This is a genomic window from Streptomyces sp. NPDC056628, assembly GCF_042792555.1.
Lineage (GTDB): Bacteria > Actinomycetota > Actinomycetes > Streptomycetales > Streptomycetaceae > Streptomyces.
The window spans coordinates 1-56882 of sequence record NZ_JBHTWG010000037.1 but is presented as its reverse complement, the minus strand read 5'-3'; the positions used below and the strand labels follow the sequence as shown (position 1 = coordinate 56882).

Genomic DNA, 56882 nt, shown 5'->3' with positions numbered 1-56882 from the left:
TGCGCCGCCTCCTGTCCGACGTGATCGAGCCGGTGGGGTGAAGAAGCCGATGGACCACTTCGAGCGGGAGCTGGCGCGGATGATGCGCGACTCCCGGGAGTACATCCCCTTCGAGCCGGAGCACCGGACACGGCTGCACGCCGGGGTGCGGACCCACCGGCGCGTCCGGGCGGTGAAGCGGGCCGCCGGCTCGGTGCTGGCCGTCGTCGGCATCGGTATCGGCTTCGCCTCCTTCGCCCTGCCCCACGACCGGGGTGACGGACGCCCGCAGGGCCCGTTCCCGCGTCCGGCGACGGCCCCTGCCTCCCCGGGCCCCACGCCCTCGCCGGAGCTCCCGGACCCCAGCGAGTCGCCGTCGGAGTCGCCGACCGGGCCCGCCGGCACCTCCTCGCCGTCGGCCACCGCTCCGACGGCCGGCCGGGAGTCCCCGACCGCCGACCCGACCAGGACCGAGAACCGGAGCGGGGACGGGACGGAGACCGAGGCCGGGTCGGACGCGGACACGACGACCGAGCGCCCGCCGGACCGGGACACCAGCCCGCCCACGAACACCCCGGACGGCCTCCCCTCGTACACGGAGGTCTCCGCACCGGCCTCGGAGGAGTCCTCCTAGCCGCCCCCGCCGACCGGGCTCCTCCCGACCCTGACCACCTCACCCGCGGCAGGTCACCACCGTGACGCCCCACGCGTCTTCGGCATGCCCTGCGCCAGAGAACGAACCTGGATGGAACGTGACAAACCTGATGGATCATCTGCCGCTCCGTACGCCGCTCGCGGCGGACCAGCGCGAGCCGGTCCTGGACGTGGTCGTCCCGGTCCACAACGAGCAGGCGGACCTGGAGCGCAGTGTGCGGCGGCTGCACGCCCATCTGCGCGAGACCTTCCCGTACCCGTTCCGGATCACCGTCGCGGACAACGCCAGCACGGACGCGACCCCGGCGATAGCCGCCCGGCTGGCCGCGGAACTCCCGGAGACGGAGTGGCTGCGGCTCGCCGGGAAGGGGCGCGGCCGGGCGCTGCACACGGCGTGGTCCCGTTCCCGGGCGCCGGTCCTGGCGTATCTGGACGTGGACCTGTCGACGGATCTCGCCGCGCTGCTGCCGCTGGTCGCCCCGCTGATCTCCGGGCACTCCGACATCGCGATCGGGACCCGGCTCGCGCGCGGCTCGCGCGTGGTGCGCGGCCCCCGCCGGGAGGTGATCTCCCGGTGCTACAACGTCCTGTTGCGCTCGACCCTGGCGGTGGGCTTCAGCGACGCGCAGTGCGGGTTCAAGGCGGTGCGGCGGGACGTGGCCGAACGGCTGCTGCCGTTGGTGCAGGACTCGGGGTGGTTCTTCGACACCGAGATGCTGGTGATCGCCGAGCGGGCGGGGCTGCGCATCCACGAGGTGCCGGTGGACTGGGTCGACGACCCCGACAGCCGCGTCGACCTCTGGGCCACGGCACTGGCCGACCTGCGCGGCATCGCCCGGATCGGCGCGGCGCTGGCCCGGGGCACCCTGCCCACGGCCCGGCTGCGCCGGCGGGACGACGGGCAGCCCGACGGCCTGGCGGGGCAGTTGCTGCGCTTCGGCGCCGTGGGGGCCGTCAGCACCCTGGGCTATGTCCTGCTGTACGCGCTGCTGCGCCCGGCGGCGGGGCCGCAGGCGGCCAACGCGCTCGCCCTGCTGGTGTGCGCGCTCGCCAACACGGCCGCGAACCGGCGGCTGACGTTCGGCGTGCGCGGCCGGGGCAGCGCGCTGCGCCACCAGGCCAAGGGACTGCTGGTGTTCCTGGTCGGCCTGGCCCTGACCAGCGGTTCACTGGCCGTCCTGCACCGCCTCGCACCGGACGCCGCCCATCTCACGGAGCTCGTCGTGCTCGTCGCCGCCAATCTGGCCGCGACCCTGCTGCGCTTCCTGCTGCTGCGCGCCTGGGTGTTCCGCGCGGGCCGGCGCGGCACGGGGGCGCGGGCATGAACGGCACCCTGAGCCCTGTCGTCCGCCCCGCCACCGCCCCGTCCGCCCGCACCGGCCGGGACCGCCTCGACGACGTACGGCGCCGGGCCGGGGAGCTCGCCCGCGCGCACCTGCCGGTCATCCTCCTGTACGGCGCCCTGAAGCTCACCGGCTTCCTGGTCTTCCTGCACCTGCTGGACTCGTCGGGCGACTTCCGGCGCAAGCACCCCCGCTTCGGCGGCGGCGCCCACGCCTGGGACGTCCTGGCCAGCTGGGACGGCTGGTGGTACCAGCAGATCGCCGCACACGGGTACGACCCGGCGCTGGTGCGCATCCCCGACGCCACCGGGCTGATCACCCTGGAGGGCAACTCCGCGGCGTTCTTCCCGCTCTACCCGGCCACGATGCGGCTGGTCTCCGACATCACCGGCCTCGGCCTGTACGGCGCGGGCCTGCTGGTCTCGATCGTCTGCTCGTTCGTCGCGGCCCTGGGCGTCCACGCCGTCGCCGCCCGCTTCGGCGGCCACCGCGCCGGGCTCGCCGCCGCCGGCCTGTGGGCCGTGTGGCCCGGCTCGGGCACGGAGTGGTCGGGGTACTCGGAGTCCCTGTACGTCGCTCTCGCCGTGTGGGTGTGCCACGCGGTGATGAACGACCGCTGGCTCATCGCGGGCGTCCTCACCTTCACCGCAGGACTGAGCCGCCCCACCTCGGTGGCCCTGATCGCCGCGCTCACCGTGGCCGCGCTGCGGGCGCTGCACCGCCGCCACGACGGGGACGTGGCCCGCCCGCTCACCGCGATCCTGGTGGCCCCGCTCGGGCTGGCCGGCTATCTGCTGTACGTAGGCGACCGGACGGGCCGGCTCGACGGCTACTTCGCGCTGCAGAAGGGCGCCTGGGCCCACTCCTTCGACTTCGGCGAGCAGACCCTCGACGTCTTCGCCTCCGTGGCGGTGGGCCGGCGCGACTACCTCTTCCCGTTCCCCGTGGAGGACCTGATCGGGGTGCTGGTGGTCCTTCTGGGCCTGGCGCTGATCCCGCTGCTGATCCGGCTGCGCCCGCCGTCCGTGCTGGTCGTCTACACGGTGCTGACCTTCGTCCTGGTCCTCGGCAGCCAGCAGATCTTCGGGAACGTCTCCCGATATCTGCTCCCGGCGTTCCCGCTGTTCGTGCCGCTCGCCGTGAGACTGCGCACCCTGAGCATGCCGTTGCTGTGCGGGCTGCTCGGTCTGGCCGCGGTGGCCTCGGGCTCGTACGCGGGCTATGTGCTCTTCGAGCTGGGTGTGCCCTGACCGGGCCCGCCGCCTACCGGCCCGCCGCGCCCGCCCCGAGGGCTCCGCGCTGGGGCCGGATGCCCTCCGGTACGGCGCGGGCGCGGGCCGGGGTGCCCGTCCAGCAGGTGCCGCGGCGGGACAGCAGGCGGCCCAGCCACAGTTCGAGGGAGACCAGGTCGGCCAGGCCGTCCAGGGGGAGGGGTTCGCCCTCGGCGGCGGACCGCAGGGCCTTGCGGACCACCCGCGCCTCCACCAGCCCCGCCTGGGCGAGCAGGGGGCTGCCGAAGAGGTCCATCAGGGGTTCGGACGCCACCCGGAGGCCGGTCCGCGCCGCCACCGCCGCCGGCGCGTGCGAGGGTGCGCCCCAGCCGGGCGGGAGGTCGGCCACGCCGGCGCCCTCCAGGACCGTGCGGAGGATCGCGGCGCGGGCGCCGGGCCGGACGCGTAGGGCCTCCGGCAGGGCCCGGCAGGCGCGGACGACCTGATTGTCGAGGAACGGGGTGTGCAGGCGCTGGGAGCGGATCTCGGCGGCCTGCTCGAGGACGCGGATGTCGGCGGCGTGCCGGGCGAGGGCCGCCCGCGCGCGGTAGTCGCCGGGGCGCTGGCCGGGGCCGACGCCGTTGCGGCCCGTCGCCGTCTGCAGGCGAACCGATACTTCAGCCAGTGCCTCCCCGGTCAGCCAGCGGGCCGCCGGCCCGGGTCTGGCCCAGGTGAGCGCGGCGAGCGAGGCCCCCACCGCGCCGCCCGGCTCCTCGAAGCGGTGGTCCATCAGCCGGGCGGCCAGGGTCTCCAGGCCCGCGCGGTACGGGGTGCGGGCGAGCTTGCGGGCCGCGCCGTACACGCGCGCGGGGACCAGCACCGAGCCGTCCGCCTTGGTCAGCGCGGCGACCGGGCGGACCAGGTGGCGGCGCTTGCGGTCCATCAGCAGGTCGGCCAGGCGGGCCGGGTGGGCGTCCAGGACCTGCCGGGCGCCGTAGCCGGTGAAGTGGTCCGCGCTGCCGGACGCCAGGCGGGCGCGGTGCCGTGCCGCCGTCACCAGGCTGGGCCCCGGCTCGTCCGTGAGCGGGCCGTCCAGGTCGGCGTAGGGCAGGGTCTCGTCGCCGCCCGCCACCACCACGTGGTGCAGGCGGGGGTTGGCCGCCAGGGCCCCGGCCCGCTCCAGCTCGGCCTCGCGGCCGCCGACGGCGAGGTCGTTGAAGGTGACCGCAAGCAGGCGCTCGCCCGCGCCGGTGCCGTGCCCCAGGACGGTTCCCGGCATACCGGGCAGGCCGGCGGCGAGCAGGGCCAGGGTGCCCGAGGCGGGCCCGCCGGACAGGTCGGCGCCGATGCCGGGGACGGGCATCCCGCGCGCGGCGCGCCGCTCGGCCGGGCCCATTCCGGGTACCGGCCCCGGGTCCATGTCCGGCACATGACGGGGCGCGGACAGACGCGCGCGTACGGCGTCCACCAGCGCGTCGCGTACGGCGTCCACCGCGCTGTCGGGGTCGGCCGACGGTGCCGCCACCGCCAGCGAGGCGACGGGTTCGTACCCGGCGATCTCACGCGCCCCGGCGCGCAGGATCAGCGCGTGCCCGGGCGGGATGCGCCGTACGCCGTCGTACGGCGTGGAGTCGTGCACCGCGGCCGGTACGTCGGGGGCGGCGAGCAGCGCCGCCAGGTGCCCGAAGTCGAGGTTGGCCTCGATGAGGTCGGCGAGCGGCAGGGCGGCAGTCGCGTAGGCGGTGCCACCGGCCCAGGGGGTGTAGAAGACGGGCCGGGCGCCCGCGAGGTCGCCGCACACCGTGACCCGGCGGCCGACCTGCACGACGGCGGTGTAGCTGCCGGGCCAGGCCGTCAGATGGCGCAGTGCGCCCCCGCGCGCGGCGAACAGCCCGAGGCGCAGCTGCTCGTCGCTGGCCCCGCAGGTGCCGAGGACGGCGATGCGGTTCTGTGCGTCGGCCTTGACCACGCGCACCTCGTCGGGGCGCCAGTCCCCGACCGCCCACAGCGGGTCCGGGTCGCCCCACAGGAGCTGGGAGCCGACCGGGTGCACGGTCTCGCCGTCCGGCCCGGTGGCGCCGGCGGAGCCGATTCCGGCGGCCACCGCGGCGGTGCTGCTCCATCCCACCAACCACCGCATCGACGCCTCCACAGGCTGTGGACAACCAGGTGCACGGTATGAACCGGGTCACCATGCTGCCATGAAGGAGGCGCGCCGGAGCGGCGACGGAGCCGCTCGACGTCGTTGAATGCGCCCGCGTCCGCGCCCCCGCCTGAGTCTTGTGCGACCCCAACTGCCGTACGAGGCTGGGCGATCGGGCGGACGACCGGGGCGGATCGGCCATCATCCGCGACCTGAATGCGCCCCCGGTACGCTCCCCGAAAACGCCTTTCGCGCCCTCAACTACCGTGGTGGGAGCGGAAATCACCCGTGCCAGGTGGGGTCGGTTTTCGGCCAAATCGGCGCTGTAGGGGCAGGCTTACGCACACTCCGTGCAAGCCCTGCGGACTACTCGCCGTGCTCGTCGCGCGCGCAGTCCGGGGAACGGAGTGCGCCCCCCGGACCGTTCCACCGCCCGCGGGGATGGAGGCGGCGGAATCCCCCAGCCCACTGGATCCAGTACAGCGGGCCGACCCACGCGAGATCCATGGAACCGCTCCCCCGGTGGCCGGAGAAGAGCGCACATGCGGGCGCACGGCCACACAGCGGGAGCACGGCACAACTGTGCGTAGGGGGTGCGCACTTGAGTGCGGACCACAATCCCGCCATCCGGAAGAATGCCCCTTAACGCTTGGGATGCGGCGAACTACGCTGGGTTTACGAATGCCGCACGGTTATGCCAGGGCGGCAGCCGTCTGTGTCGAGGGGTGGCGCATGTCCAGGGAGCAACGCGGGCCGAACGAAAAACTCGGCGCCGTTCTCGCCCTCGCGGGAATCAGCAACGCCGGCCTCGCGCGGCGCGTCAACGACCTTGGCGCCCAGCGGGGACTGACACTTCGCTACGACAAGACGTCGGTGGCGCGCTGGGTGTCGAAGGGCATGGTGCCGCAGGGCGCCGCGCCGCACCTGATCGCCGCCGCGATCGGCCAGAAGCTCGGCCGCCCGGTGCCGCTTCACGAGATCGGCCTGGCGGACGCCGACCCGGCGCCGGAGGTGGGCCTCGCCTTCCCCCGGGACGTAGGACAGGCGGTGAAGTCGGCGACGGAGCTCTACCGTCTCGACCTGGCCGGGCGCCGCGCCGGCTCCGGCGGCATCTGGCAGTCCCTGGCCGGCTCCTTCGCGGTGAGCGCGTACGCGACGCCCGCGTCGCGGTGGCTGATAACACCGGCCGACTCGTCGGTCGCCCGCGAGGTGGGCCCGTCCGAGGGCTCCGGCGCACCGCTCAAAGTCGGCCACAGCGATGTGCAGAAGCTCCGCGAGGCGGCCGAGGACGCCAGACGGTGGGACTCCAAGTACGGCGGCGGTGACTGGCGTTCGTCCATGGTGCCCGAGTGCTTACGGGTCGAGGCGGCCCCCCTGCTGCTCGCCTCGTACTCCGACGAGGTGGGCCGCGCCCTGTTCGGCGCCTCCGCCGAACTCACCCGCCTCGCGGGCTGGATGGCCTTCGACACCGGTCAGCAGGAGGCCGCGCAGCGGTACTACATCCAGGCGCTGCGGCTCGCCCGCGCGGCGGCCGACGTGCCCCTCGGCGGCTACGTGCTGGCGTCGATGTCCCTGCAGGCCACCTACCGGGGCTTCGGCGACGAGGGCGTCGACCTCGCGCAGGCCGCCCTGGAGCGCAACCGCGGCCTCGCCACGGCCCGCACCATGAGCTTCTTCCGCCTCGTCGAGGCCCGCGCCCACGCCCGCGCGGGCGACGCGCAGGCGGCCGGCGCCGCCCTGAAGTCGGCCGAGGGCTGGCTGGAGCGCTCCCGGGAGGGCGACCACGACCCGTCGTGGCTCGGCTTCTACTCCTACGACCGCTTCTGCGCGGACGCCGCCGAGTGCTACCGGGACCTGAAGGCGCCCCGCCAGGTGCGCAGGTTCACCGAGCAGGCCCTGTCGAAGCCGACGGAGGAGTTCGTGCGCTCGCACGGCCTGCGGCTCGTCGTGTCGGCGGTCGCCGAGCTGGAGTCGGGCAACCTCGACGCGGCGTGCGAGCAGGGGGTGCGGGCGGTGGAGGTCGCCGGGCGGATATCGTCCGCGCGCACCACCGAGTACGTGAAGGACCTGCTGCACCGCCTGGAGCCGTACGGCGACGAGCCGAGGGTGGTCGAGCTGCGGGAGCGGGCCCGCCCGCTGCTGATGACACCCGCCTGAGCGCGCCTCCCGGGTTTGACCGCGCTGTCGGTGGCGCAGGGCATTATCGGAACCGGGAGGTGGTGCGGGTGCGGGCGCTCGCTCTGGACTGTGACGTGCTCGTGGTCGGCGGCGGCATCGTCGGGCTGGCCACGGCCTACGCGGTCACGCGTGCCGCCCCGGGCACCCGGGTGATCGTCCTGGAGAAGGAGCCCGGCCCCGCCCGCCACCAGACGGGACGCAACAGCGGGGTGATCCACAGCGGCGTCTACTACCGCCCCGGCTCCCTCAAGGCCCGGTACGCGGTGGGTGGCGCCGCCGAGATGGTCAAGTTCTGCGCGGAGTACGGCGTCGCGCACGCCGTGACCGGCAAGCTGATCGTCGCCACCGGACGCGAGGAGCTGCCCCGGCTGCACGCCCTGGCCCAGCGCGGCCGGGAGAACGGCATCGCGGTGCGGGAGCTGGGCGCCGCGCAGATCGCGGAGCACGAACCCGAGGTGCGGGGCCTGGCCGCCCTCCATGTGCCGACGACCGGCGTCTGCGACTTCGCCGAGGTGGCCCGCCGGCTGGCGGAGGCGTCCGGCGCCGAGATCCGCTACGGCGCGCGGGTCGAGCGTGTCGACCGCAGGCCCTCCCTGGGGGTGGCCGTGCGCACCGCGCGCGGGGACGTCGTGCGCGGCCGCGTCCTGGTGAACTGCGCCGGGCTGCACTGCGACGAGGTGGCCCGGCTGACCGGGGACGACCCGGCGGCGCGGATCGTGCCGTTCCGGGGCGAGTACTACACGCTGAAGCGGCCCGAGCTGGTGCGGGGCCTGGTGTACCCGGTGCCGGACCCTGCCTTCCCGTTCCTCGGCGTGCACCTCACGCGCGGCATCGACGACGGCGTGCACATCGGCCCGAACGCGGTCCCCGCGCTGGCCCGCGAGGGCTACCGCTGGGGCGTCGTACGGCCCCGGGAGGTCGGCACGACCCTGGCCTGGCCCGGGGCGTGGCGCATGGCCCGGCGGCACTGGCGGTACGGGGCGGGCGAGCTGCACCGGTCGCTGTCCAAGGCGGCGTTCACGGAGGCGGTGCGCCGGCTGCTGCCCGCCGTGGAGGGCGGCGACCTGGTGCCGGCGGCGGCCGGGGTCCGCGCCCAGGCGGTCCTGCGGGACGGCTCACTGGTGGACGACTTCCTGATCCGCGAGGGCCCGCGCGCGGTCCATGTGCTGAACGCGCCGAGCCCGGCGGCGACGGCCTCCCTGCCCATCGGACGCGAGGTGGCCCGCCGGGCGCTGGCGGTGCTGGAGACCGCCTGAGCCGGGCCTGCGCCGACCGTACGGGCCGGGCCCGCGGCCCGGGGGACCGGCGGCGGGGACCACGTAAAATCGATGCCACTGTGTCTGATTCCCGCAACGCCCCCGAAGCCGCACCACCCGGTGCCCCCGCCGCCGGCACCTCCGGCGAGCAGGGCCCCCACACCCCCGGTGCCCCCGTCCGGCACGGCCGGGCCAAGGGGGAGCCGCGGTTCCCCGACGGGCCCAAGCCCGACCCGGCCGGATCGCACTTCGAGCGGCGGATCCGCAGCTTCCAGCCCCGGCGCAGCCGGGTCACCACCGGGCAGGCGGACGCGTTGCAGCGGCTGTGGCCGCAGTGGGGCCTGGACATCGACGGGCAGCGCGTCATCGACCTGCCCGAGCTGTTCGGCGACGACCGTCCGGTCGTACTGGAGATCGGGTTCGGGATGGGCGAGGCCACCGCCCAGATGGCCGCGGCGGACCCGGACACCGACATCCTCGCCGTCGACGTGCACACCCCTGGCCAGGGGAACCTGCTCCACCTCGCCGAGCACCACGGCCTGCGCAACGTCCGCGTCGGCAACGGCGACGCCATCATCCTGCTGCGCGAGATGCTCGCACCGGACTCGCTCGACGGGCTGCGCGTCTACTTCCCCGACCCCTGGCCGAAGAAGCGGCACCACAAGCGGCGCCTCATCCAGCCCGCGTTCCTGGACCTCGCCGCGACCCGGCTGAAGCCCGGCGCCCTGGTGCACTGCGCCACCGACTGGGAACCGTACGCCGAGCAGATGCTCGAGGTGCTGACGGCCCATCCGGACTTCGAGAACACACGGCCCGACGGCGGTTTCGCGCCGCGTCCCGCGCACCGGCCGCTGACCCGTTTCGAGGGCCAGGGACTGGACAAGGGTCATGTGGTGAACGACCTGCTCTTCCGCCGCGTACAGCGGTAGGAGCGGCGGGCGGACAGCACCTGCGAGAACACCCGCAGCACCCCCGACAGCAGCCCCTCACCGGCGCCCCGGCACCCTCGCGCCGCTGCGGGCGGCGCCCCCGTCTCGTTAGGGTCGAAGCCGTGGCCACCTGCCCCCTGCACCCGACGCATCCCCATGCCCCCACCGGTGGCGCGCTGCGGCACGCGCACTGGTGGCAGCGGCGCTGGGTGCCCTACGCCGCGCTCAGCACCCTGCTGGCACTCTCCGGGCTCGTCATCCTGGCCCTGGTGCGCGAGCAGACCGGCACGGAGGGCTTCCTGGTCGGGCTCGGTCTCGCGGTCCTGCCCGTCCCGCTGCTCGTCGCGTCCTTCCGCTGGCTGGACCGGGTCGAGCCGGGCCCCTGGCGGAACCTGGTGTTCTCCTTCGCCTGGGGCGCCTGCGCGGCGGCGCTCATAGCCATCGTGGCGAACAGCTTCGCCACGAGGTGGATAGCGACCGCGACCGCGGACCCGTCCCACGCGGACACCCTGGGCGCGACGGTCATAGCCCCCGTCGTGGAGGAGACGGCGAAGGCCGCGGCCGTCCTGCTGCTCTTCCTCTTCCGCCGCCGGCACTTCAGCGGGCTCCTGGACGGTGTGGTGATCGCCGGGGTCACCGCCACCGGGTTCGCCTTCACCGAGAACATCCTCTACCTCGGCACCGCCTTCGGCACCGACCAGCTGTCCGGGGACAGCGGTATCGCCTCCGTGACCGCGGCGACCTTCTTCGTCCGCGTCGTCATGTCGCCCTTCGCGCATCCCCTGTTCACCGTGCTCACCGGCATCGGCTTCGGCGCCGCCGCGCTGTCCGGGGAGCGCCAGCGGGTGCGGCGCGTGCTCCTGCCGCTGTCGGGGCTGCTGCTGGCGATGGGTATGCACGCCCTGTGGAACGGCTCGTCGGCGTTCGGCGAGCTCGGGTTCCTCGCCGTGTACGCGGCTTTCATGGTGCCCGCGTTCGGGCTGCTGGTCTGGCTGGTGCTGTGGACGCGGTACCGCGAGCTGCGGACCGTGCGCGAGGAGCTGCCCGCCTACGCCGTCGCCGGATGGCTCTCCCCCGCCGAGCCGTTCGCGCTGGGCTCGATGCGGGACCGCCGGGTGGCCCGGCAGTACGCCCGCCGGCACGGGGGACGCCCCGCGGCCCGGGCGGTGGCCCAGTACGAGGCGTACGCCACCTCGCTGGCGTTCCTGAGGCGCCGGGGCCGCCGGGGCCGGGCCGGCGCGGACTTCGTGATCCGGGAGGGCGAACTGCTGAACGAGCTGTGGCGCCGCCGCGCGTGGGCCCGCCCGGCCCTGGAACACGCGCTCACGGCGCGCACCTGGCCGGCCCCCGCGTACCCGGCCCAGGCGCCCGGCCACCGGTGGCCGCAGCCGTATGCCCCCAACGGGCACGCCCCCGGTCAACCGGGCCCGACCTGGAACCCCTACCAGGTCTGACGGCTCAGTCGGACGCCTCCGTCAGCCGGCGCAGTTCGTCGTCCGTCAGGGTCAGCTCGGCCACGCCGAGCAGGGCGGGCAGCTGTTCCGTGGTGCGGGCCGAGGCGATGGGGGCGACGACCGTCGGGCGGGAGAGGAGCCAGGCCAGGGCCACCGTGGCGACCGGCACGCCGTGGGCGGCGGCCACCTCGTCCAGCGCGGCCAGCACCCGCCGCCCCCGCTCGGTCTCCGCGTACTGTCCGGCGCCCTGCGCACGTGGGCTGTCCACGGCGGCGCCCGGACGGTACTTGCCGGTGAGGAAGCCCGCCGCGAGCGCGTAGTACGGCACCGCGGCGAGGTTCTCCCGCTCCGCGAGGTCCTGGAGCGGGCCCTCGTAGGTGTCCCGGGAGACCAGGTTGTAGTGGGGCTGGAGCGCCACGTACCGGGCCAGGCCCTCGCGGTCGGAGAAGGCGAGGGAGGCCGCCAGCCGCTCCGCGGAGATGTTGGACGCGCCGATGTGCCGGACCTTGCCGGCCTTCACCAGTTCGTCCAGGGCGCCGATGATCTCCTCGACCGGCACCTCCGGCTCGTCGAAATGGGTGTAGTACAGGTCGATGCGGTCGGTGCCGAGGCGGCGCAGCGAGGCGTCGGCGGCCGCCTTGATGGTGGCCGCTTTCAGACCGCGGAAGTCGGGGTGCTGGCCGACCTTGGTGGCGATCACGACGTCGTCCCGGTTGCCGCGGGCCCTGAGCCAGTTGCCGATGACGGTCTCGGACTCACCGCCCACGTTGCCCTCGACCCACGCCGAGTACGAGTCGGCCGTGTCGATGAAGTTGCCGCCCGCCGCGGTGTAGGCGTCGAGGACGGCGAAGGAGTTTGCCTCGTCGGCGGTCCACCCGAAGACGTTGCCGCCCAGGCAGAGCGGGAAGACCTCGAGGCTGGAGGAGCCGAGCTTGCGCAATGAAGTCATGTAAGTCATCAACGACGGCGGCGGTACCGGCGATTCCGCTTCGGAGATGAATTCCGTGTGAAAGGGGCGATCCGGCGCACCGAGGACCGGCAGCCCTGACGTCGGGGGGTCGTCGTCAGGACCGCCGGGGATCAGGCGGGGAGGGTGCTCAGGGGGTGAGGCCCTTGCCGCGCAGCCAGGCCAGCGGGTCGATGCCGTTCGCGCTGCCGTCGGGGTGCACCTCGAGGTGCAGGTGGGCGCCGGTCACGTTGCCCGTGGCGCCGACGCGGCCGATGACGTCACCGGTGTTGACCTTCTGGCCGACGCTGACGCTGATCGAGGACTGGTGGGCGAACCAGATCTCGGTACCGTCGTCGAGGGTGAGCTCGGTCTTGTAGCCGTAGGAGCCGTCCCAGCCGGCGAAGGTGATCGTGCCGGAGTGGACGGCCTTGATCAGGGTGCCGGTCGGCGCGGCGAAGTCGAGGCCCGTGTGGTGCCCGGACGACCAGTAGGCGCCGGCCTCGCCGAAGGTCGAGGTGAGGGTGTACGAGGAGGTCGGCAGCGTGTACTGCTTGGCCAGCTCGGCGAGACGCTCGGCCTCGGCCTTCTTGCGGGCCTCCTGCTCGGCGGCGGCCTTCGCGGCGGCGGCCTTGTCCTTGGCCTCCTTCTCCGCCTTGGCGGCCGCCTCGGCGACCTCCTTCTCGGCGGCGGCGACGGCGGCCGCGGCGGCCTTGCTGTCGACCTGGTCCTGCTGGAACTCGGCCTGGGCGATGATCCGGCTGCGCAGCGCCTCACCGGCGTCGGAGCCGCTCCGGGCGGTCTCCTCGCCGGTCTCGCCCATGGTGCTGAGGGCGGTGGCGGTGTCGCCCGCGGCGGAGTCGTCGTCGGAGATCAGGGGCAGGTCGGGAAGGGTGATGGCGACCGGCGGCTTGCCGCTCTGCGCGGTGGCCATGCCGCCCGCGCCGACGGCCGCTATGACGCCGACACCGAGAACCGTGGAGCTGCGGGCGAGTCCCCCGCCGCGCTGCTTGGAGACGCGGTGCCTGCCGCGCACGGGGCGGAGGGATTCCGCGGTCGGGTTCCACTCCTCGAAGGGGCCGTCGTCGGTGCGGTCGTAGCCGAAGGTGTCGGCGGGGCGCTGACCGGGTACGAACGGGGCATGCGGAGCAGGACGGTTCGACGCCACGTGGGCGTACTCCTTTCCTTCCTTCTCGCCTACCGGGTTAGCTGACGGGTTCGGAGCAGGAAGGTCTCCTACGCGCGTATACGTGCCGTGATGTCACGGTGGTATCCGCGCGATTCACCCCAAGGTGGTGGTTCCCCGGTTCCTTCGCAGGATTCGGCGCGTGCGCACGGAGCCGCCTCTTGTGACGGCTGGGACGACCGCGCTGCGTTATCGAACGTTAATAGACGCGGGGTACGGATTCCAAGCCGTTCCACTTGATCATTAACGTTTTCCGGCGGGACTTACGGGTCACGAGCGGGCTAAATCGGGCGAGTTGCTCTCGTCGGTTCGTCCGCCCGTTTCTGATGGTGTGTCAGTCGTTATGCGGAGGGGATTCGTTCACTCACCGTCCGTGAGAGACGTCAGGGGCGGCGTACGGCCAGGAGGGCCAGGTCGTCCGCCATGCCGCCCCCGGAGTGACGGCGTGCCTGGGCCGCCAGCGTCCCGAGCAGCGCGGCCGGTTCGCGCAGCGCGTCGGCCCGCCCCGCCAGAGCCTGCTCGGGGTCGTAGAACCGGCCTGTGCGGTCGCGTGCCTCCGACAGCCCGTCGGTGTAGAGCAGCAGCGTCGCACCGCTCGGGAACTCGGCCTCGTCGGCCCGGTCGGGCCAGGTGCCGAGCCCGCCCATGCCGAGCGGCAGCGCGGGGTCGCTCGCGGGCAGCGGCCGCACGGCTCCGTCGGCGTACAGCAGCAGCGGCGGGGGGTGCCCCCGGTTGACGACACGCACCTTCGGAGCGCCGTGCGGCAGTTCTGCGAGGACGGCGGTGGTGAAGCCCTCGCGGGGGTCCCCTCCGTCGCTCCGGCTGCTCGCGCGTGCCAGGGCCCGCTCCAGCCGCTGCGCGACCGCCTCCAGGGTGTTCTCCTGCTCGGCGGCCTCCTGGAAGGCCCCGATCACGGCGGCGACGGCGCCGACCGCGCCGAGGCCCTTGCCGCGCACGTCGCCCACGATCACCCGGACGCCGTGCGGGGTGTCCTGCACGGCGTACAGGTCACCGCCGATGGAGGCGTCCTCCTGGGCCGCCTCGTAGCGCGCGGCCACCTGGAACCCGCCGACCCGTTCGGCCGGTTCGGGCAGGAGGGCGCGCTGGACGGCCTCCGCGACCCGGCGGGCGGAGGCCAGGCGTTCGCCGCTGCGGCGGACGAGGACGTTGATGACGACGGCGAGGGCGGAGACGACGACCACGGTGACCAGTTCGGTGACCGCCCCCACCGTCTCCAGGCCGCCGACGGTGAACCGCACGACGAGCAGCGCGCAGACGGCGGCGGCCCCGGTGCACACCGTGCCGCGCAGCGAGTAGAGGGGGGCGGCGACGAGAGGCGCGGCGGTGAGGAAGGGGGCGCCGGAGAACGCGAGGGGGGCGGCGAAGTCGTAGGCCAGTCCGGCCGCGATCAGCAGGGCGGGCAGCGCCCGCACCGACCGGCGCACGTACGAGATTCGCCCTTCCTCCACCTGACCAGGGTTGCCGAAGCGGTGGCGGCGGGCGAGCGGGGTCGTCCGACCGGGGGGACATGGCCGGGAGACAGGGCCGGGAACGGGCCCGGAAAACACTCAGGGCCGGAACTGATGAGTTCCGGCCCTGAGCCTTCAGTAGCGGGGACAGGATTTGAACCTGCGACCTCTGGGTTATGAGCCCAGCGAGCTACCGAGCTGCTCCACCCCGCGTCGTTGTGTCCATAGTACGCCATCTTCGGGACCCGCCGTACACGCCCTTGCGCGGGCCCCCGCCGGACGGTGTCAGGGCGCCAGGTGGGCGTTGGGAGCCGCGGCCCGGCCCGCGTACTCGGGCAGCACGAGCACGTCCACTCCTTCGGCGGCCAGCATCCCGCTGCCGTCGGCGTCGGTGACGAAGGTGTCCGGCTCGCGCCAGGCCGTCACCACCCGCCGCACCCCGGCCGCCAGGATCAGCCGGGCGCAGGGGGTGGGCCGGGAGGCACGGTGCGTGCAGGGCTCCAGGCTGCTGTAGACGGTGGCGCCGGCCAGCCTCGGGTCGCCGGGCGCGATCTTGGCGAGGGCCGCCTCCTCGGCGTGCACGACGGGGTCGCCGGCCTCCCGGGAGTGGCCCCGCGCCAGCTCCGTGCCGTCCGCGGCGACCACGACCGCCCCGACACTGAACGCGGTGGGCGAGGGCGGGCACTGTGCGGCCAGGTCGCAGGCGAGGGCCAGCCAGTGCCGGTCCGCGGCGGCCGGGAGGACGCCGGTGCCGGGGGCGGTCGGCTCGTAGCGCGTCAGCACCACGTCCTCGATGCGCCGGGTCTCCACCAGCCGGAGCCGGCCCTCCTGGTACCCGCCGGGCCCGAAGAGCCGGGGTGCCCGGGGGTCGCCCACGAACAGCGGCGCGAGCACCAGCTGCAGCTCGTCGGCGAGCCCCTGGCGCAGCAGCTGGGTGTGGACGGTGCCGCCGCCCTCCACCATCAGCCGCTCGACGCCGCGCGCCTCGCGCAGGTGGGTCAGCAGGGCCCGCCAGTCCAGCTCGTCGCCGAGGGCGACGACCTCGGCGGCGACGGGTTCCTCCCGCAGCCGGCGCGCGCCCTTCTCCGTCGTGTAGACGACCTTCTCGCCGCCGGTGTGCCAGAAGTTCGCCGCCGGGTCCAGCTCGCCGGACGCGCTGACGGTGACCTTCAGCGGGTAGGCGGGCTTGCCCCGCGCGGTGCGGGCGGCGCGCCGCTCGGCCGAGTTCACGAGCAGCCGGGGGTTGTCCGCGCGGATGGTGCCGGCGCCGACGAGGACGGCGTCCACGGAGGCCCGCACCTCGTCGACCCGGTCGAAGTCGGCCGGACTGGACAGCAGCAGCCGGTCGGGGCCGGTGTCGTCGAGGTAGCCGTCGAGGGAGACGGCGGCGGACAGCAGGACGTAGGGGTACGACGGCATCGGCGCGCTCTCCCGCTCGGCGATCGGGGCTTGGGGCTTGGTTCAAGTTTGAAACAACCTACACTGGACACATGACGACTCGCTGGCTCACTCCCGAGGAGCAGCGCGCCTGGCGCGCCTACATCGCCGCCGCCGCGCTCGTGGAGGACGCGCTGGACCGGCAGCTCCAGCAGGAGGCCGGCATGCCCCATCTGTATTACTCCATTCTCGCCACCCTGTCCGACGCCCCGGAGCGGCGGCTGCGCATGACCGACCTCGCCGAGCGGCTGAAGATCACCCGCAGTCGGCTGACGTACGGCGTCTCGCGGCTGGAGAAGGACGGACTGGTGCGGCGCGAGGACTGTCCCGTGGACAAGCGGGGCAGCGTCGCGGCCCTCACCGACGAGGGGATGCGGCTCCTGGAGCGCGCGGCTCCCGGACATGTGGACACCGTACGGTCGCTGATCTTCGACCGGCTGTCCCCGGAGCAGGTCGGGCAGCTGGAGGAGATCTTCACGGCGATCGGCTCGGGCCTCCAGGGCGACTGCGGCCACGCCACCGGGGACGAGGTGCCGTGGCGCCGGCGCGCATCGAAGCCGTGCTCGTGACGCACGCCGCAGGAACGGGTGACTCGGAGTCATTGCTTCAAACTTCAAGCACGGGATAAGGTCACTCTCCCTAGCTGCTTCAAATCTGAAGCAGAAAGCCGCACGGAACCCGGAGACCCGTATGCCCGACTCCACCGCAGCCGCCGCCCAGCGCGCCCGTGTCCGGGTCCCGCTGCGCTTCCAGGACGGCTACACCGCCGACGCCGAACTGGTCACCTTCCACGGCCTGACCGACGGCCTGGAGCACGTGGCCGTCGTCCTCGGCACCCCCGAGCCCGGCACCACCCCCCTGGTCCGCCTCCACTCCGAGTGCCTGACCGGCGACGTCTTCGGCTCGGCCCGCTGCGACTGCGGCCCCCAGCTGCGCGAGGCCGTCGAGCGCATCGCACAGCGCGGCGGCGTGCTGCTGTACCTGCGCCAGGAGGGCCGCGGCATCGGCCTCTACAACAAGCTGGACGCCTACGCCCTCCAGGACGAGGGCCTCGACACCTACGCCGCGAACGCCGCGCTGGGCCTGCCCGAGGACGCCCGCGACTACACGGCGGCGGCCCAGATGCTGACCGCCCTCGGCATCGGCGAGCTGGACCTGCTCTCCAACAACCCCGACAAGGCCGACCAGTTGCGCGCCCTCGGCATCCTGGTCCACCACCGCGTCCCCACCGGCGTCTTCGCCACCCCGGACAACGTCCGCTACCTGCGCGCGAAGGTCCTCCAGACCCAGCACACGCTGCCGCTGGGCGACCTGGCGGGGGCGAGCCCGGCCTAAGGGCCGCACCCTGGGCCCCCGGGATGCGGGATGATCACCCCCGGCCCGCAGCACCGCCCGCCGGCGCCTGGAAACCCCGTCCGGCCCGGAGGAGTTGCCCGTCCGGCAACGTCACCGCTGTCCGCCCGGCGTGGTTCAGAGGCGGAGCAGTCGTTGGGTGATCTCCCGGTACTGCCTCAGCGCGAGGTGGAGTTCGGCGGTCTGCGTTTCGGGGTCCTGGTCCTCCCAACCCGCGCGGAGGGCACGCCGCTGTTCGGCGAGGACGGCCATGAGCTGGGCGGTGGCTTCGTCGAAGGCGCCTTCGGCCTCCTCCAGTGACTCACGCGGAGCGTCGGGGAACGTGTTGAGTGCCCGCCCGAGGCGCCGGACGATCTTGTCCCGCTCGTCCGACGGGAGCAGCGGTGCCGGGCCGGAGGCGCGGCGTTCCGCGGGGCCGCGGTGCTGGTCCGCGGGCTGTTGGGCGCGTGTCTGGTCGTACATCGAGTGTCGCTTTCCCGTGCGTTGTGCCGGTTTCCCGTGCGTCGTGCCGGTTTCCCGGAGCGGCGCGGCGCTGGGCCGTGCCACCCGCCGACGTCCGGCGTCGACCCCTGTCAGCGCGATGCCGCCTGCGAAGCAGACGCGGTTGTCACGCGGCCTGGAGTACGGTGGCGAAGACGGGGCGCTTTCATTTCGTATGCCGGAACTCGGCCGGATCGGATCACCCATTCGTGTTCCAGCCGTCGCGTTCCAGTAGGTCCACCAGACCACATTCCTTCACTCTTTACAGCATTTACAGCACGCCACCCGTCCTGTGGGCAGCCCCTGACTCCGGCCGCGCCATCCGCAGCAGGGCCGAGGAGCCCCGGATACCGATCAGCCCGATCCGTCGCACACCGCCACGCCCCCGGCCGACCGTGACATCCGCGCCGTGGCCCACGCCTTCCCGGCGCCGTGCGTCCTCGCCCTCGGCTGGGTGCGCGACGCGTGCGCCGGCCGAGCCCTGCCCGCGTCATGGCCCACCGGCCCGACGCCGACCACCCACCCTCGTACGGCAGTTGGCAGGAGCCTCCATGACAACCGCACCGCAATCCCCGCTTCCCTCCCATCCCCGCCTTCGTCTGCGCCTGGCTCCTCACAGTGGCATGCCCCGGCCCGTCGACGGGGCGTGGTGGCCCCGCTCGTACGACCTGATCGCCGAACTCCCCTGGCTGCTGGCCGGGTTGCCGCGCGCGTGGGGCCACATCACCAGCGTCACGGTCAACGGGGCGACCTGGCCCGCGGTGCCCGGCCGGATACTCGTCTCCAACCAGGTCGTACGGCTGCACAGGACCCGCCCGGCATCCGCCACGCACACCATCGTCCTGCTCGCGCCCGGCCAGGGACGCTGGGACCTGGTGGTCGTGCCGCCCGATACGACCGAGGAGGCCGCGGAACCGCTCATGGCGGCCGCGGCGGACGGTCAGGCGTGAGCTCCGCGACCCGACGGGCGACCCCGGGTGAGGAGGCGACGACGCGGGCCTCGGCGTGCCCGTCAAAGGGGCCGATCGCCGTCGGCCGTGGGAGTACCGTGAGAGAAAGGAGGAAGCGACTCGGCTTCCTCGTTCTCGGCAGGCAGGCGAGTGCGATGTCCGACCCCGACTCCCCGCGTGTGACCAGGCTCCTGCCGGACGCCATCCACCCAGCCGTACAGCCCGGGACGGCTGTCGTACGGCTGGAGACGACACACAACCGGCAGGGAGTGCTCGACGGAGCATGGTGGCCGCGTTCCCGCGACGTCGCCACCGAGCTTCCCCATCTGATCACCGCACTGACCGAGTACCTCGGGCCCGTCACCCGCGTCGGCCTGGACGCCGACGCCTGGGAAGAGCTGCCGACGCGGATCACCATCGACGACCGTGTCATCCACATCGACTCCTCCCGGGTCGGCGACGACACCGTCCTCATCACCCGGGGCGCGCAGGATCTCTTCTCGCTCCTGGTGGTCCCGCCGCACGCGACGCCCGACGCCGCGCGTGCGGCCATGTCCGAGGCCGTCCGCGCCGGCAGCGTGTCACAGGCCGAACAGATCCTCGTCGACACCGGCACCGCCCGACAGGACCCGGGCGCCGCGGAAGGCCCGAGGGCCCGCCGCGACCAGATCCCGCCGGACGCCGGGAGCCCGGCCTGATCGACGAGACACGACCTAGCCCCGGACCTTCCGGACCGCCCGAGGCGCGGGAACCGGGGGTCCGCTCTCCCGTGACAAGGTCAGCACGCAAGGGGCGCCCCGCCCGGGCAGCCCCGGCAGCTCTCCGTAATTCCGCCAGCCCCAGGACTCGTACGCGGCCTGTCCGGCCAGGTCCGCCGGGTGGAGGAGGGCGACGCCGAGTGCGGCGTGCCGGTCGGCGAGGAGGCGCTGTTGCAGGAGGCGGCCGATGTCGTGGTGCTGGCCGTGGCACTGCGCCACGACCTGGGTGAGGAGCAGGAACCCGGTACCGCCGGTGAGCCGCCCGACGCACTCCCGCAGCTCTCGTTCGGACCGGCCGCCGGGGCCGACCGGAAATCCGAAGGCACATCCCACCGGCACCGTCGTCTCGGCGAGCAGCAACGCGAACCCGGTCCGTCGCGCGCTGACGGCAAGCCGCCACAGGAAGTCGAGCCGTTCTCGGTGCGCCTGTCCGGAGGAGCCCGCCACGGGTTCCACCACCAGGAGGTCGGCGATGTCCTCGCTCATCCCCTCCATCTGCCGGCGGGTCAGCCGGCGCAGCCGGATCCCCTCCTTGACCGCCGGATCAGCCGCACGGTCGCCGGACGAGTGTGTCCCTGCGGCCGACGCAACCGACGCAGATGCGCCCGTCAGGTCATGGAGCGGCGCGGGTGGCACCGGATGGGCCGGAGCCGGCAGCAGGTGAGCGGAGCCGGAGACTGCGAGAAGCCGGGTGATCTGCGCGCACGGATGGTGCAGCCGCAGCGCGGCGTGCACCCGCTCGGCACGCCGTGACGCCGTCAGGAACACGTCCAGGCCCTTGGCGTCGCAGGAGCCGACGGTGGTGAGATCGACGTCGATGACGGTCATGCCGTCGCGCAGGCACTGCTCCAGAGCGGCCCGCAGCAGGGGTGCCGTGGCCGGCCCCACCTCGCCCAGGAGCGTCACCAGGGCCCGCTCCCCCTTGTCGCGCCGGTGGATGTCCAGCCGCCGCACCGCCCTCACCCCGTCCCTCGACGGGGAGCCCCAACGACCGGGGACGTGCGCGGAGTTGCAGTGATCGCGGCGTACATGATGCCGACCCGTCTCCGCACCGTCCGCTCGGGCGGCCCGGGGTTCGTCTCGCGCCGAGGACGACCCGGCGGGACGGCCGGAATGCGCGATGCCCTCGGTGCTTCCACCGTACGCCGCCGACGGCCTCGGCCCGCAGTACCGGGCGGGCACGTCCGAACCGAGCGCACCGCCTGCCGAGGGATCACGGAGACGTCCAGGGCAGGCGGCCCACTGGTGAGGCACACTGCCTGGCTTCACGCCCGACTCGAGTACCCGCCGAACCGGGCCGCACACAAACCGCCGCAGGTGCGCACACTTCCCGCTCACGCACGGGCCGGAGAATGAGGCAGCGCCCGACCCGGCCGAAGCCGACTCAGGCGCTGCCCAGCAGGTCAGGGGCTGTCTCCCCCGCCGGCGACCCGTAGGCCCTGTGGGACTCGAACCCACAACCAATGGATTAAAAGTCCACTGCTCTGCCAATTGAGCTAAGGGCCCAGGCGATGATGCCACCCCGAGCATAGCCGCACGTGGACGTCGAGCCGATCGGGTATCGGTGTGATGGGCCTGTCGGCGGGGTGGGCGCGCCCGTCGGACGGGTGGGCCCACGCCGGTGCGTCGGGACGTCAGAAACGGCCCCTGTAGCCGTTCCAGCCGCTCGCGATCTTCACCCGCGAGCCGAACGACCCCCTGCTGTCACCGTCGTTGCGAGGTGAGCGTGACCAGCTCGCCGTAGCGGGGATCTCGACAACCGTCACACACCTGCCGACAGGGACCGGAGGGCGAGCGGGAACGCCGAAGGGCCCGCACGACGTGAGTCGTGCGGGCCCTTCGGCGATCAGTCGGCGTCAGCCGTTGCGCTTCCAGCGCGGCTTGTCCTCGCCGCGGCCGAACGATCCGGTGCCCCGGTGGTCGTCACGACGGCCGTACGGACGCTCGTGGCCGCCGGCGCGGAAGCCCGGACGGTCGTCACGGCGGTCACGGTTGAAGGGACGGTCGCTGCCCCGGTGACCACCGCGCTCGTCACGGCGCTCGAAGGAACGCCCGGCACCGCGGTCGTCGCGGCGGAAGCCGCCACGGTCGTCACGGCGCTCGAAGGAACGCCCGGCACCGCGGTCGTCACGACGCTCGAACGAACGCCCACCACGGTCGCCACCCCGGTCACCGCGGTCGTCCCGGCGGAAACCGCCACGGTCGTCACGACGCTCGAACGAACGCCCGGCACCGCGGTCGTCACGACGCTCGAACGAACGCCCACCACGGTCGCCACCCCGGTCACCGCGGTCGTCGCGACGGAAACCGCCACGGTCGTCACGGCGCTCGAAGCCACGGTCGCGGTCCCTGTCACGGTCGCGGTTGAAGCCACCGCGGTCGTCGCGGCGCTCGAAGGAGCGCCCGCCGCGGTCACGGTCGGAGGACCGCTCACGGTCGCGGTTGAAGCCGCCACGGTCACGGCGCTCGTACGGCGCCGGGGCCTCCGCGCGCTCGGCCCGGTCCACGTCCTGGACGGCCGGCTGCTCGGGAACCGACACCTCGGCGGCCTCGACCGCCGCCGCCTGCGCCTCGGCCACCGCGGCCTCGGGGTCCTCCCCGCGCTCACGGGCGACCCGGGCGACCAGCCGGTCGGCCTCCTCGCGCAGCTCGGCCGCGCGGCGCTGCGCCCGCTCCAGCTGCTTGGTGAGCTGGGCGACCTCGCGCTCGGCCTGCTGCGCGGCGTTGCCCGCGGACTCGGCCTGGACCTCGGTCATCGACCGGGCACCGGTGATCTCGGCGACCTCCGGGTCGAAGGCCGCACCGCCCTGGATGATGTGGCGCGAGGCGTCCACGCCCGCGTCCTCCATCAGACGGAAGATCTGACGCCGCTGGTGCGGCAGGGAGAGGGAGACCACCGTGCCGGTACGGCCGGCCCGCGCGGTGCGGCCCGCGCGGTGCAGGTAGTCCTTGTGGTCGCCGGCCGGGTCGACGTTCAGCACCAGGTCGATGCCGTCGACGTGGATGCCGCGCGCGGCGACGTCGGTGGCGACGAGCGCGTTGACGTAGCCGTCCTTGAAGTCGGCCAGCGTCCGGGTCCGGGCGCCCTGCGTCATGCCGCCGTGCAGCGCGTCCGCCTTCACACCGGAGTCGCGCAGCTGCTCGGCGATACGGTCGGCGCCCAGCTGGGTGCGCACGAAGATGATCGTGCGGCCCTTGCGGGAGGCGATGGCCGCGGTGACCGGCGCCTTGTCCTTGGGCTTCACGATCAGGATGTGGTGCGACATGGTCGTGACGTTGCCCTGGGCGCTGTCGACCTCGTGCGTGACCGGGTTGCTCAGGTAGCGCTTGACCAGCGTGGAGATCTCGTTCTCCATCGTGGCGGAGAACAGCATCCGCTGGCCGCCCGCCGGGACCTGGTCGAGCAGTTCGGTGACCTCGGGCAGGAAGCCCAGGTCGGACATCTGGTCGGCCTCGTCGATGACGGCGACCTCGATGTCCTGCAGGGAGCAGGCGCCGCGGTTGATGAGGTCGCGCAGGCGGCCCGGAGTGGCGACGAGGACGTCGACGCCGCGCTCCAGTGCGTAGATCTGGTTGCCCATGGACGTACCGCCGCAGACGACCTTCATCTTCAGGCCGAGGACGTCGCCGTAGGGCTGGAGGGCGTCCGCCACCTGCATGGCGAGCTCACGGGTCGGGGTGAGGATGACCGCGCGCGGCTTGTGCTTCTCGGTGCGGCCGCCGGACAGGCGCGTCAGCGTCGGCAGGCCGAACGACAGCGTCTTGCCGGAGCCGGTTCGGCCGCGGCCGAGGATGTCCTTGCCGGCCAGGGCGTCCGGGATGGTCGCGGCCTGGATCGGGAAGGGGGTGGTCACGCCGTTCTGCGCGAGCTTGCGCACGACGCCCTCGGGGAGGCCGAGGGCCGCGAAGGTGACCGTGGGGGTCTCGTCGACGGGCTCGTTCTCGTCGTTCTCGGGCACGACGACGTGATCAGTACTGGAAATGGACATGCGTATGCGAAACCTTCCGGAGTCTCGTCGGCACGCGCCCGTCAACTCCGTGATTCGCAATAAGACCGCCTCAATGCGGTCAGCCACGGCAAGGGAGAGTACGCGCCACACGGCGCGCTCTGCGGTGGCGCCGGGCAAATGGGATCAAACGATCTACCACCATACGCACCCCTCACCCCTCAAGGCAAACCAGCCGTCAACGATGTAGGCAACGTCACTCGCCGGACCACCCCCACCGGCCCTCAGCCGGCCCCCCGCCCGACCCCGCTACGTCACGCGGGCGCCTGCGCCGCCGGAGCGGGCTCGCGCTGCACCAGCTGCGGCGCCGTCTCCTCGTGCGCCGACGACGACGGCTCCGCCGTCGGGGGCGTCGGCGCCGGGGGCGTCGGCTCCTGCGTCGGCGTGGGCTCGGGCTCCGCCGTCCGGGTGGGCTCCGGGTCGGCCGGCCGCGTGGGGCCCGGCCCGTCGGTCCGCCCCGGCTGCGCCGGACCGCCCCCGGCCGGCCTCGACGGGCTCGCCTTGGCGGACGGCGAGTCCGACGGCCCGGCCGACTCACCGCCCTTCTTCCGCCCGTCCTTGCCCTTCCTCTTCCCCCGCTCGCCGTCCACGTCCGCGTGCGGGCCGAACCCGGACCCGCCGCCCGCCCCGGCGGGCCCCCCGTCGGGCGCCTCGCCCCCGCGCTGCCCGGTGGAGTGCGACGGCTTGGCACTCCCCCCGGCGCCGTCGTCACCGACGCTCATACAGCCGGCGAGGGCGGCCACAGCCACGGCCGTCGCGGCCAGTCGGACAGGTACGTACAGAGGGCGCACGCGAGCCACCTCCAAGGGGGGCGAAGAAGTCAACCTGCCCAACTCCCGTCGCCCGCAAGAAGACACGCGCCCCACCCGGCCCCCACGGGGCCGGCCCTCACCCGTACCCGAGGGCGTGCAGCCGCTCGTCGTCGATCCCGAAGTGGTGGGCGATCTCATGGACCACGGTGACCTCGGTCTCCTCGACGACCTCCTCCCGCGACGCGCACATCCGCAGCGTCGGCCCCCGGTAGACGGTGATGCGGTCCGGGAGCACCCCGGCGTACCACTCGCCCCGCTCGGTCAGCGGCGTCCCCTCGTACAGTCCGAGGAGCTCCGGGTCGTCGGCGGGCGGTTCGTCCTCGACGAACACCGCGACGTTGTCCATCAGCCGCGTCAGCTCCGGCGGGATCCGGTCCAGCGCCTCGGCGACCAGTTCCTCGAACTCCTCGCGCGTCATCTCCAGCACAGGCCCATTGTCCGGCACGGCACCGCTCCCGAGGAGCCGCCGATGGCCCCGCATATCCGGTGACGGACTTGGGCATACGCCACCAATGGCCCGCGTCCCCGCGATCATGAAAGTTCTCGCCCACCTGCCCAGGGCACCACGCGCCCTCGCCGACCGCTACGCCACCCGCCGACCGCACCCCGCACCCGAGCTCGTCGCCCAGCCCCACCCCTGGACGCGCGCCCTCGGTCTCGTCGCCGTCGTCCTCGTCGGCGCCTGGCTCGGCCTGCTCGTCGTCGGCAACGTCCGGGTGCCGGTCGGGCCGATGAACACCACGATGACGCTGCGGCCCTCCTTCACCGGCGGCACCAAGATCAACATCTCGCCGCTCGGCGCGCTCCAGTTCGACAGCCACGTCGCCCCCGTCCGGCTGGACGTCAACGTCGACCAGCTCGACCCCGAACGCGCCCAGGCCCTCGTCGACCACCCCGAGCGCCTCTCCGGCCTCCAGGACGAGGTGACCCAGGACGTCACCGACGGCACCCTCGATCTCGCCCTGCGCAGTGTCGTCGCCGTCGTCACCGGCGCCACCGCGCTCGGCCTGGTCGTGTACCGGCGCCCGCGCCGCGCCCTGGCCGCCGGCGGGCTCGCCCTCACCCTGCTGGCCGCGTCCGGCGGTACGGCGTACGCGACCTGGAACCCGGAGTCCGTCCTGGAGCCGAAGTTCTCGGGACTGCTGTCCTCCGCCCCGTCCCTGGTCGGCGACGCGCGCAGCATCGTCACGGAATTCGACGTCTACCAGAAGGAGCTGGCGCGTCTGGTCACCAACGTGACCAAGCTCTACGACGCCACGTCCACGCTCCCCGCGTACGCCCCGGACCCGACCACCATCCGCGTCCTGCACGTCTCCGACATCCATCTCAACCCGGCGAGCTGGAAGATCATCGCCTCCCTGGTGGAGCAGTACAAGGTCGACGTGATCGTCGACTCGGGCGACACCATGGACCACGGCACGGCCGCCGAGAACGGTTTCCTCGACCCGATCGAGGACCTCGGCGCCCCGTACGTCTGGGTGCGCGGCAACCACGACTCCCGCGTCACCCAGCGCTATCTGGAGAACCTGAAGCACGTCCACGTCCTGGACGGCGGCAAGGCCGTGACCATCCGGGGGCTGCGGTTCGCCGGGATGGGTGACCCCCAGTTCACCCCCGACCGCTCCCAGGCCCCCGGCGGCGACGCGGCGAACGAACTCGCCGGCGCCCGGCTCGCCACCGCCCTGCGCGACCAGAAGGCCGCCGGCACCCCCGTGGACGTGGCGGTCGCCCATGAGCCCGTCGCGGCCCGCCAGACCGACGGCGAGGTCCCGCTGGCCCTGGCCGGTCACATCCACCAGGAGAAGACCGAGGTGCTGCCGTACGGCACCCGGCTGCGGGTCGAGGGCTCCACCGGGGGCAGCGGGCTGCGCGCGGTCGAGGGCAAGCACCCCGATCCCCTCCAGGCCTCGATCCTCTACTTCGACCGCGACACCCGGCGGCTGCAGGCGTGGGACGAGATCGAACTCGGCGGCCTCGGGCTGACCACCGCGGAGGTGCGCCGGCACCTGGTGGAGGAGAACCAGCCGGGCGCCCCGGACCGCAAGAGCGCGTCCCCCGGCGCGAGCCCGTAAACCGTTTTGGCGATACCTCCCGCCATCCCATATGCTTCTCACGTCCCCGACGCGCTGAGAAGCGCCCAGGCGGGCCGATAGCCCTCATCGTCTAGCGGCCTAGGACGCCGCCCTTTCAAGGCGGTAGCACGGGTTCGAATCCCGTTGGGGGCACGCAGTACGGTGTGCGACACTGTTGCACGCATCGCAAGGTCCTGTGGAGCAGTTTGGAGTGCTCGCCACCCTGTCAAGGTGGAGGCCGCGGGTTCAAATCCCGTCAGGACCGCAGTGAAGGTCGCAAGACCCTCACGGCTGGGTAGCTCAGTTGGTACGAGCGATCGCCTGAAAAGCGATAGGTCGCCGGTTCGACCCCGGCCCCAGCCACAGAGGAAGCCCCCGTCGAGTGATCGACGGGGGCTTCGCCGTGCCCGCCGGACAAAAGCGTTCGCCATGAATTTCGACGGGATGAGACCCTGGATCGCGTATGTCTACGCACCCCGCCCCCGCCCTCGGCGCCCTCGCCCCCCGTCTGACCGAGCTCTCGCTGCGTGACGCGCAGCGTCTCGGCCGGCGGCTGGAGGGCGCGCGCAAGATCCGTAAGCCCGAGGCGCAGACCGCCGTGCTCGCCGAGATCGAAGGGGAGATCGCCAAGGGCGAGGAGCGCATCGCCGCGCGGCGCGCCCGTGTGCCCGCGGTCTCGTATCCGGAGCAGCTGCCGGTCAGCCAGAAGAAGGACGAGATCGCCGCCGCGATCCGCGACCACCAGGTCGTGATCGTCGCCGGTGAGACCGGCTCCGGCAAGACGACGCAGATCCCGAAGATCTGCCTGGAGCTGGGCCGCGGTGTGCGCGGCATGATCGGGCACACGCAGCCCCGCCGGATCGCCGCGCGCACGGTCGCCGAGCGGGTGGCGGAGGAGCTGGACACGCCGCTGGGCGAGGCGGTCGGCTGGAAGGTGCGGTTCACCGACCAGGTGAACCCGGAGGGCACCTTCGTCAAGCTGATGACGGACGGCATCCTGCTCGCCGAGATCCAGACGGACCGCGAGCTGCGCGCCTACGACACGATCATCATCGACGAGGCCCACGAGCGCTCCCTCAACATCGACTTCCTGCTGGGGTACCTCGCCCAGCTGCTGCCGAGGCGGCCGGACCTCAAGGTCGTCATCACCTCGGCGACCATCGACCCGGAGCGTTTCTCGCGGCATTTCGGCGACGCCCCGATCGTCGAGGTCAGCGGCCGTACGTACCCGGTGGAGGTGCGCTACCGCCCGCTGCTGGAGGACGACTCCGACGACGCCGACCGCGACCAGATCACGGCGATCACGGACGCGGTCGAGGAGCTGATGGGCGAGGGGAAGGGCGACATCCTCGTCTTCCTCTCCGGTGAGCGGGAGATCCGGGACACCGCGGACGCGCTGGAGAAGAAGAAGTACCGGTTCACCGAGGTGCTGCCGTTGTACGCCCGGCTCTCGCACGCCGAGCAGCACCGGGTGTTCCAGCCGCACACCGGGCGCAGGATCGTTCTGGCGACCAATGTCGCCGAGACGTCGCTGACCGTGCCGGGCATCAAGTACGTGATCGACCCCGGGTTCGCCCGGATCAGCCGGTACAGCCATCGCACCAAGGTGCAGCGGCTGCCGATCGAGCCGATCTCGCAGGCCAGCGCCAACCAGCGCAAGGGCCGCTGCGGCCGTACCTCCGACGGCATCTGCATCCGGCTGTACTCCGAGGACGACTTCCTCGCCCGGCCGGAGTTCACCGACGCGGAGATCCTGCGCACCAACCTCGCCTCCGTCATCCTCCAGATGACCGCGGCCGGTCTCGGCGACATCGAGAAGTTCCCGTTCATCGACCCGCCGGACCACCGCAACATCCGTGACGGCGTCCAGCTCCTGCAGGAGCTCGGCGCGCTGGACCCGGCGCAGAAGGACGTGCGCAAGCGGCTCACCGAGACGGGCCGCAAGCTCGCCCAGCTCCCCGTGGACCCGCGGCTGGCCCGGATGGTCCTGGAGGCCGACCGCAACGGCTGTGTCCGGGACGTCATGGTCATCGCGGCCGCGCTGTCCATCCAGGACCCGCGCGAGCGCCCCGCGGACAAGCAGGCCCAGGCCGACCAGCAGCACGCCCGGTTCAAGGACGAGACGAGCGACTTCCTCGCCTATCTGAACCTGTGGCGCTACATCCGTGAGCAGCAGCGCGAACGCGGCTCGTCGTCGTTCCGCCGGATGTGCAAGCAGGAGTACCTGAACTTCCTGCGGATCCGCGAGTGGCAGGACATCTACACGCAGCTGCGGACCGTGGCGAAGCAGATGGGCATCCATCTCAACGAGGACGACGCCCCCGCGGACCGCATCCACGTCTCCCTCCTCGCCGGTCTCCTCTCCCACATCGGGATGAAGGACGTGAAGGAGTCGAAGGACTCCGCACCGGGGGCGCGCAAGGAAGGCGGGCGCAACGAGTACCTGGGCGCCCGCAACGCCAAGTTCGCGATCTTCCCCGGGTCGGCGCTCTTCAGGAAGCCGCCGCGCTTCGTGATGTCGGCCGAGCTGGTGGAGACGTCCCGGCTGTGGGCGCGGGTCAACGCGCGCATCGAGCCGGAGTGGGTGGAGCCGCTGGCCGGGCACCTGCTGAAGCGGACGTACAGCGAACCGCACTGGGAGAAGGACCAGGCGGCCGTGATGGCGTACGAGAAGGTGACGCTGTACGGCGTCCCGATCGTGGCGCAGCGCAAGGTGAACTACGGCCGGATCGACCCGGAGGTCAGCCGGGAGCTGTTCATCCGCAACGCCCTGGTGGAGGGCGACTGGCGCACGCACCACAAGTTCTTCGCCGACAACCGCCGGCTGCTGAGCGAGGTCGAGGAGCTGGAGCACCGCGCCCGGCGCCGGGACATCGTCGTCGACGACGAGACGCTGTTCGACTTCTACGACGAGAAGGTCCCCGAGCACGTCGTGTCGGGGGCGCACTTCGACGCGTGGTGGAAGCGCGAGCGGCAGGAGCAGCCCGACTTCCTGGACTTCGAGCGGGAGATGCTCATCCGGGAGTCGGCCGAGGCGGTCACGAAGGCCGACTATCCGGACTCGTGGCGGCAGGGGCAGCTGAAGTTCCGGGTGACGTACCAGTTCGAGCCGGGCGCCGACGCGGACGGTGTGACCGTCCACATCCCGCTCCAGGTGCTCAACCAGGTCACCGCGGAGGGCTTCGACTGGCAGATCCCGGGTCTGCGGGAGGAGTTGGTGACGGAGCTGATCCGTTCCCTGCCGAAGCCGATCCGCCGCAACTACGTGCCGGCGCCGAACTTCGCGAAGCGGTTCCTGGACACGGCCGCCCCCGGGCAGGAGCCGCTGACGGTGACGATGGCCCGCGAGCTGAAGCGGATGGTCGGGGTGCCGTTCACCGCGGACGACTTCGACTGGGCGAAGGTCCCCGAGCATCTGCGCGTCACGTTCCGCATCGTCGACGAGCGGCGCCGCAAGCTCGCCGAGGACAAGGACCTGGAGGCGCTGAAGCTGCGCCTGAAGCCGAAGGCGCGCAAGGCGCTCTCCCAGGCCGCCGCGGCGACCGCGTCCCGGCAGGGCGGGGAGTCGCTGGAGCGTTCGGGCCTGACGGACTGGACGATCGGCACGCTCACCCGGGTCTTCGAGACCCGGCGGGCCGGACAGCCGGTGAAGGCGTACCCGGCGCTCGTGGACGACGGCGACACGGTCTCCGTGCGGCTGTTCGACACGGAGGCGGAGCAGCAGCAGGCGATGTGGAGGGGCACCCGGCGGCTGATCCTGCGCAACATCCCGGTCAACCCGGCGAAGTTCGCATCCGAAAAGCTGACCAACGCTCAGAAGCTGGGCCTGTCGGCGAATCCGCACGGGTCGATCCAGGCGCTGTTCGACGACTGCGCCATGGCCGCGGCGGACAAGCTGATCGGTGACTTCGGCGGCCCCGCGTGGGACGAGGAGTCGTACCGGAAGCTGTACGACAAGGTGCGCGCGGAGATCGTCGACACGACGGTGCGCGCGGTGGGGCAGGTGCAGCAGGTGCTGGCCGCCTGGCAGGCCGCCGAGCGGCGTCTGAAGGGCGTGCGCAGCCCCGCCCTGCTGCCGAACCTCGCGGATGCGCGGGCCCAGCTGGACGCCCTCGTGAAGCCCGGTTTCGTCACCGAGGCGGGGCTGCGCCGGCTGCCCGACCTGATGCGCTACCTGATCGCGGTGGACCGCCGTCTGCAGCAGATGCCGACGAACGTCCAGCGCGACACGACGCGCATGGAGAAGGTCCACGAGATGCGGGACGAATACGCGTGGCTGCTGGAGCAGATGCCGCAGGGCCGTCCGGTGCCGCAGGCGGTGCTGGACGTCCGCTGGATGCTGGAGGAGCTGCGGGTCAGTTATTTCGCGCACGCGCTGGGCACGGCGTATCCGATCTCCGACAAGCGGATCATGAAGGCGATCGACGCGCTGGCGCCGTGACGGACCGCGGACGGAGGGTGAGTTCGACCCGGGGCTCACCCTCCTGTACAGTCTCTTCTCGCAGCGCACCGCACGAATGTCGCCGCAAAACCTGGTCCTGTGGAGCAGTTTGGAGTGCTCGCCACCCTGTCAAGGTGGAGGCCGCGGGTTCAAATCCCGTCAGGACCGCAAGTGAAGGCCCGTCCCCGTCGAGGGGGCGGGCCTTTCGCATGGGCGCGGCAGGGCCCACCCGGTGCTCCGTCGGGCCTCTGAGCCGCCCTGGAGGACCCGGAGGGGCTTGGAGGGCTGCTGGGGCGATGCCGGGCCGGCGGGCCGTTCGCGCCGCCTTGACGGAGTCACGTTCGCTCGGTACCCAGATCTCAGGGCCCTTTTCGGCTGGCCCCCGTGGAGGTGGCGTATGGCGGCATCGACCAGGCACGAGACGCGGGCCCTGCTCCGCGCGCACCTGTCGGCCGCCTCCTCCTACCGACATCTGACCCGGCACTGCCCGATCTGCCACCGGCTGCTGCGGCTGGCCCTCGACAGCGCGTCCGGCACCCCCGAGGCGTCCGACACGCCCGGTGTCCTCCGGTCGGCCGCGGACGAGGCGACCCCGGAGGAGACGCCGTCCCCGGCCTGACCACGACCGTCCTCAACTCCGGTCGCGCCAGCGGCTTCTGGAACGTGTCACTCCCTTTAGCGCACATACGCCAGAGGCAACAAGCACCCCGGCATGTGACGGGTGTCACCGCACGAGTTTCCGGGAGCCCGGCGCTTACACCCCGCCTACAAACGGTCAATTTAATATGTGCAATTGCACCAGGTTCCGCGGGTCACGCCGGCCACCCAGGGCGACCGCCCGGGCCCGGCCGCACCGGCGATCCGACAGCGGTCCCCAGACTTCGACAAGGCCACGCACAGCCTCACGGGCGGGCGCGCGAGGGCGCACAAAAAAGATCGCGCTGAACCCGGCGGAGTCCAGCGCGATCTACGACGCACCCTTGTTGCGTGCCTGAAGTGCTCTGACGGCTTGGGCGAGGGCTCTGTTGGGGCAGAACCCGCGTCGCTTGGAGCTAGGCCCGGGCGCCGCGGCGAGTTGGGGGAACCGCCGGTTTGCCCGGTTCTGCGAGAGTTCAGGCCTCGCTGCGCTGCTGCGGAATACCCGCGAGCAGAGCGCGGACCTCAGCCTCGCGGTAACGGCGGTGACCGCCGAGCGTACGGATAGAAGTGAGCTTCCCGGCCTTCGCCCACCGCGTGACCGTCTTGGGGTCGACGCGGAACATCGTGGCGACCTCAGCCGGGGTCAGCAGCGGCTCGGCATCAGGGGTGCGAGCGGTCATGAGCGGCCTCCTCGGGAGAACCGAACCTTCTCGGTTCTTTCCTCTAAATTCTGCACCTTGACCCGCGTTGCCCGAAATGGCGGACGCGAGTCGAGTCGGTTATAGGACGAACGGCTTGTCCTCGGCACTACAACTACACCATCTGTCCAGCCGCGTCGGCCAAACCGATGGAATTGCCCCTCCAGGTGCTCATCAGCGACGGAAGCCGATGGACCATGCCATAGCGGACAGTCACGCCACTGTGACGATCAGTCACAGTGGCGTGCAGGAGTCTCATGACCCCCCAAAGCGTGCAATGTCGAGACGGAGACCTCCCCGGACTCCTTGTCCTATTTTGGCACGAGGAGGGGTTAGGGACGCAAGAGCCGTCTACGTGCGGTCCGTCACGCTTGGACGAGTTGGCTGGATCCAGAGGTATACGCCCGGATCGCGCCTTACGTCCCACGTTGACGAGACATCAGGTACCTCAGACCGAGCACGAAACCCCAAAACGGGCGGCTCGTCAAACGCCAGTTCGTTACAAACGGGATGCCACTCGTCACCCCATGGCCTGAGCTGTGTGCTGGGTCACACTCCCCCGCGCGCGGCGGAGTTCAGTTGGCGGACCGCCGGTCCCGTACCGACCGCCAGCGCTCCACGAGACGCCCGTACGCCTCCCCGGCCGCCGCGCCGTCGCCCCGCCGCAGCGCCTCGATGCCCTCCGCCACGTCCGCGGCCGAGTGGTCGTCCTCCAGCTCACCGGCCGGCAGCGTGTGCACCAGGCCGCCGTAGTCCAGTTCCACCAGCGAACGCGGGTGGAACTCCTCCAGCCAGCGGCCCACGTCCAGCAGGCCGTCGAGGAGCGGGCCCTCGTCGATGCTCTCCTTCAGCGTCCGCAGGGCCCGCGCCACCCGGCGCCGCGCCTCCACCATCGGCGTCTGGTACCGCAGCATCGGGGGCACGTCGCCGGAGCCCTTGTCGAAGCGCCGCTCCCCGTCCGACACCAGGACGAACCAGTGCAGCGGCACCTGCCACGTCGAGGTACGGATCCACGGCCGCGCGTCCGGGTTGCGGGCCAGCCAGCGCTCGTAGTCCTGGGCCGCCTGCCGCCGCACGACCTCCGGCAGGACCGCGTCCAGCACCGGCTCGGGCAGCTCCTCGCCCAGCTCCCCCAGCGCCTGCCAGCCGCGCAGCCGGGTGCGCCACGGACACACGCACACCACCCCGTCCACCTCCAGCACGAAGGCGTCACTGCTCTCGTGGACGGGCACCGGCACGGGCGGCGTGGGCAGCAAGTCGGCCAGGGAGCGGCGTAGTTCGTCCTGGTACGAGGGACGGTCGGGGCGGCGGGCGTAACGGGTCCAGTGACCGCGTTCCGGCTCGGGGAAGGCGGCCAGTGGCTCGTACACCCTCAGGTACGTCGCATACGGGACGATCACCGAGGACACCTTGGGCACGCCTGCTCCCTCCCCCGCCGTCTGCCGGGAAAACCTGTGGACCCCGCCTGGGACGGAGCGGGAAATCCATGCAAATCGTCGCACGGCCGTACTCCGGGAGGAGGTGATCCCCCGCGCCGCGGGTTCACGGGGCGTCCGGAGGTCTAATCTCATGCTCGAGCACCCGCCACCGTCCCCCCATCGCGCCACAAGCGCGGGGACCCCGAGGGGGCTCCGCTCCGATCGCCGCCCGTACTCAGGAGTCACCACAGTGACCGACGTAACACACGGCGTCCTGCACACCCTGTTCCACTCGGACCAGGGGGGTCACGAGCAAGTTGTGCTCTGTCAGGACCGCGCCAGCGGCCTCAAGGCCGTCATCGCCATCCACTCCACCGCTCTGGGCCCCGCCCTCGGCGGTACGCGCTTCTACCCGTACGCGACCGAGGAGGAGGCCGTCGCCGACGCCCTGAACCTCGCGCGCGGGATGTCGTACAAGAACGCCATGGCCGGGCTCGACCACGGCGGCGGGAAGGCCGTGATCATCGGTGATCCGGCCCGGATCAAGACCGAGGAGCTGCTGCTGGCCTACGGCCGGTCCGTGGCCTCCCTGGGCGGCCGCTACGTCACCGCGTGCGACGTCGGCACCTATGTGGCCGACATGGACGTGGTGGCGCGCGAGAACCGCTGGACGACCGGGCGCTCCCCGGAGAACGGCGGCGCCGGCGACTCCTCGGTGCTCACCGCCTTCGGCGTCTACCAGGGCATGCGCGCCTCCGCGCAGCACCGCTGGGGCGACCCCTCCCTGCGGGACCGCACGGTCGGCATCGCGGGCGTCGGCAAGGTGGGCCACATCCTGGTCGAGCACCTGGTGGCCGAGGGCGCCAAGGTCGTCATCACGGACGTGCGCGAGGAAGCCGTCGGCCGGATCGTCGCGGCCCACCCGGACTCGGTGAGGGCCGTCGCCGACACCGCGACCCTGATCCGCGTCGAGGACCTCGACATCTACGCGCCCTGCGCGCTCGGCGGGGCCCTGAACGACGACACCGTGCCGGTGCTGACCGCCGGGATCGTGTGCGGCGCCGCCAACAACCAGCTCGCCCATCCGGGTGTCGAGAAGGACCTCGCCGACCGCGGGATCCTCTACGCGCCCGACTACGTGGTCAACGCCGGCGGGGTCATCCAGGTCGCCGACGAGCTGCACGGGTTCGATTTCGACCGCTGCAAGGTGAAGGCGGCGAAGATCTTCGACACCACGCTGGCGATATTCGCGCGTGCGAAGGATGACGGGATTCCGCCGGCCGCCGCGGCCGACCGGATCGCCGAGCAGCGGATCGCGGAGGCCCGCGCGGGCCGCTGATCCGGCGCGCCCGGGAGGGCCGGGGTCCGCCGGCACGGCCGAGGGCGGTACCCGCCGGTGGGCAGTTGGAGAGAACTCTCACTTCCACCGGCGGGTCGACCGCTCATAAGTGGTTAAAATCGGGGTTGACCAGCGAGGACAGGGCACCTCGAAGGTCCTGGGCAGACGCGCGTGCTGCGGGCGACGTACCGTATGGGCGCGGGCTCAGGTACCGTGGAAGCCCTACGGATCGGCCTCTCCATGGAGAGTCCGTTCCGGATCATGAACGCGTGTCAGACTCTGGGGCCGTCGAGCCCCGTCACCGAGGGGGTCGAGCCATGGGGCGCGGCCGGGCCAAGGCCAAGCAGACGAAGGTCGCCCGCCAGCTGAAGTACAACAGCGGTGGGACGGATCTTTCACGTCTGGCCAGTGAACTGGGCGCATCGACTTCGAGCCAGCCGCCGAACGGCGAGCCGTTCGAGGACGATGAGGACGACGAGGACGATCTTTACTCTCGGTACGCCGACCTCTACGAGGACGACGACGAGGACGAAGACGACGGTCCCTCTTCACAACACCGTCGCGGCGCTTGACCATGCAGTGAGCACTCACCCGGTCGGTGGCTCTGCCACCGGCCGGGTTCTGTGCTGTCCTCGGGTCGGGACCGCTCAGACCGCGTAGTCGCCGACCAGTTCCGCGCCGGTCGGGTGCTCGCCGCGGTCCGTGATCTCGCCGGTCACCCATGCGTCGACGCCGCGGTCGTTCAGCGTGGCCAGGGCCGCGTCGACCGACTCCGGCGGCACGATCGCCACCATGCCGACGCCCATGTTCAGCGTCTTCTCCAGCTCCAGGCGCTCGACTCGGCCGGTCCTGCCGACGAGGTCGAAGACAGGCGCCGGGGTCCAGGTGGACCGGTCGACGACCGCGTGGAGGCCGTCGGGGATCACGCGGGCCAGGTTGGCCGCCAGACCGCCACCGGTGATGTGGCTGAAGGCGTGCACCTCGGTGGTCCGGGTCAGCGCCAGGCAGTCCAGCGAGTAGATCTTCGTGGGCTCCAGCAGTTCCTCGCCGAGCGTGCGGCCGAACTCCTCGATCCGGGCGTCCAGCGCGAGACCGGCCTGGTCCAGCAGGACGTGCCGCACCAGCGAGTACCCGTTCGAGTGAAGCCCGGAGGCCGCTATGGCGATCACGGCGTCACCCTTACGGATGCGATCCGCGCCGAGCAGCCGGTCGGCCTCCACGACGCCCGTACCGGCGCCGGCGACGTCGAAGTCGTCCTCGCCCAGCAGGCCCGGGTGCTCGGCCGTCTCGCCGCCGACCAGGGCGCACCCGGCCAGCACACAGCCCTCGGCGATGCCCTTGACGATCGAGGCGACCCGCTCGGGGTGGACCTTGCCGACGCAGATGTAGTCGGTCATGAACAGCGGCTCGGCGCCGCACACCACGATGTCGTCCATGACCATGGCGACCAGGTCGTGCCCGATCGTGTCGTAGACGCCCATCCGGCGCGCGATGTCGACCTTGGTGCCGACGCCGTCCGTGGCGGACGCCAGGAGGGGACGCTCGTACCGCTTGAGGGCGGAGGCGTCGAAGAGCCCGGCGAAGCCGCCGAGGCCGCCGAGGACCTCGGGGCGCTGGGCCTTCTTCACCCACTCCTTCATCAGCTCGACCGCGCGGTCGCCCGCCTCGATGTCGACGCCCGCCGCCGCGTAGGAAGCACCGCTGGTGGCCGTCGCCGGAGGCGACTGATCTGACACAGGAGACATTGCCTGGGATCTTTCGGTTGGGAACTACGGGGCTTACGGGCGACGGATCGCGTCGGCGGCAGCCGTGGCGGCCGTACCGGCCGCGAGCTCGGTCTCCAGGAGCTGCTTGCCGAGCAGTTCGGGGTCCGGAAGGTCCATCGGGTACTCGCCGTCGAAGCAGGCGCGGCACAGGTTCGGCTTGGCGATGGTGGTCGCCTCGATCATGCCGTCGATGGAGATGTACGACAGGGAGTCGGCGCCCAGGGACGTGCCGATCTCCTCGATCGTCATGCCGTTGGCGATGAGCTCGGCGCGGGTGGCGAAGTCGATGCCGAAGAAGCACGGCCATTTCACCGGCGGCGAGGAGATCCGGATGTGGACCTCGGCGGCGCCCGCCTCGCGGAGCATGCGGACCAGGGCGCGCTGGGTGTTGCCGCGCACGATCGAGTCGTCGACGACGACCAGGCGCTTGCCCTTGATGACTTCCTTGAGCGGGTTCAGCTTCAGGCGGATGCCGAGCTGACGGATCGTCTGCGAGGGCTGGATGAAGGTCCGCCCGACGTAGGCGTTCTTCACCAGGCCCGCGCCGAACGGGATGCCGCTCGCCTCCGCGTAGCCGATGGCGGCCGGGGTGCCGGACTCCGGGGTCGCTATGACCAGGTCGGCCTCGACCGGGGCCTCCTTCGCCAGCCTGCGGCCCATCTCCACGCGGGAGAGGTACACGTTGCGGCCGGCGATGTCGGTGTCGGGGCGGGCCAGGTACACGTACTCGAAGACACAGCCCTTGGGCTTCGCTTCCGCGAATCGGGAGGTGCGCAGGCCGTTCTCGTCGATGGCGACGAACTCGCCCGGCTCGATCTCGCGGACGTAGCTGGCGCCGACGATGTCGAGGGCCGCGCTCTCGGAGGCGGCGACCCAGCCCCGCTCCAGGCGGCCGAGGACCAGCGGGCGGATGCCCTGCGGGTCACGGGCGGCGTAGAGGGTGTGCTCGTCCATGAAGACGAGGCTGAAGGCGCCCTGCACCTGCGGAAGGACCACGTGGGCCGCCTCCTCGATGGTGAGCGGCTTGCCGTCCTCGTCGACCTGGGCCGCGAGCAGCGCGGTCAGCAGGTCGGTGTCGTTGGTGGCCGCGACGCGCGGGGACCGGCCGCCCTCCTGCTTGGGCAGGTCGGCGACCATCTCGGCGAGCTGGGCGGTGTTGACGAGGTTGCCGTTGTGGCCGAGCGCGATGGAGCCGTGCCCGGTGGCACGGAACGTCGGCTGGGCGTTCTCCCACACGGAGGCGCCGGTGGTTGAGTAGCGGGCGTGTCCGACCGCGATGTGACCCTGGAGCGAACCGAGCGAGGTCTCGTCGAAGACCTGGGACACGAGGCCCATGTCCTTGAAGACGAGGATCTGGGAGCCGTTGCTGACCGCGATTCCCGCGGACTCCTGGCCCCGATGCTGGAGGGCGTAGAGCCCGAAGTACGTGAGCTTTGCGACCTCTTCGCCCGGAGCCCAGACACCGAAGACGCCACACGCGTCCTGGGGGCCTTTCTCGCCGGGGAGCAGATCGTGATTGAGTCGACCGTCACCACGTGGCACGCCCCCGAGTGTAGGCGAGGTCGACCACTGGTCCGAATTGGGGAATACCCCGCGGACGCCGCGGTAAAGGATCACTTGCCGGCGGTCGCGTGGACGGTCTCGCCGTTTTCGCTGGTCAGCGTCAGGGTGCGGTGATCGACGCGGTATTTCACCGTGCCGTCGAAGAGCCCCAGGAGCTTCTTCTCCGCCGTCATGAGTGAGGTGTCGCACATCATTCGGGTGGTGGACGCCGTGCCGAGCGTGATACTGCCGTCGCGGACCGTCGCGGCGGCCTTCACCCGGTTGCAGCCGAGACTTCCGCTGACCTGGCCGGTCTTCGCGTCGAAGGTGAGGTGGGCCCGGCCGTCGGCGTCCGGGCTGGTCACGGTCCACTCGGTGCCCTTGAGCGGAGCCGCCTCCTGCCGGGTGAGCGCCACGCGGTCGCCGTCCTTCGTGATGAGGGTGAGCCTGTCGCCGTCCTTCTCGGTGGTCAGGTCGCCGTCCGCGAGGGTGCGGGCGAGGGTCTGCTCGAAGCCGGCCGGGACGCCGTCGCACGCCACCTCCGTCGACCGGATCCCCTCGAAGGCGACGTGGCCGTCGGCGAAGTCGGCCCGGGCGCCGAAGTCGTTGCAGCCCAGGTTGCCCTTGACCTTCCCGTCGCCGGAGATCCGCAGCCAGGCGCTGTCCGGCGCGGCCTTCTTCCGGCCGTCCACGGTCACCTGGTCGACGGCCCAGTGGGCGTCGGAGAGGGACGCCCGCGCCCCGGCGCCGACCGAGTCGCTGCCCGCGTCCTCGCTGCCGCAGGCCGCGGCGAGCGGGAACAGGGTGAGAGCGGCGAGGGCGGCCAGTCGCCGCTGGTTCGTACCGGGTGTGCCGAGAGTGTCCATGCCGGTGGGACGGGAGGGACGAAGGACCGGTTCCGCCCGGTCCTCGCGGTTTCTGGGTTGCGGTCGGGGTCCCGGCTCGGCAGGGTCGGCGCCATCCCCCGTGACCGAAGGAGAGCTCGCGTGAAGACCGGCCGGGAACGTCGTCTGGCTCTCCTCGGAGGCGGGTTCTCCACGGATGACGACGGTGTGCTGGACGACTGGGTGCTCGGTCTGGTGAGCACGGCCCGGCCCCGGGTGTGCTTCGTGCCGACGGCGAGCGGCGACGCGCCCGGCTATGTCGAGCGCTTCCTCGCGGCGTTCGCGCCCCGTCCGGTCGAGGCCGAAGTGCTGCCGCTCTTCCGGCGCACGCTCGACGACACCGCCCTGCGGACGTTCCTGCTCGGCCAGGACGTCGTGTACGTCGGCGGGGGCAACACCGCGAACCTGCTGGCCGTATGGCGCGCGCACGGCGTGGACCGGCTGCTGCGCGAGGCGTACGACCGTGGCGTCCTGCTGTGCGGCATCAGCGCCGGTGCCAACTGCTGGGCCGAGGGCTCCCACACCGACTCCTTCGGGCCGCTGACGCACCTCGCCGACGGGCTGGGGCTGCTGCCCGGCTCGGTCTGCCCCCATTACGACGGTGAGCCGGGACGGCGGCCCTCCTACCGGGCGGCGGTGGCGAGCGGCGCGCTGCCGCCGGGCTGGGCGGTGGAGGACGGCGTCGGCGCCCTCTTCACCGAGGGCCGGCTGACGGCCGCGGTGACGCGTGTGCCGCGGGCCCGGCTGTACCGGGTGGAACCCGACGGGGACGGCGGGGCCCACGAGCACCCGGTGCGCTGCCGTCCGCTCCGTGAAGGCCGGCTCAGCCCATGAGGGGGAGCAGACCGCCCAGGTCGGCGCGTTCGCCGCTCGCGCTGACCTTGGCCTCCGCGAGGGCGTCCGTCCAGGTGAGGCGGCCGGTGGCGAGCCGGATCCAGGTCAGTGGGTCGGTCTCGACGACGTTGGGCGGGGTGCCCCGGGTGTGTCGCGGGCCCTCCACGCACTGCACGACGGCGTAGGGCGGGACGCGTACCTCGGTCGAACCGCCGGGCGCCTTCGCGGCGAGCGCGTCGGCCAGCAGCCGGGTGCAGGCAGCCAGGGCCTGGCGGTCGTAGGGGATGTCCAGGCCCGGCACGGCGGCGTTCAGGTCGTCGGTGTGGACGACGAGTTCGACGGTGCGGGTGACGAGGTGGTCGGCGAGGGGCAGGGCGCCGGTGCGGGTGTCGAGGAGCCGGTCGCCGGGCGCGGTGGCGAGGCGCTCGGTGAGGCGTTCCTCGGTGCGGGCGTAGAGCGCGTCGAGGTCGAGGTGGGCGGCGGCCAACTCCCGGGTGCCGTCGGCGATGTCCCCGGCGCGGGCGGCGGTGGCCGAGGGCCAGTCCAGCAGGGTGAGCCCGGCCTTCGGCGGCTCGTCCCGGTCGAGGTTCCGGCTGACGGTCTCCAGGGCCATGGTCACGTGGGCGGCCAGGTCCCGTACGGTCCAGCCGTCCAGCCGGGTCGGCAGGGCGAGTTGCTCCGCGGTGAGCCCTCGGACGGCCTGCCGGACGTGCCCGAACTGGGCGAGCACGGCGGTACGGATCTTGACGGGGTCATAGGTGCGCGCGCGCTTCTTGGCCGGGGGCATGGGGGCCAGCCTATGCGCGAGGTCACGGCTCGGATCGACGTTCGACGTTCGACGACCTGGCTGTCGCACCGTCCACACCGCGAAGTTCGGCGAGCGGGTGCTCCTGCCCGGTGCGGCCGGTCGAGCTGGACACCGAGATCCTCGAGAACTGTGTGGGCTGAACGCGGAAGGCCCCGTCCGTTCGGTCGAACGGACGGGGCCTTCGTGCGGTACGGCCGGCTACGCCAGCAGCGCCGGGATGGTCGCCTCGTGGGTCTCGCGCAGTTCCGACAGGGTGAGCGTGAACTCGCCCTGCAGCTCCAGCGCGTCGCCGTCCACGACACCGATGCGGGTGGCCGGCAGGCCTCGCGCGCCGCACATGTCGGTGAAGCGGAGCTCCTCCGAGCGCGGGACGGCCACGACGGCGCGGCCGGCCGACTCGGAGAACAGGAAGGTGAAGGCGTCCAGGCCGTCGGGGACGACCAGGCGGGCGCCCTTGTCCCCGAGCAGCGCCGACTCGACGACCGCCTGGATCAGACCGCCGTCGGACAGGTCGTGCGCGGAGTCGACCATGCCGTCGCGGGAGGCCGAGATCAGGATCTCGGCGAGCAGCCGCTCGCGCTCCAGGTCGACCTGGGGCGGCAGTCCGCCGAGGTGGTCGTGGACGACCTGGGACCAGGCCGAGCCGCCGAACTCCTCACGCGTGTCGCCGAGGAGGTAGAGCAGCTGGCCCTCCTCCTGGAAGGCGACCGGGGTGCGGCGGGCCACGTCGTCGATCACGCCGAGCACGGCGACGACCGGCGTCGGGTGGATGGCCGCCTCGCCCGTCTGGTTGTAGAGCGAGACGTTGCCGCCCGTGACCGGCGTACCGAGCTGCTGGCAGGCGTCCGCCAGACCGCGTACGGCCTCCGCGAACTGCCACATCACGGCGGGGTCCTCGGGCGAGCCGAAGTTCAGGCAGTCGGAGACGGCGAGCGGCTTGGCGCCGGTCGTCGCCACGTTGCGGTACGCCTCGGCGAGGGCCAGCTGGGCGCCGTGGTACGGGTCCAGCTTGGCGTACCGGCCGTTGCCGTCGGTCGCGAGGGCGACGCCGAGGCCGGTCTCCTCGTCGATGCGGATCATGCCGGAGTCCTCGGGCTGGGCAAGGACGGTGTTGCCCTGCACGAAGTGGTCGTACTGGGACGTGATCCACTTCTTGCTGGCCTGGTTCGGGGAGCCGACCAGCTTCAGGACCTGGTCCTTCAGCTCCTCCGAGGTCGCCGGGCGGGGCAGCTTGTTCGCGTCGTCGGCCTGCAGCTCGTCCTGCCAGGACGGGCGGGCGTACGGGCGCTCGTAGACCGGGCCCTCGTGCGCGACCGTGCGGGGGTCGACGTCGACGATCTTGCCGCCGTGCCAGTAGATCTCCAGGCGGTCGCCGTCGGTGACCTCGCCGATGACGGTGGCGATGACGTCCCACTTGTCGCAGATCTCGAGGAAGCGCTCGACCTTCGCGGGCTCCACGACCGCGCACATGCGCTCCTGCGACTCGCTCATGAGGATCTCCTCGGGCGAGAGCGTGGAGTCACGCAGCGGTACGTCGTCCAGGGTGACGCGCATGCCGCCGGAGCCGTTGGAGGCCAGCTCGGACGTGGCGCAGGACAGGCCCGCCGCGCCGAGGTCCTGGATGCCGACGACCAGCTTCTCCTTGAAGGCCTCCAGGGTGCACTCGATGAGGAGCTTCTCCTGGAAGGGGTCGCCGACCTGGACGGCGGGACGCTTGGACGGCTTGGCGTCGTCGAAGGTCTCGGAGGCGAGGATCGAGGCGCCGCCGATGCCGTCGCCGCCGGTCCGGGCGCCGTACAGGATGACCTTGTTGCCCTCGCCGGACGCCTTGGCGAGGTGGATGTCCTCGTGCCGCATGACGCCGATGGCACCGGCGTTGACGAGCGGGTTGCCCTGGTAGCAGGCGTCGAAGACGACCTCGCCGCCGATGTTGGGCAGGCCCAGGCAGTTGCCGTAGCCGCCGATGCCGGCGACCACGCCGGGCAGCACGCGCTTGGTGTCGGGGTGGTCGGCGGCGCCGAAGCGCAGCGGGTCCACGACCGCGACCGGACGGGCGCCCATCGCGATGATGTCGCGGACGATGCCGCCGACACCGGTGGCCGCGCCCTGGTAGGGCTCGACGTACGACGGGTGGTTGTGCGACTCGACCTTGAAGGTGACCGCGTAGCCCTGGCCGACGTCCACGACACCGGCGTTCTCGCCGATGCCGACGAGGAGGGCGTCGGACTCGGGGGCCTTCTCGCCGAACTGGCGCAGGTGCACCTTGGAGGACTTGTACGAGCAGTGCTCGGACCACATGACGGAGTACATGGCGAGCTCGGCGCCGGTCGGGCGGCGGCCGAGGATCTCCACCACCCGCTCGTACTCGTCCTTCTTCAGGCCGAGTTCGGCCCAGGGCAGCTCGACGTCGGGGGTCGCGGCCGCGTGCTCGACCGTGTCCAGAGGCGTCCGGCTCATGCGTTGACCAGCTTCTTGAGGATCGAGGTGAAGAAGGGGAGGCCGTCGGTGCGGCCGGTGCCGATGAGCGACTCCACGGCGTGCTCCGGGTGCGGCATCAGGCCCACGACGTTGCCGGCCTCGTTGGTGATGCCGGCGATGTCGTTGAGCGAGCCGTTGGGGTTGAAGTCCAGGTAGCGGAACGCGACCCGGCCCTCGGCCTCCAGCTTGTCCAGCGTGTACTGGTCGGCCACGTAGCGGCCGTCCATGTTCTTCAGCGGGATGTGGATCTCCTGGCCGGCCGTGTAGTCGGTCGTCCAGGCCGTCCCGGCGTTCTCCACGCGCAGCTTCTGATCGCGGCAGATGAAGTGCAGGTGGTCGTTGCCGAGCATGCCGCCGGGCAGCAGGTGCGCCTCGGTGAGGATCTGGAAGCCGTTGCAGATGCCGAGGACCGGAAGGCCGCCCTTGGCCTGCTCGATGACGGTGTCCATCACCGGCGAGAAGCGGGCGATGGCCCCGGCGCGCAGATAGTCGCCGTAGGAGAAACCACCGCACAGCACCACGGCGTCGACCTGCTTGAGGTCTTTGTCCTTGTGCCACAGGGCCACCGGTTCGGCGCCCGCGAGGCGGATCGCGCGCTGGGTGTCCCGGTCGTCGAGAGAACCCGGGAAAGTGACGACGCCAATACGAGCGGTCACTTCGCGGCCTCCGCGACTTCCTCGACGCGGACCGTGAAGTCCTCGATCACGGTGTTGGCGAGGAAGGATTCCGCAAGATCGTGGATGCGGGCGAGCGCGGCATCGTCGACCGGTCCGTCAACTTCCAGTTCGAAACGCTTTCCCTGACGTACGTCCGAGATGCCTTCGAAACCCAGACGCGGCAGTGCGCGCTGCACCGCCTGGCCCTGGGGGTCGAGGATCTCCGGCTTGAGCATGACGTCGACTACGACGCGTGCCACGTGCACTCCCGGTGGTGTGGTGCTGAGCAGGTTCCTGCAAGGTGCTTTCAGACTACCCGCACAAAATTTCTACGCGCGTCGACTTGTAGGAAGCTACGTGACCGTGCTCACGACGCGCACCCGGCGGGCCCCGCCGTGAAAAGTTCCGGAAAAGATCCCGGATCGACACCCGATGCCTATTGCGCGCGACGGTCTCCCCCCACCACGCTTCCACCGAAGTCGCCCCCCTCCTTCTTGCTTTTGGACACGCGGAAGGATTTAGTCGAGCTTCACATTGCATTGTCGGGCACGGTACAAATGAATTGTCAGCGTGCCGTACGAAGGGACCGATATTCGTGGCGCAGAAGGTCGTGGTCACTCTCTTTGACGACATCGACGGCTCAGAAGCGGCGGAAACGATCGCCTTCGGACTCGACGGCAAGTCGTACGAGATCGACCTGAATGAAGCCAATGCCAGCGAACTGCGTAAGGTGCTCGCGCCCTACGTGGAGGCCGGCCGCAAGCGGTCGAGGTCGGGCAAGGCGTTCAAGCAGACGGAGGTCGCCCCCGACCCGGCGGCCGTCCGCGCCTGGGCCCAGGCCAACAAGATGGAGGTGCCGGCCCGCGGCCGTATCCCCAAGAAGGTCTACGAGGCGTTCGCCTCCGCGCAGTGAGCCGGTCCGCGGGACGGGCCTGCGGGCCCGCCGGCGGGCCCTCGGGGCGGTGCGCCCGGACCGGTGCGACAACCGACTTGCGCTACCCCCCTGCTGATCAGCTAATGTCTGGAGCACGCCAGCGGGCGGGACCGAAAAAGTCCAGCTCGCCGAGCATGCGGGTGTAGTTCAGTAGTAGAACATCCCCCTTCCAGGGGGAAGGCGCAGTGTGCAATTCCTGTCACCCGCTCTGCACCGCCGTACCGACCATCCTCGTGGATCAGGTAGGCTGGTGCCCGCGCCGATCGGTGAGAGCTGGTCGGAGGCAATGCGGACGTAGCTCAGTTGGTAGAGCGCAACCTTGCCAAGGTTGAGGTCGCGAGTTCGAGCCTCGTCGTCCGCTCGGGAATGAGACCCCGGTCCTGACGGACCGGGGTCTTTTCGTTGCCCCCGTGCGCCCCGGCCCTTCTGACATTTGTCATGCCGAGTGATGACAGCGCGCACTGCCGGCCGCCCGCGACCGGCGGAAGGCTGAAGGGCATGGACAACGACGAACACGAGCACGTGATCGAGGTCACCGGCCTGCGGCGTGTCTACGGGGGCGGGTTCGAGGCGGTGCGCGGGGTCTCGTTCTCCGTGCGCCGCGGTGAGGTCTTCGCCCTGCTCGGCACCAACGGCGCCGGCAAGACGTCGACCGTGGAACTGCTCGAGGGGCTCGCCCGGCCCGCCGGCGGCCAGGTGCGCGTCCTCGGCCACGACCCCTGCGCCGACCGGGCCGTAGTCCGCCCCCGGACAGGCGTGATGCTGCAGGAGGGAGGCTTCCCGTCCGAGCTGACCGTCGCCGAGACCGCCCGGATGTGGGCCGGCTGCGTCAGCGGGGCCCGGCCCGAGAGCGACGTCCTGGAGCGCGTCGGGCTGTCGGGGAAGGCCGGCGTGCGGGTCAAGCAGCTGTCCGGCGGTGAGCGGCGGCGCCTGGACCTGGCGCTCGCCCTGCTCGGGGACCCCGAGGTGCTCTTCCTGGACGAACCGACCACCGGACTCGACGCCGAAGGACGCCAGGCCACCTGGCAGTTGGTCCGCGAGCTGCGCGACGCCGGGACGACGGTCCTGCTGACCACGCACTACCTGGAGGAGGCGGAGGACCTCGCGGACCGGCTCGCCATCCTGCACGAGGGCCGGATCGCGGCCACCGGCACCCCGGCCGAGGTCACCGCGGCCCAGCCGTCGCGGATCTCCTTCCGGCTGCCGGACGGCTACTTCCTGGGCGACCTGCCGCCGCTCGGCGAACTCGGCGTGATCGGGCACGACGTCGACGGACGCGTCGTCCGGCTGCGCACCCGCGAACTGCAGCGGGCGGCCACCGGGCTGCTGGTGTGGGCCGAGAGGGCCGGCCTGGAACTGCGGGGACTCGACGTGCGCTCGGCCTCGCTGGAGGAGGCGTTCCTGGCGATCGCCCGCGAGACGTCCGCGGCCCGGCAGGCGGCCCGCGCGGAGAACGAACAGGAGTACGCGGCATGAGCGACGCGATCACCACCCCCGCCGGACGGCTGACGGCCCTCGCCCGCGCCGAGCTGACGCTGCTCGGCCGGAGCAGGGGGACCCTCGTCGCCGCCCTGTTCGTGCCGCTGGTGCTGCCGTTCAGCGTCTGGTCGGCGACCAAGGACATGGACCTGGAGAAGGCCGGCCTGACCCCCGGCACCGTCGTCCTGCCCGCCGCCATCGGCTTCTCCCTGCTCTTCGCCGTGTACGGGGCGCTCGTCGGCGTCTTCACCGCCCGCCGCGAGGAACTCGTCCTCAAGCGGCTGCGCACCGGCGAGCTGCGGGACGCCGAGATCCTCGCCGGGTCCGCCCTGCCCGCGGTCGTCACCGGACTCGTGCAGTCCCTGCTGCTGGCGGCCGGCTGCATGATCCTCCTCGACGTCCCGCTGCCGCCCGCGCCCTATCTGGCCGTCCCCGCGCTGCTGGCCGGACTCCTCCTGTGCGCCGCGCTGGCGGCGGTCACCTCGGCGTTCACCCGCACCACCGAGAGTGCCCAGGTCACCACGCTCCCCCTGATGCTCGTCTCGATGCTCGTCTCGATGCTCGGCTCGGGCATGGCCGTACCGCTGGAGGTCCTGCCCGACCGGCTGGCCTCGATGTGCGAACTGCTGCCGCTGACACCGGTGATCACTCTCGTCCGGGGCGGCTGGACCGGCGAGCTGTCCGCGTACGAGACGCTCGGTGCCGCGACCACGGCGCTGGCCTGGACGGTCCTCGCCGTGTTTGCTGTACGGCGGTGGTTCCGGTGGGAACCGAGGCGCTGACGAAGGGGGTACGGAGGCATGCGCGGGCCCGGCGGATGGTGGCGGGGGAAGAGCACCCCGGCGAAGGTGGAGACGTACACCCGGGGGTCGTTCCACTTCTTCGCGCTGATCGAGGTCGCCGGGGCCGGGGCGCCGATGCTCCACCGGGTCGGCGGCGCGGCCGGCGCGTGGCTGCTGCTCCTGATCTGCGCGCACGCGGCGCTCTGCCTGCTGACCGTGTCGCACGCCGTGGACTGGGTGCGCGGGCAGCGTGAGCAGCCGCTCCGGCTGATGTACGGGCTCGGCGCCGCCACCGCCGCGATCGCCGTCGCGACCCTCGCGGTCTCCGAGTACGGCCCGGACGACGAAAGCCTCGACGCGGCCGTGGGCAGCGTCTTCGGCGTCACCATGATCTTCGGGGTGGGCATCATCGCCCTCGGGATACGCGGGCGCAGGCAGGTGTACGCGCTCGTCGCGGGCTTCGCCGCCGGGTCCGGGACCGTCGTGCTCGCGATGACCGGGATTCCGCTCGAAGCGCTGGTCATCGCGGTGATCGTGCTGCTGGGCAGCGGCTTCCTCGCCTTCACCGCCGTGTTCTCCGTCTGGCTGCTGCGGGCCGTCTTCGAGCTGGACGACGCCCGGGAGACCCGGGCCCGGCTCGCGGTCGCCGAGGAGCGGCTGCGGTTCGGGCGCGATCTGCACGACGTGATGGGGCGCAACCTGGCCGTCATCGCCCTGAAGAGCGAGCTGGCCGTGCAGCTGGCGCGGCGCGGGCGGGCCGAGGCCGTCGAGCAGATGATCGAGGTGCAGCGGATCGCGCAGGAGTCCCAGCGCGAGGTCCGCGATGTCGTACGGGGCTACCGCGAGGCCGACCTCGGCGTCGAACTCGCCGGGGCCCAGGGGGTGCTGGCGGCGGCCGGGATCACCTGCGAGGTGACCGGGGAGACGGACGGGCTGCCCGCGGACGTGCAGTCGGCGCTCGCCTGGGTGGTGCGGGAGGCCACCACCAACGTGCTGCGGCACGGGGACGCCGAGCGGTGCGCCGTGGGAGTGCGCAGGACGGAGGGACGGGTGGTGCTGACGGTGGAGAACGACGGGGCCGCCGCGGCCTCCGACGGGGGCGGGGGCTCCGGGCTCGCCGGGCTGCGGGAGCGGCTCGCCGCCGTGGACGGCACGCTGGAGGCCGGCCGGGTCGGTGAGGGGGCCTTCCGGCTGGTGGCGGACGTGCCGCTGGCCGAGGCCGGGGCGCGGGAGGTCGTCGCGTGAGCGAGCCGGTGCGGCTGCTGCTGGCCGACGACGAGCATCTGATCCGCGGCGCGCTCGCCACGCTGCTCTCCCTGGAGGACGATCTGGTGATCGTCGCCGAGGCGGCCAGCGGGCCCGAGGCGCTCGCCATGGCCCGGGCCCACCGGCCCGACGTGGCGGTCCTGGACCTTCAGATGCCGGGCGTCGACGGTGTGAAGGTCGCCACAACCCTGCGGGCCGAACTGCCCGGGTGCCGGGTGCTGATCGTGACCAGCCACGGGCGCCCCGGACATCTGAAGCGGGCCCTTGAGGCGGGTGTGCGCGGATTCGTCCCGAAGACGGTCAGCGCCCAGCGGCTGGCGGAGATCATCCGGACCGTGCACGGCGGAAACCGGTACGTCGACCCCGAGTTGGCGGCCGACGCCATCGCCGCCGGGGACTCCCCGCTGACCGCGCGGGAGGCGGAGGTGCTGGAACTCGCCGCCGACGGCGCGCCCGTCGCGGAGATCGCGCAGCGCGCCGCCCTGTCCCAGGGGACCGTGCGGAACTATCTGTCCTCCGCCGTCTCGAAGCTGGGCGCGGAGAACCGGCACGCGGCGGTGCGCCTCGCACGCGCCCGCGGTTGGGTATAGTGGGTCCCGCGCCACGGCGCATGCGAACGTAGCTCAGTTGGTAGAGCGCAACCTTGCCAAGGTTGAGGTCGCGAGTTCGAACCTCGTCGTTCGCTCCAGAGCAAAGGCCCCGGTCATCGACCGGGGCCTTTGGCGTGGGGCCGTTTTGCTCGGTGTGGGGCGGGGCCGCGGCGCCGGCGCCGGGGAGGCGGGCCGGCGCAGCGCCGCCGACGGCCGTCCGGTCGTCCGCTGGCGGCCCGGTTGCGCCTACTGCCTGCGGCTGCGCCTCCGGCGGGCCCGCCGGACGAACCGGGCGGACATCTGGCGGGACCCGGCCGGGGCGGCGGAGGTCAGGGCGGCCGACGGCGGCGAGACCGTGCCGACGGTCGTCGTCGCCGGGCGACCGCACACCCATCCGGATCGGCGCCGGGTGCGCGAGCTGCTCGCGCTCCCGGACCGGGGCTGAGCGCCGGTCAGCTCCAGCTCATGCCCGTCAGACGCTCGTACGCCTCCACGTACTTGGCGCGGGTCGCGTCCACGACGTCCTGTGGCAGCGGCGGCGGGGGCTGCTCGCTCGCCCGGTCCCAGCCGGAGGCCGGCGAGGTCAGCCAGTCCCGCACGAACTGCTTGTCGTACGACGGCTGCGCGCGGCCCGGCTCCCACTGCTCGGCCGGCCAGAAGCGCGAGGAGTCCGGGGTGAGGACCTCGTCGGCGATGACCAGGGTGTCCCCGTCGAAGCCGAACTCGAACTTGGTGTCCGCGAGGATGATGCCGCGCTCGCGGGCGATGTCCCGGCCGCGCGCGTACACGGCGAGGGTCATCTGCCGCAGCCGGGCGGCGGTGTCCGCGCCGACCTGGCGGGCGACCTCCTCGTAGGAGACGTTCTCGTCGTGCTCGCCGACGGCGGCCTTGGTGGCCGGGGTGAAGATCGGTGCCGGCAGTTCCGAGCCGTCGGACAAGCCCTCGGGGAGGGCCAGCCCGCAGACCGTCCGGGTGTCGTCGTACTCGGCGAGCCCGGAGCCGGTGAGGTAGCCGCGGGCCACCGCCTCGACCGGGACCATCCGCAGGGACTTGCAGACGAGGGTGCGGCCCGCCCAGTCGGCGGGAGCGCCGTCCGGCACATCGGTGCTCAGGACGTGGTGGGGGACCAGGTCGGCGAGCTGGTCGAACCACCACAGGGAGAGCCGGGTGAGGATGCGGCCCTTGTCCGGGATCTCGGTGGGCAGCACCCAGTCGTAGGCGGACAGGCGATCGCTGGCGACCATCACGAGGTCACCGGCCTCGTTCTGGTACAGCTCGCGCACCTTGCCGGTGTGCAGGTGCACCAGGCCCGGAACGTGGAGCGGCTCGGGCTTTTCTACGAATCCGGACACGGTTCCTCCCCGTAAGTCTGTCCCATGCGTCGATTGTCCCGTACGGGGCGTCGGCCGTGGACCAGGGGTGGGGCGGGTGGAGTGCCGGGGCCCTGCCGCGTGAGGTCAGTCACGCTTGCAGATGCGGTCCAGGAGGTTGGCGGTGGCGCGCTGGACCCGGGGGTCGACATGGCCCGGGCGGTCGAGCGCCGGGGACCAGGCGAAGGTGCCGGAGGCGAAGACCAGAGCGCCGGAGTGCGCGCGGTACAGCGACGTCTCCTGGTGGCGCAGCACCCCCTCGCGGTCGGTGTACGGGGAGTGCGCCAGCAGGATGCGCTCCTCGTGGCCGGGCAGCGGGGTGCGCGGGAAGTAGCGGTCGGCCTCGCCCGCCACCAGGCCCGGGATCTCGTCGCCCTCGTGGGCGCCGGTGGCCTCCCACAGCCAGTGGTCGGCGTTGCGGACGATCAGCGGGTGCGGCTCGGGGACCTGCCCGGCGTACTGGATGCCGATGAGTTCCTGCTCGGGGCGGTCGACCTCCCGCCAGAGGACCGGACGCCCCGGGCCCCTGCGCTTGCGGCAGGTGAGCAGGCGGTCGGGGACGCCGGACGGGGACGGGCCCAGCTCCACCTGCCAGTACATGGAGTTGGCGGAGAGGAACACCAGGGACGTGCCGTTCTCCCGGGCGAGCTCGACCGTGCGGCGCATGTTCACCGACCAGTACTCGTCGTGGCCGGGGAAGACCAGGCCCCGGTACCGGGTCGGGTCGACGTGGCCGCCGTGCAGGTCGCGGGCGTCGGCGTAGGCGATGTCGTAGCCGTAGCGCTCGGCCCAGCGGATGAAGTCGTAGGCGTGGCCGACGTGCAGGGGCAGGCCCGCGCCCGCGTACGGGCGGTCGAAGGAGACGGTGATGGCGGCGTCGTCCTCGCCGAGCAGCCGGCCGTCCTCGTCCCAGGCGTGGTAGAGGCTGGCGCCGAGGCGGCCGTCCTCCGGGTAGAGGTTGTACGCCTGCCAGGTGACGTCGGGCAGCAGCAGGAGCAGGTCCGCCGGGTGGTTGTCGCGGACGGTGAACGGGATGTGGGAGCGGTAGCCGTCGTGGGTGGTGAGGACGGCGACATAGGCGCCGTTGCTCCAGTGGCTGGGGACCTGGAGGCGCCAGGACAACCACCAGTGGTGGCAGGAGACGGTGCGGTCGGCGGTGAGCGGCGCGGGCTGCACGATGCCTGACAGCCGGGGGCTCGTGGTGATCTTGGCGGCGCCGTCCCCGCCGTAGTGGCCGATGCGGTAGATGTCGACGGCGAACTCCTGGGGCGGGTCGACCGTGACGTGGAAGTCGACCGCCTCGCCGGGCGCGACCGCCCCGGTGGAGGTGAATCCCTTGATCTGCCGGTGGACGTCGTCCGCGGAGCGGGGTCCCGCGCTGCGGGGCGCGGGGACCCTCGGAGTGCCGGACGTCGGGGGGTGGGCCTGGCCGTCGACGTACCAGGGGACCACCTGGCCGGTGTCGTCGAAGTACGTGACATTGCCTCGCAGCCAGGGGACCGGGCCCTGGCCGAAGGGGTCCGTCACGGCGTGCGCGAGAGCTCCCGACTCCCAGCGGCGGATCTGCTCCGACCCCATGCCGTACCCCTCCCTTGTCCCTCGGTCGCACATCGAGCGTCGTGTCGGGCCCTGGTGCGCCGGGCGCACGCCGTGCCGGTGGTGCACGTCGTGCTCACGGTGCCGGGTGGTGCGCGTCGTGCTCGTCCCGTGCCGGTGGTGCCTGTCGTACGCCTGATGCGCTTGCCCGGTGGTGCCGCCGTGCGGCAGGGCTTCACCGGCTGTCGTGGCGTAAGCCCTTGCCATATGCGCTATCGACCCCAGCACATCACATTGCGCTCGCTTCCTGTCACTATTCGTTGCGAATTGGCCGAAAGTGGAACCGGGGACTCCGACTGAGTTCCGTCGCCCCGGGGCGCGCGGCCGGGGTGCCCGCCGCGTCCTCGCCCGTCAGACCAGGCGTACCGGCTTCTCGGGGCGTATCCCCGACTCCACGAGCCAGGCGCGCAAGGGCGCCGGATCGCCGTCCTGGATGAGGCGGAGGACCCGGGGGGCCAGGTCGGCGGCGCGTTCACCGTCGATGAGCAGGCTGGGCCCGTCGAGCCAGTCCAGACCGGGTGTCGCGCCCGCGGTGTCCATGGCCGCGCAGCAGACCATCGCGGTCACGTGGTCGGCGAGCAGCTCGCGGGAGCTGCGGGGCGGCTGGAGCGGGAAGAGCGGGAGCGTGCCGATGTCCAGCAGTGAGGTGTCGGGCGTGAGCGCCGCCGGCTTCCCTACGGACGCCGCGGCCTCCTCCCGGGCCAGCTCGGCGGTGATCCCGGCGGCCAGCGCCGAACTCCGCTCGGTCTCCTGGTCCTCGTAGGGGTCCAGGTCGTCGGCGGGGGCGGGGGACGGCACAGGATCGGGTGCGGCGTCGGCGGCGGGGTGAGCGGCCGTCTGCGGGTCGGCGGCGGGCCCGTCGAAGGCGTCCGCGGGCGAGGCGGGCGCTTCCGCGGCCGGGGCCGGCGGGTGGGTGGCGGAGAGGGGGTGCCCGGTCTGCGGGGCCTCGGGCCGCGCGGCGTCCTGCGGGGCCGTCAGGTGGTCCAGGACCCGGGAGAGGGTGGGGCCGTCCGAGCCGGGGGGTGCGTCGCCCGGGCCGCGGCGGACGCCGAGGGCGTCGAGGACGCGGTGCAGGCGGGCCGCGTCCGTCCGCCAGGCGCGGTCCACGACCTCCTCCGGATACTCCTGCCAGCCCACCGGCGACCAGTCCGGGCCGGTCTCGGCCGGTCCTCCGTGGAACAGGCGGGCGGCCAGGAGGGAGATGGCCTCGTCGACCGTGCCGGGCTCCTCGAGGAGGTCGCAGGCGGGGCGCTCGCCCAGCCGGGAGGCGAACCCCTCCGCCAGCCGGTCCCGCCGGGAGAGCTCGGTGAGGGCGGCGACCACGCCCGCGTCCAGCCGGGAGGGCCAGCGGCCCATCCGCCAGGCCGGCAGCGCGACCCGCGTCAGCAGCCGGTCCCAGCCCGCGTAGGCCAGGCCGACCTGCTCCTGGGCGACGATCCGCAGACCGTAGTCCACAGCCTGTGCACGCTCGGCGGCCGCCGCGGCCACCCCCCGCTCCATCTCGGCCGCGTGCTCCCGGCAGCTTCGCAGCAGCAGGCGTGCCACCCAGCCGAGGCCCACGCACACCGCCCGCGACCCGGGACAGCGGCCACGCGTGGCGGCGACGGCCACGGCGGCGTCCAGTCCCCGGACGAAGCGCCGGGCCTGGGCTATGTCCGGGTGCGCCGAGGGCCCGGTGCCGGCGACGACCGGGGCGAGCACGGCCCGCAGCTCCCCGACGCGCATCCACCACAGGAACGGGGAGCCGATGACGAGGACCGGCGCGGCCGGCGTACGGCGGTGGGCGCCGCGCCCGCCGCCGCGCAGGGCGTTGAGCCCGTCGTCCGTCTGCTCCTCGGGCGGGGGCGGGCCGTGGGACGGATGGGTGCGGTCCTCCAGCCAGCTGTCGCAGTCCGGGGTGAGCGCTATCGCGGACGGGGCGGGGACGTCGAGCCGGTCGGCAAGGTCGCGCACCAGCCGGTAGAGGTCCGGGGCCTGCTCCTCGCCGATCGTCACGGTGGGTGTGACGGCCGGACGGGCCCGGGCGACGACCAGCGCGACGAGACCGGCGGCGAGCAGCACCAGGGCGGCGAACGGGGTGACCACCCAGCGCACGGCATGCCACCCGGGGCCGGCGAGGTGCCCGGTGGACGGTCCGGCGAGCAGCACCACGGCGAACGCCGCGGGCAGCAGGGCGACGGCGAGCGCACGGCTGCGGACGCGCAGCACCGCCAGGGCCCGGGCACGCGCGGCCTGGGCCCCCGCTTCCATCCCCATCCCGGTCACGGCCGGACCTCACCCCCTCCGCGCTGTCCTGGTCGTCGGAACTGTCCTGGCTCTGCTCACTCCCCCACTGTGGCACCCGCCACCGACATCGCAATGCCGGTGGGCCAAGTGCCGGAACGCTTGCGCGGCACCCTAGTTGGGGCGTCGGCCCACGTCAGTCGGTTGGGCCATCGCTCACTCGATGGAATGGCTTTGGGGAAAGGTGGATGACGGACAGCGAGGATCAGCCCTCTGATCCCGGCACTGGTCCTGCACCGTCCCGGCATACGCCGGGCCCCGGATCCTGAGACGGATCCGGGGCCCGGTCGGTTGGCTCGCGGGAGCGGCTACGCGTCGGCGGCGGCCTTCGCGGCGATGTCCGTACGGTGCTGGGAGCCGTCCAGCCCGATCCGGCCCACCGCCCGGTAGGCGCGGGTCCGGGCCTCGGCGAGGTCCCCGCCGGTCGCGGTGACGGACAGCACACGGCCACCGGCGCTCACGACCGCCTCGCCGTCGCGCCGGGTGCCGGCGTGCAGCACGTAGGCGTGCGGGGCGTCCTGGGCGGCCACCTCGTCGAGGCCGCTGATCGGGTCGCCGGTGCGGGGGGTGCCCGGGTAGTTGTGGGAGGCGACGACCACGGTGACCGCGGCGTCGTCGCTCCAGCGCAGCGGCTCCAGGTCGACCAGGTGGCCCTTGGCGGAGGCGAGCAGGACACCGGCCAGCGGGGTCTTCAGCCGGGCCAGGACGACCTGTGTCTCCGGGTCGCCGAAGCGGGCGTTGAACTCGATCACGCGCACGCCCCGCGAGGTGATCGCGAGTCCGGCGTAGAGCAGCCCGGAGAACGGGGTGCCGCGGCGGCGCATCTCGTCGACGGTCGGCTGGAGGACCGTCTCCAGGACCTCCTCGACCAGCTTCGGGTCCGCCCACGGCAGCGGCGAGTACGCGCCCATGCCGCCGGTGTTCGGGCCCTCGTCGCCGTCCAGGGCGCGCTTGAAGTCCCGGGCGGGCTGGAGCGGCACCACGGTCCGGCCGTCGGTGACGGCGAAGAGGGAGACCTCGGGGCCGTCCAGGTACTCCTCGATGACGACGCGCTCGCAGGCGTTGGCGTGCGCGCGGGCCGCGTCGAAGTCGTCGGTCACGACGACGCCCTTGCCGGCCGCGAGACCGTCGTCCTTGACGACGTACGGGGCGCCGAAGGCGTCCAGGGCCTCGTCGACCTCGGCGGGGGTGGCGCAGACGTAGGAGCGGGCGGTGGGGACGCCGGCCGAGGCCATGACGTCCTTGGCGAACGCCTTGGAGCCCTCGAGCTGCGCGGCCTCCTTGGAGGGGCCGAACACCGGGATGCCCGCCTCGCGCACGGCGTCGGCGACCCCCGCGACGAGGGGGGCCTCCGGTCCGACGACCACGAGGTCGGCGCCGAGCCGTCCGGCCAGCGCGGAGACGGCCTCGCCGTCGAGGGCGTCGACCTGGTGCAGTTCGGCGACCTCGGCGATGCCGGCGTTGCCGGGGGCGCAGTGCAGCGCGGTGACGTCGGGGTCGAGGGACAGGGAGCGGCACAGGGCGTGTTCGCGGGCGCCGCTACCGATGACGAGGACCTTCACGGGGTCAGCCTAACGGCCTTCTTGTGCGGGACGCCGAGGGGCCGGGGGCGGAGGACCTGTGCGTTCCTCCAAAACCCGCCCGGCGAAACCGGGCCGGGGACGGCCTACTCGTTCGTGATCTCCTCGACGACCGTCGCGCCCAGCTCGCGCACGATCAGCTCGCGGCCGGACAGCGCCGACTCGTTGAGGTCGGGGTCGTCGTCCTCCGGGATGTCGTCCTCCAGGGAGACGGAGGGCGGTTCCGGAGCGCTGGGCCGCGGGGCCGGGGTGGGGGCCGGTGCCGACGGGGCCGCCGGTGCCGTGGACGGGGCGGGGGCCGGGCGCGGGGCGGCCTGACCGCCGTAGCCGCCGGGGGCCGGGGCGGCGCCGCCTCCGCCGAAGCCGGGGGGACCGCCCGGGGCCGGGGGCGCCGAGCCGCCGCCCGACGGGTCGACGATCGCCTCGATCTTCCACTGCACGTGGAACTGCTCGGCCAGCGCCTGCCGCAGCACGTCCTCGCTGCCGCTGCTCGCGAAGTTGTCGCGCGCGCCGGCGTTGACGAAGCCGAGCTGGAGGGTGGTGCCGTCGAATCCGGCGACCTGCGCGTTCTGGCTGAGCAGGATCCAGGTGAAGCGGCGGCGGTTCTTGACCGCCTCCAGGATGTTCGGCCAGAGCTGGCGGGGGTCCAGGCCACCGCTCGGGGGCGCGTGGTCGGGCGCCGCCTCTCCGCCTCCCGCGGCGGGCGCGGGAGCAGGCGTCGACGCGGGTGCGGGTGCGCCGGCCCGGGGTGCCGGGGCACCGCCGCCCGCCGGGGCCGCCGTCGGCCAGCCGCCGGGCCGCCGGCCGCCACCCGCGGGGGCGGCGGTGGGCCAGGCGCCGGGAGCGGCAGCGGCGGGCGCCTGCGGGGGCGCGGGCGGCGTC

General features: G+C 72.6%; 46 protein-coding genes, 9 tRNA genes, 2 pseudogenes and 1 riboswitch (1 of these 58 running past the window's edge). Of the genes and pseudogenes, 31 read left to right on the top strand and 26 right to left on the bottom strand.

The genetic code is table 11. From position 1 onward, the window contains the following. The 4 genes from ACFRAC_RS30775 to ACFRAC_RS30760 all read left to right on the top strand — a co-directional run. Positions 1-41 carry the 3' portion of a SigE family RNA polymerase sigma factor gene (locus tag ACFRAC_RS30775; RefSeq protein WP_361348201.1) on the top strand. It extends 466 nt beyond the left edge of the window, so only the last 41 of its 507 coding nucleotides appear in the window; its start codon lies off the left edge, out of view; its stop codon occupies positions 39-41. Positions 42-49: 8 nt separating this feature from the next. Beyond that, entirely contained in the window at positions 50-613 is a 564-nt protein-coding gene (locus ACFRAC_RS30770) for a hypothetical protein (protein WP_382935410.1), read from the top strand. Positions 614-743: 130 nt separating this feature from the next. Further along, the gene (locus tag ACFRAC_RS30765; RefSeq protein WP_382935429.1) at positions 744-1958 is read left to right on the top strand and encodes a glycosyltransferase; all 1215 of its coding nucleotides are present in this window, start codon (positions 744-746) and stop codon (positions 1956-1958) included. Further along, a complete protein-coding gene (locus ACFRAC_RS30760) occupies positions 1955-3226 on the top strand; it encodes a hypothetical protein (RefSeq protein ID WP_382935408.1) in 1272 nt (423 codons plus the stop codon). The genes ACFRAC_RS30765 and ACFRAC_RS30760 overlap by 4 nt, the downstream gene beginning before the upstream one ends. 13 nt (positions 3227-3239) lie before the next feature. On the opposite strand, the gene ACFRAC_RS30755 is transcribed toward ACFRAC_RS30760, so the two are convergent. Then, a complete protein-coding gene (locus ACFRAC_RS30755; RefSeq protein ID WP_382935405.1) occupies positions 3240-5327 on the bottom strand; it encodes an asparagine synthase-related protein in 2088 nt (695 codons plus the stop codon). Between the two features lie 735 nt (positions 5328-6062). On the opposite strand from ACFRAC_RS30755, the gene ACFRAC_RS30750 reads away from it, so the two are divergent. From ACFRAC_RS30750 to ACFRAC_RS30735, 4 genes are all read left to right on the top strand, one after another. Continuing rightward, positions 6063-7487: an MFS transporter gene (locus ACFRAC_RS30750; RefSeq protein ID WP_382935404.1), complete on the top strand. Its 1425-nt coding sequence runs from the start codon at positions 6063-6065 to the stop codon at positions 7485-7487. Positions 7488-7555: 68 nt separating this feature from the next. Further along, the gene (lhgO, locus tag ACFRAC_RS30745; RefSeq protein ID WP_382935402.1) at positions 7556-8764 is read left to right on the top strand and encodes an L-2-hydroxyglutarate oxidase; all 1209 of its coding nucleotides are present in this window, start codon (positions 7556-7558) and stop codon (positions 8762-8764) included. A gap of 80 nt (positions 8765-8844) precedes the next feature. Continuing rightward, entirely contained in the window at positions 8845-9693 is an 849-nt protein-coding gene (gene trmB, locus ACFRAC_RS30740; protein WP_382935399.1) for a tRNA (guanosine(46)-N7)-methyltransferase TrmB, read from the top strand. Positions 9694-9815: 122 nt separating this feature from the next. Next, positions 9816-11147 (top strand): PrsW family intramembrane metalloprotease, encoded by a 1332-nt coding sequence (locus ACFRAC_RS30735; protein WP_382935396.1) that lies wholly within the window; start codon positions 9816-9818, stop codon positions 11145-11147. A gap of 4 nt (positions 11148-11151) precedes the next feature. Here the strand turns inward: ACFRAC_RS30735 and ACFRAC_RS30730 are convergent, their stop codons facing one another. The 5 genes from ACFRAC_RS30730 to ACFRAC_RS30710 all read right to left on the bottom strand — a co-directional run bounded on the left by ACFRAC_RS30730 (position 11152) and on the right by ACFRAC_RS30710 (position 16167). Further along, positions 11152-12096 (bottom strand): aldo/keto reductase, encoded by a 945-nt coding sequence (locus ACFRAC_RS30730; RefSeq protein ID WP_382935393.1) that lies wholly within the window; start codon positions 12094-12096, stop codon positions 11152-11154. A 148-nt stretch (positions 12097-12244) separates the two neighbouring features. Next, the gene (locus ACFRAC_RS30725; protein WP_382935391.1) at positions 12245-13261 is read right to left on the bottom strand and encodes a M23 family metallopeptidase; all 1017 of its coding nucleotides are present in this window, start codon (positions 13259-13261) and stop codon (positions 12245-12247) included. 11 nt (positions 13262-13272) lie between these two features. Then, positions 13273-13430, bottom strand: a riboswitch (cyclic di-AMP (ydaO/yuaA leader). 232 nt (positions 13431-13662) lie between these two features. Continuing rightward, the gene (locus ACFRAC_RS30720; protein WP_382935389.1) at positions 13663-14847 is read right to left on the bottom strand and encodes a PP2C family protein-serine/threonine phosphatase; all 1185 of its coding nucleotides are present in this window, start codon (positions 14845-14847) and stop codon (positions 13663-13665) included. Positions 14848-14887: 40 nt separating this feature from the next. Beyond that, positions 14888-14961 (bottom strand) — tRNA-Met (locus tag ACFRAC_RS30715). A gap of 72 nt (positions 14962-15033) precedes the next feature. Then, the gene (locus ACFRAC_RS30710; RefSeq protein WP_382935386.1) at positions 15034-16167 is read right to left on the bottom strand and encodes a dihydrofolate reductase family protein; all 1134 of its coding nucleotides are present in this window, start codon (positions 16165-16167) and stop codon (positions 15034-15036) included. 71 nt (positions 16168-16238) lie between these two features. On the opposite strand from ACFRAC_RS30710, the gene ACFRAC_RS30705 reads away from it, so the two are divergent. Together ACFRAC_RS30705 and ribA are read left to right on the top strand one after the other, a co-directional pair. Beyond that, a complete protein-coding gene (locus ACFRAC_RS30705; RefSeq protein ID WP_382935381.1) occupies positions 16239-16754 on the top strand; it encodes a MarR family winged helix-turn-helix transcriptional regulator in 516 nt (171 codons plus the stop codon). A gap of 121 nt (positions 16755-16875) precedes the next feature. Further along, a complete protein-coding gene (gene ribA, locus ACFRAC_RS30700) occupies positions 16876-17520 on the top strand; it encodes a GTP cyclohydrolase II (protein ID WP_382935377.1) in 645 nt (214 codons plus the stop codon). Between the two features lie 135 nt (positions 17521-17655). Here ribA and ACFRAC_RS30695 read toward each other — a convergent pair whose 3' ends face one another. Next, entirely contained in the window at positions 17656-18000 is a 345-nt protein-coding gene (locus tag ACFRAC_RS30695) for a hypothetical protein (RefSeq protein WP_382935372.1), read from the bottom strand. Between the two features lie 569 nt (positions 18001-18569). Here ACFRAC_RS30695 and ACFRAC_RS30690 point away from each other — a divergent pair. Then, positions 18570-18968 carry a DUF5994 family protein gene (locus ACFRAC_RS30690; RefSeq protein WP_382935369.1) on the top strand — a complete coding sequence of 133 codons (399 nt, stop codon included), beginning with the start codon at positions 18570-18572 and terminating at the stop codon, positions 18966-18968. A gap of 155 nt (positions 18969-19123) precedes the next feature. After that, positions 19124-19666 (top strand): DUF5994 family protein, encoded by a 543-nt coding sequence (locus tag ACFRAC_RS30685; protein WP_382935365.1) that lies wholly within the window; start codon positions 19124-19126, stop codon positions 19664-19666. A gap of 15 nt (positions 19667-19681) precedes the next feature. On the opposite strand, the gene ACFRAC_RS30680 is transcribed toward ACFRAC_RS30685, so the two are convergent. The 5 genes from ACFRAC_RS30680 to ACFRAC_RS30660 all read right to left on the bottom strand — a co-directional run bounded on the left by ACFRAC_RS30680 (position 19682) and on the right by ACFRAC_RS30660 (position 24972). Beyond that, the gene (locus tag ACFRAC_RS30680; RefSeq protein WP_382935361.1) at positions 19682-20680 is read right to left on the bottom strand and encodes an STAS domain-containing protein; all 999 of its coding nucleotides are present in this window, start codon (positions 20678-20680) and stop codon (positions 19682-19684) included. A gap of 479 nt (positions 20681-21159) precedes the next feature. Then, positions 21160-21232: transfer RNA gene (locus tag ACFRAC_RS30675), tRNA-Lys, on the bottom strand. Positions 21233-21582: 350 nt separating this feature from the next. Beyond that, entirely contained in the window at positions 21583-23715 is a 2133-nt protein-coding gene (locus tag ACFRAC_RS30670; RefSeq protein WP_382935358.1) for a DEAD/DEAH box helicase, read from the bottom strand. A 272-nt stretch (positions 23716-23987) separates the two neighbouring features. Further along, positions 23988-24524, bottom strand: a complete 537-nt coding sequence (locus ACFRAC_RS30665; RefSeq protein WP_382935353.1) for a hypothetical protein — start codon at positions 24522-24524, stop codon at positions 23988-23990. Between the two features lie 97 nt (positions 24525-24621). Continuing rightward, positions 24622-24972, bottom strand: a complete 351-nt coding sequence (locus ACFRAC_RS30660) for a metallopeptidase family protein (protein WP_007493488.1) — start codon at positions 24970-24972, stop codon at positions 24622-24624. Positions 24973-25057: 85 nt separating this feature from the next. Here ACFRAC_RS30660 and ACFRAC_RS30655 point away from each other — a divergent pair, with 85 nt between their 5' ends. The 7 genes from ACFRAC_RS30655 (at position 25058) to ACFRAC_RS30625 (ending at position 31677) form a co-directional block, all read left to right on the top strand. After that, a complete protein-coding gene (locus ACFRAC_RS30655) occupies positions 25058-26617 on the top strand; it encodes a metallophosphoesterase (RefSeq protein WP_382935348.1) in 1560 nt (519 codons plus the stop codon). A gap of 80 nt (positions 26618-26697) precedes the next feature. Further along, a tRNA-Glu gene (locus ACFRAC_RS30650) sits at positions 26698-26770 on the top strand. Between the two features lie 37 nt (positions 26771-26807). After that, positions 26808-26882, top strand: a tRNA-Asp gene (locus tag ACFRAC_RS30645). 24 nt (positions 26883-26906) lie between these two features. Continuing rightward, positions 26907-26980, top strand: a tRNA-Phe gene (locus ACFRAC_RS30640). A 100-nt stretch (positions 26981-27080) separates the two neighbouring features. After that, positions 27081-31058 carry an ATP-dependent RNA helicase HrpA gene (hrpA, locus tag ACFRAC_RS30635; protein ID WP_382935345.1) on the top strand — a complete coding sequence of 1326 codons (3978 nt, stop codon included), beginning with the start codon at positions 27081-27083 and terminating at the stop codon, positions 31056-31058. A 93-nt stretch (positions 31059-31151) separates the two neighbouring features. Further along, a tRNA-Asp gene (locus tag ACFRAC_RS30630) sits at positions 31152-31226 on the top strand. A 229-nt stretch (positions 31227-31455) separates the two neighbouring features. After that, on the top strand, positions 31456-31677 hold the full coding sequence (locus tag ACFRAC_RS30625) for a DUF6274 family protein (protein WP_382935340.1): 222 nt from the start codon (positions 31456-31458) through the stop codon (positions 31675-31677). Between the two features lie 493 nt (positions 31678-32170). Here ACFRAC_RS30625 and bldC read toward each other — a convergent pair whose 3' ends face one another. Then, positions 32171-32377, bottom strand: coding sequence for a developmental transcriptional regulator BldC (bldC, locus tag ACFRAC_RS30620; RefSeq protein ID WP_003949541.1), 207 nt, complete (start codon positions 32375-32377; stop codon positions 32171-32173). 593 nt (positions 32378-32970) lie between these two features. Continuing rightward, entirely contained in the window at positions 32971-33813 is an 843-nt protein-coding gene (locus ACFRAC_RS30615) for a hypothetical protein (protein WP_382935336.1), read from the bottom strand. Positions 33814-34063: 250 nt separating this feature from the next. Here ACFRAC_RS30615 and ACFRAC_RS30610 point away from each other — a divergent pair, with 250 nt between their 5' ends. Continuing rightward, positions 34064-35152 (top strand): Leu/Phe/Val dehydrogenase, encoded by a 1089-nt coding sequence (locus tag ACFRAC_RS30610; RefSeq protein WP_382935333.1) that lies wholly within the window; start codon positions 34064-34066, stop codon positions 35150-35152. 317 nt (positions 35153-35469) lie between these two features. Continuing rightward, entirely contained in the window at positions 35470-35724 is a 255-nt protein-coding gene (locus ACFRAC_RS30605) for a DUF3073 domain-containing protein (RefSeq protein ID WP_062673355.1), read from the top strand. Positions 35725-35799: 75 nt separating this feature from the next. On the opposite strand, the gene purM is transcribed toward ACFRAC_RS30605, so the two are convergent. The 3 genes from purM to ACFRAC_RS30590 form a co-directional block, all read right to left on the bottom strand. Then, entirely contained in the window at positions 35800-36897 is a 1098-nt protein-coding gene (gene purM / locus ACFRAC_RS30600) for a phosphoribosylformylglycinamidine cyclo-ligase (RefSeq protein ID WP_382935329.1), read from the bottom strand. A 33-nt stretch (positions 36898-36930) separates the two neighbouring features. After that, a complete protein-coding gene (purF, locus tag ACFRAC_RS30595; protein ID WP_382935326.1) occupies positions 36931-38460 on the bottom strand; it encodes an amidophosphoribosyltransferase in 1530 nt (509 codons plus the stop codon). Between the two features lie 71 nt (positions 38461-38531). Further along, complete coding sequence (locus ACFRAC_RS30590; RefSeq protein WP_382935322.1) at positions 38532-39326, bottom strand: META domain-containing protein; 795 nt, start codon at positions 39324-39326, stop codon at positions 38532-38534. A 120-nt stretch (positions 39327-39446) separates the two neighbouring features. Between ACFRAC_RS30590 and ACFRAC_RS30585 the strand changes: the two genes are divergently transcribed. Continuing rightward, positions 39447-40178, top strand: coding sequence for a Type 1 glutamine amidotransferase-like domain-containing protein (locus ACFRAC_RS30585; RefSeq protein WP_382935319.1), 732 nt, complete (start codon positions 39447-39449; stop codon positions 40176-40178). Here the strand turns inward: ACFRAC_RS30585 and ACFRAC_RS30580 are convergent. The 4 genes from ACFRAC_RS30580 to purS all read right to left on the bottom strand — a co-directional run bounded on the left by ACFRAC_RS30580 (position 40168) and on the right by purS (position 44380). After that, positions 40168-40965 carry a sterol carrier family protein gene (locus ACFRAC_RS30580; RefSeq protein ID WP_382935315.1) on the bottom strand — a complete coding sequence of 266 codons (798 nt, stop codon included), beginning with the start codon at positions 40963-40965 and terminating at the stop codon, positions 40168-40170. The two genes, ACFRAC_RS30585 and ACFRAC_RS30580, sit on opposite strands and share 11 nt — an antisense overlap. 219 nt (positions 40966-41184) lie before the next feature. Then, positions 41185-43443 (bottom strand): phosphoribosylformylglycinamidine synthase subunit PurL, encoded by a 2259-nt coding sequence (gene purL / locus ACFRAC_RS30575; RefSeq protein WP_382935311.1) that lies wholly within the window; start codon positions 43441-43443, stop codon positions 41185-41187. Then, on the bottom strand, positions 43440-44120 hold the full coding sequence (gene purQ, locus ACFRAC_RS30570; RefSeq protein ID WP_151784785.1) for a phosphoribosylformylglycinamidine synthase subunit PurQ: 681 nt from the start codon (positions 44118-44120) through the stop codon (positions 43440-43442). The genes purL and purQ overlap by 4 nt, the downstream gene beginning before the upstream one ends. Further along, positions 44117-44380: a phosphoribosylformylglycinamidine synthase subunit PurS gene (purS, locus tag ACFRAC_RS30565; protein ID WP_055624957.1), complete on the bottom strand. Its 264-nt coding sequence runs from the start codon at positions 44378-44380 to the stop codon at positions 44117-44119. The genes purQ and purS overlap by 4 nt, the downstream gene beginning before the upstream one ends. Positions 44381-44715: 335 nt before the next feature. Between purS and ACFRAC_RS30560 the strand changes: the two genes are divergently transcribed. The 9 genes and pseudogenes from ACFRAC_RS30560 to ACFRAC_RS30520 form a co-directional block, all read left to right on the top strand. Beyond that, positions 44716-45033, top strand: coding sequence for an Lsr2 family protein (locus tag ACFRAC_RS30560; RefSeq protein WP_382935303.1), 318 nt, complete (start codon positions 44716-44718; stop codon positions 45031-45033). A gap of 157 nt (positions 45034-45190) precedes the next feature. Further along, a tRNA-Gly gene (locus ACFRAC_RS30555) sits at positions 45191-45262 on the top strand. Between the two features lie 80 nt (positions 45263-45342). Beyond that, positions 45343-45415, top strand: a tRNA-Gly gene (locus ACFRAC_RS30550). Positions 45416-45552: 137 nt separating this feature from the next. After that, a complete protein-coding gene (locus ACFRAC_RS30545; RefSeq protein ID WP_382935301.1) occupies positions 45553-46530 on the top strand; it encodes an ABC transporter ATP-binding protein in 978 nt (325 codons plus the stop codon). Beyond that, positions 46527-47315, top strand: a complete 789-nt coding sequence (locus ACFRAC_RS30540) for an ABC transporter permease (RefSeq protein ID WP_382935298.1) — start codon at positions 46527-46529, stop codon at positions 47313-47315. Before ACFRAC_RS30545 ends, ACFRAC_RS30540 begins: the two co-directional genes overlap by 4 nt. Before the next feature lie 18 nt (positions 47316-47333). Further along, positions 47334-48560, top strand: coding sequence for a sensor histidine kinase (locus tag ACFRAC_RS30535; RefSeq protein WP_382935295.1), 1227 nt, complete (start codon positions 47334-47336; stop codon positions 48558-48560). Continuing rightward, positions 48557-49171, top strand: coding sequence for a response regulator (locus ACFRAC_RS30530; protein WP_382935291.1), 615 nt, complete (start codon positions 48557-48559; stop codon positions 49169-49171). The genes ACFRAC_RS30535 and ACFRAC_RS30530 overlap by 4 nt, the downstream gene beginning before the upstream one ends. A 22-nt stretch (positions 49172-49193) precedes the next feature. Then, positions 49194-49269 (top strand) — tRNA-Gly (locus tag ACFRAC_RS30525). Between the two features lie 68 nt (positions 49270-49337). Then, a pseudogene (locus ACFRAC_RS30520) lies at positions 49338-49616 on the top strand (glutaredoxin family protein); the annotation flags it as partial. Between the two features lie 7 nt (positions 49617-49623). Here ACFRAC_RS30520 and ACFRAC_RS30515 read toward each other — a convergent pair. The 5 genes and pseudogenes from ACFRAC_RS30515 to ACFRAC_RS30495 form a co-directional block, all read right to left on the bottom strand. Further along, the gene (locus tag ACFRAC_RS30515; RefSeq protein WP_382935288.1) at positions 49624-50523 is read right to left on the bottom strand and encodes a phosphoribosylaminoimidazolesuccinocarboxamide synthase; all 900 of its coding nucleotides are present in this window, start codon (positions 50521-50523) and stop codon (positions 49624-49626) included. A gap of 105 nt (positions 50524-50628) precedes the next feature. After that, positions 50629-52119 carry a N,N-dimethylformamidase beta subunit family domain-containing protein gene (locus ACFRAC_RS30510; RefSeq protein WP_382935284.1) on the bottom strand — a complete coding sequence of 497 codons (1491 nt, stop codon included), beginning with the start codon at positions 52117-52119 and terminating at the stop codon, positions 50629-50631. Between the two features lie 369 nt (positions 52120-52488). Further along, positions 52489-54402 (bottom strand): hypothetical protein, encoded by a 1914-nt coding sequence (locus tag ACFRAC_RS30505; protein WP_382935280.1) that lies wholly within the window; start codon positions 54400-54402, stop codon positions 52489-52491. A gap of 326 nt (positions 54403-54728) precedes the next feature. Further along, complete coding sequence (purD, locus tag ACFRAC_RS30500) at positions 54729-55982, bottom strand: phosphoribosylamine--glycine ligase (RefSeq protein WP_382935277.1); 1254 nt, start codon at positions 55980-55982, stop codon at positions 54729-54731. A 104-nt stretch (positions 55983-56086) separates the two neighbouring features. Next, a pseudogene (locus ACFRAC_RS30495) lies at positions 56087-56882 on the bottom strand (DNA polymerase III subunit gamma and tau); the annotation flags it as partial.

Bases quoted from the DNA above. Each gene is read 5' to 3' on its own strand.
- ACFRAC_RS30770 (WP_382935410.1), top strand. From the start codon at position 50: ATGGACCACTTCGAGCGGGAGCTGGCGCGGATGATGCGCGACTCCCGG.
- ACFRAC_RS30765 (WP_382935429.1), top strand. From the start codon at position 744: ATGGATCATCTGCCGCTCCGTACGCCGCTCGCGGCGGACCAGCGCGAG.
- ACFRAC_RS30760 (WP_382935408.1), top strand. From the start codon at position 1,955: ATGAACGGCACCCTGAGCCCTGTCGTCCGCCCCGCCACCGCCCCGTCC.
- ACFRAC_RS30755 (WP_382935405.1), bottom strand. From the start codon at position 5,327: ATGCGGTGGTTGGTGGGATGGAGCAGCACCGCCGCGGTGGCCGCCGGA.
- ACFRAC_RS30750 (WP_382935404.1), top strand. From the start codon at position 6,063: ATGTCCAGGGAGCAACGCGGGCCGAACGAAAAACTCGGCGCCGTTCTC.
- ACFRAC_RS30730 (WP_382935393.1), bottom strand. From the start codon at position 12,096: ATGACTTCATTGCGCAAGCTCGGCTCCTCCAGCCTCGAGGTCTTCCCG.
- ACFRAC_RS30710 (WP_382935386.1), bottom strand. From the start codon at position 16,167: ATGCCGTCGTACCCCTACGTCCTGCTGTCCGCCGCCGTCTCCCTCGAC.
- ACFRAC_RS30705 (WP_382935381.1), top strand. From the start codon at position 16,239: ATGACGACTCGCTGGCTCACTCCCGAGGAGCAGCGCGCCTGGCGCGCC.
- ribA (WP_382935377.1), top strand. From the start codon at position 16,876: ATGCCCGACTCCACCGCAGCCGCCGCCCAGCGCGCCCGTGTCCGGGTC.
- ACFRAC_RS30695 (WP_382935372.1), bottom strand. From the start codon at position 18,000: ATGTACGACCAGACACGCGCCCAACAGCCCGCGGACCAGCACCGCGGC.
- ACFRAC_RS30690 (WP_382935369.1), top strand. From the start codon at position 18,570: ATGACAACCGCACCGCAATCCCCGCTTCCCTCCCATCCCCGCCTTCGT.
- ACFRAC_RS30685 (WP_382935365.1), top strand. From the start codon at position 19,124: ATGTCCGACCCCGACTCCCCGCGTGTGACCAGGCTCCTGCCGGACGCC.
- ACFRAC_RS30670 (WP_382935358.1), bottom strand. From the start codon at position 23,715: ATGTCCATTTCCAGTACTGATCACGTCGTCGTGCCCGAGAACGACGAG.
- ACFRAC_RS30655 (WP_382935348.1), top strand. From the start codon at position 25,058: ATGGCCCGCGTCCCCGCGATCATGAAAGTTCTCGCCCACCTGCCCAGG.
- hrpA (WP_382935345.1), top strand. From the start codon at position 27,081: ATGTCTACGCACCCCGCCCCCGCCCTCGGCGCCCTCGCCCCCCGTCTG.
- ACFRAC_RS30625 (WP_382935340.1), top strand. From the start codon at position 31,456: ATGGCGGCATCGACCAGGCACGAGACGCGGGCCCTGCTCCGCGCGCAC.
- bldC (WP_003949541.1), bottom strand. From the start codon at position 32,377: ATGACCGCTCGCACCCCTGATGCCGAGCCGCTGCTGACCCCGGCTGAG.
- ACFRAC_RS30605 (WP_062673355.1), top strand. From the start codon at position 35,470: ATGGGGCGCGGCCGGGCCAAGGCCAAGCAGACGAAGGTCGCCCGCCAG.
- purM (WP_382935329.1), bottom strand. From the start codon at position 36,897: ATGTCTCCTGTGTCAGATCAGTCGCCTCCGGCGACGGCCACCAGCGGT.
- ACFRAC_RS30590 (WP_382935322.1), bottom strand. From the start codon at position 39,326: ATGGACACTCTCGGCACACCCGGTACGAACCAGCGGCGACTGGCCGCC.
- ACFRAC_RS30580 (WP_382935315.1), bottom strand. From the start codon at position 40,965: ATGCCCCCGGCCAAGAAGCGCGCGCGCACCTATGACCCCGTCAAGATC.
- purL (WP_382935311.1), bottom strand. From the start codon at position 43,443: ATGAGCCGGACGCCTCTGGACACGGTCGAGCACGCGGCCGCGACCCCC.
- ACFRAC_RS30545 (WP_382935301.1), top strand. From the start codon at position 45,553: ATGGACAACGACGAACACGAGCACGTGATCGAGGTCACCGGCCTGCGG.
- ACFRAC_RS30540 (WP_382935298.1), top strand. From the start codon at position 46,527: ATGAGCGACGCGATCACCACCCCCGCCGGACGGCTGACGGCCCTCGCC.
- ACFRAC_RS30535 (WP_382935295.1), top strand. From the start codon at position 47,334: ATGCGCGGGCCCGGCGGATGGTGGCGGGGGAAGAGCACCCCGGCGAAG.
- ACFRAC_RS30510 (WP_382935284.1), bottom strand. From the start codon at position 52,119: ATGGGGTCGGAGCAGATCCGCCGCTGGGAGTCGGGAGCTCTCGCGCAC.